The organism is Knoellia pratensis (assembly GCF_042666395.1).
Lineage (GTDB): Bacteria > Actinomycetota > Actinomycetes > Actinomycetales > Dermatophilaceae > Knoellia > Knoellia pratensis.
Genome location: NZ_JBHTDJ010000003.1, coordinates 54,748 through 111,787, shown reverse-complemented (window position 1 = coordinate 111,787; position 57,040 = coordinate 54,748). Strand labels below are relative to the sequence as shown.

The 57,040-nt window shown below is 68.7% G+C and carries 49 protein-coding genes, 1 tRNA gene and 2 pseudogenes (1 of these 52 cut by a window edge); 26 read left to right on the top strand and 26 right to left on the bottom strand.

Annotated elements, in window-relative coordinates:
- The 9 genes and pseudogenes from ACFQRE_RS10305 to ACFQRE_RS10265 form a co-directional block, all read right to left on the bottom strand.
- On the bottom strand, positions 1-320 hold the start of the coding sequence (locus ACFQRE_RS10305; RefSeq protein WP_380121887.1) for a sugar phosphate isomerase/epimerase family protein. The gene continues 544 nt to the left of window position 1, outside the view; only the first 320 of its 864 coding nucleotides appear in the window; it begins with the start codon at positions 318-320; its stop codon lies beyond the left edge, outside the window.
- A complete protein-coding gene (locus ACFQRE_RS10300; protein WP_380121885.1) occupies positions 317-1,252 on the bottom strand; it encodes an SCO3242 family prenyltransferase in 936 nt (311 codons plus the stop codon). The genes ACFQRE_RS10305 and ACFQRE_RS10300 overlap by 4 nt, the downstream gene beginning before the upstream one ends.
- On the bottom strand, positions 1,249-2,415 hold the full coding sequence (locus ACFQRE_RS10295; protein WP_380121883.1) for an inositol-3-phosphate synthase: 1,167 nt from the start codon (positions 2,413-2,415) through the stop codon (positions 1,249-1,251). Before ACFQRE_RS10295 ends, ACFQRE_RS10300 begins: the two co-directional genes overlap by 4 nt.
- A gap of 142 nt (positions 2,416-2,557) precedes the next feature.
- A complete protein-coding gene (locus ACFQRE_RS10290; protein ID WP_380121880.1) occupies positions 2,558-5,926 on the bottom strand; it encodes a PQQ-dependent sugar dehydrogenase in 3,369 nt (1,122 codons plus the stop codon).
- Positions 5,927-6,052: 126 nt separating this feature from the next.
- Positions 6,053-7,177 carry a sugar phosphate isomerase/epimerase family protein gene (locus tag ACFQRE_RS10285; RefSeq protein ID WP_380121878.1) on the bottom strand — a complete coding sequence of 375 codons (1,125 nt, stop codon included), beginning with the start codon at positions 7,175-7,177 and terminating at the stop codon, positions 6,053-6,055.
- Between the two features lie 101 nt (positions 7,178-7,278).
- Entirely contained in the window at positions 7,279-8,478 is a 1,200-nt protein-coding gene (locus ACFQRE_RS10280; RefSeq protein ID WP_380121875.1) for a Gfo/Idh/MocA family protein, read from the bottom strand.
- Positions 8,479-8,500: 22 nt separating this feature from the next.
- Positions 8,501-9,561 (bottom strand): annotated as a pseudogene (locus ACFQRE_RS10275) (substrate-binding domain-containing protein).
- A 70-nt stretch (positions 9,562-9,631) separates the two neighbouring features.
- Positions 9,632-10,699, bottom strand: a complete 1,068-nt coding sequence (locus ACFQRE_RS10270; protein ID WP_380121873.1) for an ABC transporter permease — start codon at positions 10,697-10,699, stop codon at positions 9,632-9,634.
- The gene (locus ACFQRE_RS10265) at positions 10,696-12,177 is read right to left on the bottom strand and encodes a sugar ABC transporter ATP-binding protein (RefSeq protein ID WP_380124230.1); all 1,482 of its coding nucleotides are present in this window, start codon (positions 12,175-12,177) and stop codon (positions 10,696-10,698) included. Before ACFQRE_RS10265 ends, ACFQRE_RS10270 begins: the two co-directional genes overlap by 4 nt.
- Positions 12,178-12,325: 148 nt before the next feature.
- Here ACFQRE_RS10265 and ACFQRE_RS10260 point away from each other — a divergent pair, with 148 nt between their 5' ends.
- The gene (locus ACFQRE_RS10260; protein ID WP_380121871.1) at positions 12,326-13,555 is read left to right on the top strand and encodes an ROK family transcriptional regulator; all 1,230 of its coding nucleotides are present in this window, start codon (positions 12,326-12,328) and stop codon (positions 13,553-13,555) included.
- Between the two features lie 148 nt (positions 13,556-13,703).
- Here the strand turns inward: ACFQRE_RS10260 and ACFQRE_RS10255 are convergent, their stop codons facing one another.
- Complete coding sequence (locus tag ACFQRE_RS10255; protein ID WP_380121869.1) at positions 13,704-14,759, bottom strand: SIS domain-containing protein; 1,056 nt, start codon at positions 14,757-14,759, stop codon at positions 13,704-13,706.
- Between the two features lie 334 nt (positions 14,760-15,093).
- Between ACFQRE_RS10255 and ACFQRE_RS10250 the strand changes: the two genes are divergently transcribed.
- From ACFQRE_RS10250 to ACFQRE_RS10220, 7 genes are all read left to right on the top strand, one after another.
- Positions 15,094-15,387 (top strand): type II toxin-antitoxin system VapB family antitoxin, encoded by a 294-nt coding sequence (locus tag ACFQRE_RS10250; RefSeq protein WP_009776380.1) that lies wholly within the window; start codon positions 15,094-15,096, stop codon positions 15,385-15,387.
- A 6-nt stretch (positions 15,388-15,393) separates the two neighbouring features.
- On the top strand, positions 15,394-15,966 hold the full coding sequence (locus tag ACFQRE_RS10245; protein ID WP_380121867.1) for a LytR C-terminal domain-containing protein: 573 nt from the start codon (positions 15,394-15,396) through the stop codon (positions 15,964-15,966).
- 2 nt (positions 15,967-15,968) lie between these two features.
- On the top strand, positions 15,969-16,829 hold the full coding sequence (locus ACFQRE_RS10240; RefSeq protein ID WP_380121865.1) for a CHAD domain-containing protein: 861 nt from the start codon (positions 15,969-15,971) through the stop codon (positions 16,827-16,829).
- Positions 16,826-17,971, top strand: a complete 1,146-nt coding sequence (locus ACFQRE_RS10235) for a mannosyltransferase family protein (protein ID WP_380121863.1) — start codon at positions 16,826-16,828, stop codon at positions 17,969-17,971. The genes ACFQRE_RS10240 and ACFQRE_RS10235 overlap by 4 nt, the downstream gene beginning before the upstream one ends.
- Before the next feature lie 76 nt (positions 17,972-18,047).
- Positions 18,048-18,794: a DUF3105 domain-containing protein gene (locus ACFQRE_RS10230; RefSeq protein ID WP_380121860.1), complete on the top strand. Its 747-nt coding sequence runs from the start codon at positions 18,048-18,050 to the stop codon at positions 18,792-18,794.
- Positions 18,791-19,444: a DUF305 domain-containing protein gene (locus ACFQRE_RS10225; RefSeq protein ID WP_380121858.1), complete on the top strand. Its 654-nt coding sequence runs from the start codon at positions 18,791-18,793 to the stop codon at positions 19,442-19,444. The genes ACFQRE_RS10230 and ACFQRE_RS10225 overlap by 4 nt, the downstream gene beginning before the upstream one ends.
- Positions 19,445-19,491: 47 nt before the next feature.
- Positions 19,492-19,581: transfer RNA gene (locus ACFQRE_RS10220), tRNA-Ser, on the top strand.
- A gap of 521 nt (positions 19,582-20,102) precedes the next feature.
- On the opposite strand, the gene ACFQRE_RS10215 is transcribed toward ACFQRE_RS10220, so the two are convergent.
- Positions 20,103-20,714 (bottom strand): TetR family transcriptional regulator, encoded by a 612-nt coding sequence (locus tag ACFQRE_RS10215; RefSeq protein WP_380121856.1) that lies wholly within the window; start codon positions 20,712-20,714, stop codon positions 20,103-20,105.
- 79 nt (positions 20,715-20,793) lie between these two features.
- Here ACFQRE_RS10215 and ACFQRE_RS10210 point away from each other — a divergent pair, with 79 nt between their 5' ends.
- The gene (locus tag ACFQRE_RS10210; protein ID WP_380121854.1) at positions 20,794-21,291 is read left to right on the top strand and encodes a cupin domain-containing protein; all 498 of its coding nucleotides are present in this window, start codon (positions 20,794-20,796) and stop codon (positions 21,289-21,291) included.
- Positions 21,292-21,384: 93 nt separating this feature from the next.
- Here ACFQRE_RS10210 and ACFQRE_RS10205 read toward each other — a convergent pair whose 3' ends face one another.
- Entirely contained in the window at positions 21,385-24,981 is a 3,597-nt protein-coding gene (locus ACFQRE_RS10205) for a TIM-barrel domain-containing protein (RefSeq protein ID WP_380121852.1), read from the bottom strand.
- A 186-nt stretch (positions 24,982-25,167) separates the two neighbouring features.
- Here ACFQRE_RS10205 and ACFQRE_RS10200 point away from each other — a divergent pair, with 186 nt between their 5' ends.
- Genes ACFQRE_RS10200 through ACFQRE_RS10180 form a run of 5 tightly spaced genes read left to right on the top strand, consistent with a single transcriptional unit; the run spans position 25,168 to position 29,906 of the window.
- Positions 25,168-25,557: an ArsR/SmtB family transcription factor gene (locus tag ACFQRE_RS10200; RefSeq protein WP_380124228.1), complete on the top strand. Its 390-nt coding sequence runs from the start codon at positions 25,168-25,170 to the stop codon at positions 25,555-25,557.
- A complete protein-coding gene (locus ACFQRE_RS10195; RefSeq protein WP_380121850.1) occupies positions 25,557-26,267 on the top strand; it encodes a cation diffusion facilitator family transporter in 711 nt (236 codons plus the stop codon). Before ACFQRE_RS10200 ends, ACFQRE_RS10195 begins: the two co-directional genes overlap by 1 nt.
- Positions 26,264-27,178 carry a cation diffusion facilitator family transporter gene (locus tag ACFQRE_RS10190; RefSeq protein WP_380121848.1) on the top strand — a complete coding sequence of 305 codons (915 nt, stop codon included), beginning with the start codon at positions 26,264-26,266 and terminating at the stop codon, positions 27,176-27,178. The genes ACFQRE_RS10195 and ACFQRE_RS10190 overlap by 4 nt, the downstream gene beginning before the upstream one ends.
- Before the next feature lie 45 nt (positions 27,179-27,223).
- On the top strand, positions 27,224-28,201 hold the full coding sequence (locus tag ACFQRE_RS10185) for a TIGR03885 family FMN-dependent LLM class oxidoreductase (RefSeq protein ID WP_380121846.1): 978 nt from the start codon (positions 27,224-27,226) through the stop codon (positions 28,199-28,201).
- 10 nt (positions 28,202-28,211) lie between these two features.
- Positions 28,212-29,906 (top strand): alpha-amylase family protein, encoded by a 1,695-nt coding sequence (locus ACFQRE_RS10180; RefSeq protein WP_380121844.1) that lies wholly within the window; start codon positions 28,212-28,214, stop codon positions 29,904-29,906.
- A gap of 20 nt (positions 29,907-29,926) precedes the next feature.
- On the opposite strand, the gene ACFQRE_RS10175 is transcribed toward ACFQRE_RS10180, so the two are convergent.
- The 3 genes from ACFQRE_RS10175 to tadA are packed head-to-tail and all read right to left on the bottom strand — an operon-like array spanning position 29,927 to position 31,450.
- On the bottom strand, positions 29,927-30,376 hold the full coding sequence (locus ACFQRE_RS10175; protein ID WP_380121842.1) for a hypothetical protein: 450 nt from the start codon (positions 30,374-30,376) through the stop codon (positions 29,927-29,929).
- A gap of 4 nt (positions 30,377-30,380) precedes the next feature.
- Positions 30,381-31,022 carry a DedA family protein gene (locus ACFQRE_RS10170; RefSeq protein ID WP_380121840.1) on the bottom strand — a complete coding sequence of 214 codons (642 nt, stop codon included), beginning with the start codon at positions 31,020-31,022 and terminating at the stop codon, positions 30,381-30,383.
- Positions 31,019-31,450 (bottom strand): tRNA adenosine(34) deaminase TadA, encoded by a 432-nt coding sequence (gene tadA, locus ACFQRE_RS10165; RefSeq protein ID WP_380124226.1) that lies wholly within the window; start codon positions 31,448-31,450, stop codon positions 31,019-31,021. Before tadA ends, ACFQRE_RS10170 begins: the two co-directional genes overlap by 4 nt.
- A gap of 97 nt (positions 31,451-31,547) precedes the next feature.
- On the opposite strand from tadA, the gene upp reads away from it, so the two are divergent.
- The 4 genes from upp (at position 31,548) to ACFQRE_RS10145 (ending at position 34,952) form a co-directional block, all read left to right on the top strand.
- On the top strand, positions 31,548-32,186 hold the full coding sequence (gene upp / locus ACFQRE_RS10160; RefSeq protein WP_380121838.1) for a uracil phosphoribosyltransferase: 639 nt from the start codon (positions 31,548-31,550) through the stop codon (positions 32,184-32,186).
- A gap of 188 nt (positions 32,187-32,374) precedes the next feature.
- On the top strand, positions 32,375-32,551 hold the full coding sequence (locus tag ACFQRE_RS10155) for a hypothetical protein (RefSeq protein ID WP_380124306.1): 177 nt from the start codon (positions 32,375-32,377) through the stop codon (positions 32,549-32,551).
- Between the two features lie 2 nt (positions 32,552-32,553).
- Positions 32,554-33,447 (top strand): PH domain-containing protein, encoded by an 894-nt coding sequence (locus ACFQRE_RS10150; protein ID WP_380121835.1) that lies wholly within the window; start codon positions 32,554-32,556, stop codon positions 33,445-33,447.
- On the top strand, positions 33,444-34,952 hold the full coding sequence (locus ACFQRE_RS10145; RefSeq protein ID WP_380121833.1) for an amino acid permease: 1,509 nt from the start codon (positions 33,444-33,446) through the stop codon (positions 34,950-34,952). Before ACFQRE_RS10150 ends, ACFQRE_RS10145 begins: the two co-directional genes overlap by 4 nt.
- A 109-nt stretch (positions 34,953-35,061) precedes the next feature.
- On the opposite strand, the gene ACFQRE_RS10140 is transcribed toward ACFQRE_RS10145, so the two are convergent.
- The 3 genes from ACFQRE_RS10140 to ACFQRE_RS10130 form a co-directional block, all read right to left on the bottom strand.
- On the bottom strand, positions 35,062-36,045 hold the full coding sequence (locus ACFQRE_RS10140; protein WP_380121831.1) for a hypothetical protein: 984 nt from the start codon (positions 36,043-36,045) through the stop codon (positions 35,062-35,064).
- A 139-nt stretch (positions 36,046-36,184) separates the two neighbouring features.
- The gene (gene pntB / locus ACFQRE_RS10135; RefSeq protein ID WP_380121828.1) at positions 36,185-37,567 is read right to left on the bottom strand and encodes a Re/Si-specific NAD(P)(+) transhydrogenase subunit beta; all 1,383 of its coding nucleotides are present in this window, start codon (positions 37,565-37,567) and stop codon (positions 36,185-36,187) included.
- A 4-nt stretch (positions 37,568-37,571) separates the two neighbouring features.
- Positions 37,572-39,131 carry a Re/Si-specific NAD(P)(+) transhydrogenase subunit alpha gene (locus ACFQRE_RS10130; protein WP_380121826.1) on the bottom strand — a complete coding sequence of 520 codons (1,560 nt, stop codon included), beginning with the start codon at positions 39,129-39,131 and terminating at the stop codon, positions 37,572-37,574.
- Positions 39,132-39,283: 152 nt separating this feature from the next.
- On the opposite strand from ACFQRE_RS10130, the gene ACFQRE_RS10125 reads away from it, so the two are divergent.
- On the top strand, positions 39,284-39,703 hold the full coding sequence (locus ACFQRE_RS10125) for a hypothetical protein (RefSeq protein ID WP_380121824.1): 420 nt from the start codon (positions 39,284-39,286) through the stop codon (positions 39,701-39,703).
- A 96-nt stretch (positions 39,704-39,799) separates the two neighbouring features.
- On the opposite strand, the gene ACFQRE_RS10120 is transcribed toward ACFQRE_RS10125, so the two are convergent.
- Together ACFQRE_RS10120 and ACFQRE_RS10115 are read right to left on the bottom strand one after the other, a co-directional pair.
- Positions 39,800-42,082: a sunset domain-containing protein gene (locus ACFQRE_RS10120; RefSeq protein ID WP_380121822.1), complete on the bottom strand. Its 2,283-nt coding sequence runs from the start codon at positions 42,080-42,082 to the stop codon at positions 39,800-39,802.
- 86 nt (positions 42,083-42,168) lie between these two features.
- Positions 42,169-43,821 (bottom strand): annotated as a pseudogene (locus ACFQRE_RS10115) (AMP-binding protein).
- A 130-nt stretch (positions 43,822-43,951) separates the two neighbouring features.
- On the opposite strand from ACFQRE_RS10115, the gene ACFQRE_RS10110 reads away from it, so the two are divergent.
- The 7 genes from ACFQRE_RS10110 (at position 43,952) to ACFQRE_RS10080 (ending at position 50,086) form a co-directional block, all read left to right on the top strand.
- Entirely contained in the window at positions 43,952-44,866 is a 915-nt protein-coding gene (locus ACFQRE_RS10110) for a universal stress protein (protein ID WP_380121820.1), read from the top strand.
- An 8-nt stretch (positions 44,867-44,874) separates the two neighbouring features.
- Positions 44,875-45,501, top strand: coding sequence for a hypothetical protein (locus ACFQRE_RS10105; protein ID WP_380121818.1), 627 nt, complete (start codon positions 44,875-44,877; stop codon positions 45,499-45,501).
- Between the two features lie 120 nt (positions 45,502-45,621).
- Complete coding sequence (locus ACFQRE_RS10100; protein ID WP_380121816.1) at positions 45,622-47,172, top strand: glycoside hydrolase family 3 protein; 1,551 nt, start codon at positions 45,622-45,624, stop codon at positions 47,170-47,172.
- A gap of 88 nt (positions 47,173-47,260) precedes the next feature.
- Positions 47,261-48,079: a PIG-L deacetylase family protein gene (locus ACFQRE_RS10095; protein WP_380121814.1), complete on the top strand. Its 819-nt coding sequence runs from the start codon at positions 47,261-47,263 to the stop codon at positions 48,077-48,079.
- A 34-nt stretch (positions 48,080-48,113) separates the two neighbouring features.
- A complete protein-coding gene (locus ACFQRE_RS10090; RefSeq protein WP_380121812.1) occupies positions 48,114-49,343 on the top strand; it encodes a pyridoxal phosphate-dependent aminotransferase in 1,230 nt (409 codons plus the stop codon).
- Positions 49,344-49,346: 3 nt separating this feature from the next.
- A complete protein-coding gene (locus tag ACFQRE_RS10085; protein ID WP_380121810.1) occupies positions 49,347-49,739 on the top strand; it encodes a FluC/FEX family fluoride channel in 393 nt (130 codons plus the stop codon).
- Positions 49,736-50,086: a fluoride efflux transporter FluC gene (locus ACFQRE_RS10080; RefSeq protein ID WP_380121808.1), complete on the top strand. Its 351-nt coding sequence runs from the start codon at positions 49,736-49,738 to the stop codon at positions 50,084-50,086. The genes ACFQRE_RS10085 and ACFQRE_RS10080 overlap by 4 nt, the downstream gene beginning before the upstream one ends.
- 153 nt (positions 50,087-50,239) lie before the next feature.
- Here ACFQRE_RS10080 and ACFQRE_RS10075 read toward each other — a convergent pair whose 3' ends face one another.
- From ACFQRE_RS10075 to ACFQRE_RS10050, 6 genes are all read right to left on the bottom strand, one after another.
- A complete protein-coding gene (locus tag ACFQRE_RS10075; RefSeq protein ID WP_380121806.1) occupies positions 50,240-50,566 on the bottom strand; it encodes a hypothetical protein in 327 nt (108 codons plus the stop codon).
- Positions 50,567-50,609: 43 nt separating this feature from the next.
- Positions 50,610-50,984, bottom strand: coding sequence for an MmcQ/YjbR family DNA-binding protein (locus ACFQRE_RS10070; RefSeq protein WP_380121804.1), 375 nt, complete (start codon positions 50,982-50,984; stop codon positions 50,610-50,612).
- A gap of 148 nt (positions 50,985-51,132) precedes the next feature.
- Entirely contained in the window at positions 51,133-52,668 is a 1,536-nt protein-coding gene (locus ACFQRE_RS10065) for an HNH endonuclease signature motif containing protein (RefSeq protein WP_380121802.1), read from the bottom strand.
- A gap of 314 nt (positions 52,669-52,982) precedes the next feature.
- Positions 52,983-53,459 carry a hypothetical protein gene (locus tag ACFQRE_RS10060; protein WP_380121800.1) on the bottom strand — a complete coding sequence of 159 codons (477 nt, stop codon included), beginning with the start codon at positions 53,457-53,459 and terminating at the stop codon, positions 52,983-52,985.
- Positions 53,456-55,171: a hypothetical protein gene (locus ACFQRE_RS10055; RefSeq protein ID WP_380121798.1), complete on the bottom strand. Its 1,716-nt coding sequence runs from the start codon at positions 55,169-55,171 to the stop codon at positions 53,456-53,458. The genes ACFQRE_RS10060 and ACFQRE_RS10055 overlap by 4 nt, the downstream gene beginning before the upstream one ends.
- 108 nt (positions 55,172-55,279) lie before the next feature.
- The gene (locus ACFQRE_RS10050) at positions 55,280-57,016 is read right to left on the bottom strand and encodes a S8 family serine peptidase (RefSeq protein ID WP_380121796.1); all 1,737 of its coding nucleotides are present in this window, start codon (positions 57,014-57,016) and stop codon (positions 55,280-55,282) included.
- Between the last annotated feature and the right edge of the window lie 24 nt (positions 57,017-57,040).

Below are 57,040 nucleotides of genomic sequence, written 5' to 3'. Positions count from 1 at the left end.
GCGAGGCGCAGGGCGGTGGCCACGAGGTCGATCCGCCGCTCCCGTCCCTCGTTGCTCACGAAGGTCGGGTGGTGCTTGCGCCGGGGGTCGAGCACGTAGCGACCACCGGTCTCGACAACGACGTCGAGTCCGTGGCGGGCCAGCAGGCGCGCTGCCAGTGCCACTCGCTGAGCGAGTCCCGGACCGATGGGGTCGAGATGCGCGTGGTCGAGGGTGATCGCCACGCCGTCGTAGCCCAGATCGGCAAGGACGGCGAGCGCGTCGGGCAGCCGGTGGTCGGTGAACCCGTTGAGGCCGTAGCCGAACCGCAGCCCGCTCACGTCGGCGACCCCTTGCGCATCGCTGACCGTGCGACCCACGAGAGAGCCCCGAGCGCCAGGGCGGCACCGGCCTCCCCCGCCGACGCGACCAGTGCCGACTGGAGCGGCACCATCCCCTTGATCCCAGCGACCGTGGCACGGCGGGTCGTCGCCGCACCGGGATCGGTCACCGCCGCAACCTGCGCCCGTCCGACAGAACTTGCGTATGCCGTCGCCGCCGCGATCGCGACACCCGTCGCCACCCAGCCGTCCCGGCTCCCACGACCCCGACCCGCCCGCCCCTCCGCGAGCGAGTGGGCCAGGGCGAGCGCGCGCGCTGACGCGAGGACGGGGATCAGCGTGGTGACCACGGTCGTCGCACAGAGGGCGCCTCGGGCCGTTGCCGGCTTCGTACCATGGACCTCACCACGACTCAACGCGGTGACGCCCGCGGTGTGCACCGCGAGAAGGGCTGCGGGGGCGATCGCCTGTCGCAGGGCAGGGAGGCCGCCGGCCGCCGCGCCCAGGAGGACGTCGAGTCCCCGGGTGCTCGCCATGACAGCGGTGCTCGCAGGCCCCGACTTCGCCGAGAGGTCGTAGGTCCAGACGGCACCGGCCAGCACGCCCGCCACCGCGGCGGCTGGTGCGCCACCGGCACGTGCGGCAAGGCCCACGCCCGTCGCGGTGAGCCCGGAGGCGAGGGCGAGTGCCGTCCCCGGTGTCACTCGCCCGGAAGGGATCGGGCGCTCGGGGCGCTCGAGGGCATCGAGGTCTCGGTCGGCCCAGTCGTTGAGGGCCATTCCGGCCCAGTAGAGCGACACCGAGGCAAGGGGCAGCAGGGCAGTGCGACGACCCGCGGGCCACCCTGCGCTGGCTGCCCCCGCGAGGGTGTCGCCGGGCACGGTCAGGCCTGCGGGCGCTCGGACGAGCTCCGCCAGGTCACGCACAGTCATGAACGAACGCCCGCACCCTCCGTCGCCCAGCGGACGAGGAGGTCGTGCTGCGGGGCCAGGGCGTGCTCGTCCAGCCCGGCCGGGTCCTTGAAGAAGAACCCGAGCGCCGGCAGGGGACCACTCTCACCTCTGCGCATCGCCAGGTCGAGCAAGCGGGCGAGATCGATGACCAGGGGTGCCGCGAGCGCGGAGTCACACCCCTGCCAGGTGAACTGCAGCGTCATCCGGGTGCCGAGGAAGCCGGCGAAGGTCACGTGGTCCCACGCGGTCTTCCAGTCACCGAGGTCGGCCACGTGGTCGATGTGCAAGGGGCCCTCCACCGCGTGCCCGAGGAGTGCCTCGAGCCCCGCGGCCTTGCTGTCGATCTTGCTCCGGCGGGCGTCGGGTGAGGCCAGGGTTGCGCCGTCACCACCACCGAGCAGGTTGGTCCCGGACCAGGAACGCACGTCGAGGGAGCGCATCGCGAACATCGGCGCGAGCACCGACTTGAGCAACGTCTCACCGGTCTTGCCATCGCTGCCGCCCCACGGCATACCCGCCTCGTCGGCGAGGGTGCCGAGCACCGGAAGGCGCGCGCCGGCGGAGGGGGTGAAGTCCACGAAGGCGCAGCCGGCCGCGAACGCGGCCGCGGCATACACCGAGCTCGGGGGCAACGGGGACTCCCCGGCGTCCCAGGCGAGGTCGAGCGCCTGACGGTCGGCGTGGGCCGCGTGGGGGACGACGGGAGCCTCGGTCGAGGAGACGTTGATGACCACGACGCGGGCCAGGCCCTCACGCTCACGGAACTCGCGCAGGTCGTCCGCGAGACGATCGACCGCCTCACGCTGACCCTCGGCGCCGAGGGCGTAGCCGGGACGGACGCGGGTGGACGCCTCGTCGAGGTCGTGCGCGACGAGGCCGGGAAGGTCGTGGGGGATGACACCGGCGGCGGCCAGGGCCTCCGCACGCTTGGCGAGGGAGACGCTGCTGACATCATGTCCGCCGGTCACGAGATCTGCGGTGTCGATGAGGTCGGCCCCATCGAGGCCGGACTGGGCGGTGACGAGCCCGGTGGGGGCAGCGACACCGGCACGCAGAGCGGCGAGCCCGGCGGCGACGGTCGTCGCGACAGATCCGCCGGCGCCGACCAGCCAGAGTCCGGTGCGTTCGGTGGTCATGGTCATCGGAGAGCTCCTCGCGTCGGTGCTGCGGTGGTCGGTCGTTGTTGCAGGGTCGTGGTTCGTTCAGGTTTCGCCCCGGCCGGTTGTGTGTGGCCGGGGGGCGGCCCCGCGGCGGGAGGGTGTCCCGCCGCGGAGCCGTTCCGGGTCAGCCGCGCAGCTGGGCGATCACCGCCTTGGCGTCACGGTCGAGGGCCGCAGCCGCCGTCGTGTCCACGACGAGCGTGCGGTTGGCGAGAAGGGCGATGAAGCTCTCCACCTGCGTCACGGCAGCCTGGGTGCGACCGGCGTCCGCGTGCTTCTTCGCCTGGTCGAGCCGCTTGAGCAGCTGCTTCTCACCGGCCGCGGAGACCTCACCGGAGTCGGCGAGCCGCTGCGTGAGCTTGGTGAGCTCGGCGAGCGACGTCGTCGTCGTGAAGGTGAGGGTCTTCGTGGTGGTCAACCCGGCGTTGTCCTTCGCGATGACGGACAGCGTGTGAGCGCCGAGTGCGAGGCGCCACAGCACGAGGGGCTTGTCGCCCGGCACCGAGACACCGTCCAGCGTCGCCGTCACGGACTGGATGCCGGACGTCGCGTCTGCCGCAGCCCAGGTGACATCGCCGGAGTTGCCGACGGATGCCCCCTCGGTCGCACCCTGGAACGTCACGGTGGGCGCGGTCTTGTCGACCTTGACGACGACCTGGCCGACCTGCGAGACGTTGCCACCGTTGTCGGTCGCCCGGTAGAGCACGGTCGTCGTGCCCTCCGCGGAGATGACGGTCGTGGGGTTGTTGGCGTTGAGCGTCGTCCACGTCTGGCCACCGTCGGTGGAGACCTGCCGGGTCGAGACCGTGCCGTTGTCCGTCGCGGTGACGCGGACAGTCACGTTGGACGTGTACCAGCCGTTCTGCCCGGTCGGCTGCGCCGGCTCGAGGGTTGCGGTCACCGTCGGCGGCGTCACGTCGGCGACGCCGTTGCCGGTGAAGGTGAGCCGGTCAAGGACGACACCGCCGGTGGACGTGACGTAGAGGACGCCTGTCCCCGTCGGGGCGTTCGCGAAGCTCACGCCCGTGTCGTTCCAGCCACTGCCCGAGACCGCGACCGTCGCGAACGGCGTCGCGTCGGGAGCGTTCCAGCGCAGGGCCAGCGTGCCCGAACCGGAGGAGCGGACCGTGGCACCCGTGACACCGGCGAAGTTCACCGGGTCCCAGGCGAGGTGGTCTCCGGGGTCGAGCGAGGTGACCTTGCGCAGACCGCTCGCCGTGGCGTCGGAGACGATCTCGGCACCCTGGACGACGTCAGCCCATTCGGCCTCCTGCGCCTTCGGGTTGAGGATCAACGAGCGCTCGGAGGTCGCGGGAGCAACCCCGTTCGCACCGTTGTCCGTGTAGCGGATGACGACGACGCCGAAGATGTTCTCGGTCTCGCCGTGCTGCGTCGCGTCGATGGGAGTCGGGATCGCGAACTGGCAACCCGTCCCCTGGCTCAGCGGGTGGGCGTGGGCGTCGTGCCCGAGCCCGAAGGTCCAGGCCACCCGGGAGCACACGGTGGCGGTCCCGTCCTCGGGGTCGGACGTCGTGACCGTGACCGGCACGGCCTGACCCCAGTCGAAGAACCCGCCGTTGGGCGTGCTCACGTTGAGTGTCGGTGCAACGTTGCCGACGCTGATCCTGGTGCTCGTGATGCCACGCCGTCCTTCGGGGTCGGTGACCCGAAGCCGGACGGTGTAGGACCCGAGGGTCGTGTAGGTGTGGGTCGCTTCGACACCGGTGGCGTCGAACGTGCCGTCACCGTCGAAGTCCCACTCGTAGGTCAGCGCACTGCCCTCGGGATCGGTCGAGCCCGAGCCGTCGAACTCGACGGTCAGCGGCACACCGCTGCTCGAGATCGGGTCGGCAGAGATGCGGGCCGTCGGCGCCTTGTTGCCCGGCGAGTAGTCGATCCGGTAGAGCCCGGCATCGGGGTTGGCCCGGAAGAATCCGTCGCCGTAGTCGAGGACGTAGAGCGAGCCGTCGGGGCCGAACTCGATGTCGATCGGGCTGTCGGTGTCGGGCTGGCCGTTGGTCTGCAGGGCGCTGTTCGGCAGGAAATTGGTGATGTGGTCCACCGGCCCGTTGGGCCACTGGACGTCGAAGACGGCCAGGTAGTCCTGCGAGAACTCGGCGAAGAACGCCTTCTCGTCCCAGTACGCCGGGAACTTCGTCGTCGAGGGGTTCGCGGCGTCGTAGTGGTAGACCGGTCCGCCCATCGGGCCCTGACCGGTGGCCGGCGAGAAGTCGGTCAGCTCCGGCCACGGCTGGTGGGTGTTGTTGTCGCCGTAGTAGAGCGTCGCGGGGGTGGCCGGTGGCACTGTGGCCAGACCGGTGTTCCAGCGCGAGTTGTTCTTCGCGCCGGCAGCACAGTCGAAGAACGGGCCCGGCGTGGCGGTCGCGAAGTTCCACTCGTTGTAGTTGAACTGGTTGCCGGTGCAGTACGGCCAACCGCCGTTGACCGGGCGGTCGATGGCCGTCGTCTGCCACTCGACGTAGCCGAGAGGACCGCGCTCGGCGCTCGGCGCACCGGCATCCGGTCCGTAGTCGCCCCAGCTCACCGAGTTGGTGCCCGGGTCGACGTCGAAGCGGAACGGGTTGCGCAGGCCCATGACGAAGATCTCGGGACGGGTCTTCGCCGTGCCCGGTGCGAACAGGTTGCCCGCGGGGATCGTGTAGGAGCCGTTGTCCTCGATGTGGAGGCGCAGAATCTTGCCGCGCAGGTCGTTGGTGTTGCCGGCGCCGCGACGCGAGTCGAAGCCCGGGTTCATTCCCGGCGCGTCGTTGTTGGGCGCGAAGCCGTTGGCCCCGGGGGTGCCTGCCGGCGTGTTGTCACCGGTGGCGAGGTAGACGTTGCCGTTGGCGTCGAAGTCGACGTCACCCGCGACGTGGCAGCACTGGCCGCGCTGCTGCTCCACCTTGATGATGACCTGCTCGGTGCTGAGGTCGAGCGCGCCGGCCGCGTCGTTCCACTTGACGCGGCTCAGCTGGTTGTAACCCTTCCACTGGTCCCAGTAGGTCGCCGGGTCCTGGCCGGCGGGCACAGTGTTGGGCGCCGAGCCGGTGGGGGTGCGCGAGATGTAGGGCGCGGTCATGTCGAGCGGTGCGTAGTAGAGGTAGACCCACTTGTTCGTCGCGAACTGCGGGTCGAGCGTGACGGTTTGCATGCCGTCCTCGGAGTTGCTGTAGACCGGAACCTTGGTCACGACCTTCGTCGTCCCGGCGTCCGGGTCGGTGAGACGGATGTCACCGTTGCGTGCGGTCGTCAGCACCTTGCCGTCGGGCATCACTGCCATGTCAATGGGCTCACCGGTGTCCTTGGTGAGGGTGATCTTCTCGTAGTTCGACCAGTCAAGAGCGGGCTCGGAGCCCGGCTCGGCCGAGTGGTCGACACCGTTGTGTGCTGCGGCAGGCGCCGCAACGGCGGCTCCTGTCGCGAGGAGAGCGAGCACGAGAGCGGCAGCTGTGGAAACCCCACGTGGCCGGCCTCGGCGATGGATAGAATTCATGTCCACGTCCTTCAGTGAAGTGTCGGGCGAGCCAGTCCCGGGGTGGCGTCGGCCGCTGCAACGGCTTTCGACGCCACCTCCGGGACTGGCGCTCACCCGCTTGGGCGGGTGAGCGAGGGTGCGGGATCAGCCGCGCAGGGCGGCCAGGTTGTCGTAGCTGAACTTCGCGAGCTCGAGCGACTGAGCGGGTGCCAACGCGCCACCGGGGGCGGTGTCCTGCTCCCACATCGGGTTGTGTGAGCCCCTGGACCCGACGCGGCCCAGGAAGGTCGAGTAGTCGATGTCACCGGCACCGAACGCGACGATGTCATAGCCGTTGGCACTGGCCGCGTTCTTCTTGCCGTCCTTGGCGTGGAACAGCGGGAACCGCTTGGTCTGGGCGGCGACCAGGGCTGCGGGATCGAAGACCGAACGGACCGAGCTGCCGTCGGCGGCCGTGTAGGTGTGGTGCTTGTACTGCGCCACGTGCGCCCAGAAGATGTCCATCTCCAGGTAGACGTTCTGCGGATCGGTGTTCTCGAGGAACCACTCCAGCCGACGGATGCCGCTGCTGCGGGTTGGGTTGCCGAGAGCGTCGGCCGGGCCGCTGTCCAGCAGGAAGCTGTAGGCGATGTCGTGGTTGTGGGTGTAGAGCTTCAGCCCATGGCTGGCCGCGCGCTCACCGAAGAAGTTCCAGACCGTGGCGGCGGCCTGCCAGTCGGCGAGGTAGGCGCTGCGGGTCGGGTCGTTGCCTGTGCCGATGTGGCCCATGCCGAGGATGTTCGCGATCTCGCACGCGGTGTCGAACGACGAGATCGTCGCGTCCGTCACCGTGCTCGGGATGCTGCCGTGGTTGCCCTCGGCCTCGAGACCGTTGGCGTCGAGCCACGAGCGGAGGAGGGTGGCCCCGGCGACCGTGTTGAGGTCGGCGCCGCCCTCGGCGTTGGCGTGCTGGCGGTAGCCGGCGAACTCGATCTGCCTGTAGCCGATGTTCGAGAGCTCGGTGAGCACCTCCTTGAAGCCGGAGGCAAAGGGCGACGACGCAGGGTCGCGCGAGATGGCGTCCCGAACGGTGTAGAGGATGATGCCGCGCTTGGCGGCCGGGATGAGGACGCCGTTCGGTCCTGGCGCTGCACCGGCCGCGCCGGCCAGCGGCACGCTGGCGACGGCTGCTGCTGCAGCCATCCCGGTGGTGGCCGCGAAGAACTGGCGCCGGTTGAGACCGAGGGCCTTCGCGAGGGCGAATGGGGCGGGGTTGCTTTCGGTGTTCATGCTGCTCCTTCGTCACTGCAATGACAGGGGGTGAAGCCGGACGAACTGACGTCTCCTTCCAGGGATGGTGGTGGGCGCGCGCCGGAGTCAACTGACGAGAGTCAGCTGACGGGAACCGGCTCGATGGGGGTCCAGGTGGCGCCGTTGGCGGCGCTGGTCTCGACGGCGTCGAGCACGCGTTGGATGGCGAGTCCGTCGGCGAACGACGGCTCGGGGTCGCGGCCTTCGGCGATGGCGGAGAGGAAGTCGGCCGCTTGGTGGGTGAAGCCGTGCTCGTAGCCGAGCCCGTGTCCCGGGGGCCACCACGCCCCGACGTAGGGGTGGTCGGCCTCGGTGACGATGATCCGGCGGAAGCCGGGCTGGTCGGCGTCCGCCTCATAGATCTCGAGGACGTTCATGTCCTCGAAGTCGAAGGCGATGGTGCCGCGAGTTCCGTTGAACTCCAACCGAATCGAGTTCTTGCGACCGGTGGCGAAGCGCGTCGCCTCGAAGGACGCCACGGCCCCACGGGCGAATCGACCAATGAACACGGCGGCGTCGTCGACCGTCACCGGCCCGGTGCCCGTGCCGGTGGTCGCCGCCAGCCCACTCGAGCTGTCGGCCAGCGGCCGCTCCTTGACGAACGTCTCGGTGAGAGCACTGACTCCGGCCACGAGGTCGCCGGTGACGAACTGCGTCAGGTCGATGATGTGGGCGCCGATGTCGCCGAGCGCACCCGACCCGGCACGCTCCTTCTGGAGCCGCCAGGTGAGCGGTGACTCCGGGTCGACGAGCCAGTCCTGGAGGTACTGCGCACGCACGTGCCGGATCTCGCCGATACGTCCGTCGGCAACGAGCTGGCGCGCGAGTGCGATCGCCGGCACACGCCGGTAGGTGAACCCGACCATGCTGCGTATGCCGTGTGCCCCAGCCTGATCCGCTGCGTCCGCCATCGTCTCGGCTTCGTCGACCGAGTTGGCCAGGGGCTTCTCGCAGAGGACGTGCTTGCCCGCAGCCAGGGCCGCAAGGGCGATCTCGGCGTGCGTGTCGCCGGGCGTGCAGATGTCGACGATGTCGACGTCCTCACGCGCAATGGCTGCACGCCAGTCGGTCTCGACCGACTCCCAGCCGAAGCGGCGGGCGAGGTCGCCCGCAGCCTCGGCATCGCGGCCGCATACAACGCGCAGTTCTGGCACGACCGCAGGGTCGAAGAAGCTGCGGGCGTTGCGCCAGCCCTGGGAGTGCGCCTTGCCCATGAAGGCGTAGCCGATCAGGGCCACTCCTAGCCGCCTGGGCTGCGCCGGGTCAGGTGTCTCGCTCATCTGCGTAGGCCCCCGACTCGGCTCAGGACTCGAAGCCGAGCGGAAGGTACTTGTCGACGTTTTCCTTGGTCACCACAGGAGCGTCGAGGACGATCCGACGCGGAACCGCAACCTGGACGAGATCGGCCATGCCCTTGTCCTGCGCGAGCAGGCGGGCAAGTCGCACGCCATCGGCGGCCTGGGTGGGCGGGTAGATGACGGTCGAGTCCATCTTGCCCTCCTTGATCCAGCGCATGGCGTTCGCGGATCCGGCTCCGCCGATGAAGGCGAACTCCTTGCGATTGGCGTTGTCGAAGGCGGCCATGACACCGACACCCTGGTCGTCGTCGTGGTTCCAGATGACGTCGATCTTGGGCGCGGCCTGGAGCAGGTTGGACGCAACGCTCTCGCCGGACGCCACGGTGAACTCGGCGGCCACGCGGTTGTCGACCGTCTGGTTGCACGTCTTGAGGGCGTCGGCGAAGCCCTTGCTGCGGTCCTGTGTCAGGGGGAGGGCGTCGATGCCGGCGATCTCGGCGATGACCGGATTGGTGAGCTTCTTGTCGGCGATGACCGTGCACGCGCGAGTCCCGGCGCTCACGCCCATGCCGTAGTTGTCACCCAGCACGGTGGTGCGGGCGGCGAACGGGCTGGAGAACTCACGGTCGACGTTGACGACGATGATGCCGGCCTGCGTCGCCTTCGTCGCCACCTCGGTGAGTGCTGCACCGTCGGTCGGGAGCAGGACGATCGCGTCCACCTTGTCGTTGATGAAGGTCTCGATCTGCGAGATCTGCAGGCTCGCGTCGTTGGTGCCCTCGGCGACGCGGAACTCGACGTCGCTGTACTTCTTGGCCTCGGCCTGGGCAGGGAGTTGATGGCGGCGAGCCAACCGTGGTCGGACGCGGGTCCGGAGAAGCCGATGGTGACCTTGTCGCCGGGCTTGGCATTGTCACCAGCGGGGGCGGCGTTGCTGGCCGAGTCGGTCGACGTGGTCTGCGATTCCGGAGTGTTGCTCGTGCACCCCGCGGCGACGAGGGCGACGACCCCGAGCGCTGCGGCGGTCCGGACGGGCCGGGTGAGGGTGAGGCGGGAACGGTTCATGAAGTGCTCCTGGTCGTGCCGAAGGGATGGGAGTGGGTGGAGGGACGTGCCGAGGTGAAGCGCGCGACGGCTACGGACTGGCGCGGCGAGAGGCCACCCGTTGCTGCAGCAGGACGGCGGCGACGATGATCACGCCCTTGGCCACGGCCTGCGTCGAGGTGTCGAGGTTGTTGAGCGTGAAGACGTTGGTGAGCGTCGCAAAGATGAGGACACCGAGCACGGTGCCGACGATCGTGCCGCGACCCCCGCTGAGGAGGGTGCCTCCAATGACCACGGCGGCGATGGAGTCGAGCTCGAGGAGCTGCCCGTGGGTCGACGTGCCGGTCGTCGTGCGGGCCATCAACATGACGGCCGCGAGTCCGCAGGCGAGACCGAGCAGGACATACAGGTATGCCGTCTGGCGCTGGACCTTGATCCCTGCCAGTCGCGCTGCTTCGGGGTTGCCTCCGATCGCCAGGGTGCGTCGCCCGAAGGTGGTGCGGTTCAGGAGGATCCAGCCGAGGACGGCGACGGCGGCGAAGATGATGACGAGCACCGGGATGCCCACGACGTTGCCACCGAAGAAGTCGATGAACCCACGGTCGCGAATGATCTGGGTCTTGCGCTGGGCGATGATCTCGGCCAGTCCACGCGCTCCGGCGAGCATGGCCAGGGTGGCGATGAAGGCGGCCACCTTGCCGTAGGCGATGAGCAGCCCGTTGACCAGCCCACACGCCGCCCCCACGAGCAGGGCGGTGCCGACCATGAGGATCCAGTGAGTGTTCTCGGCCATGGTCTGGGTGGCCAGGGTGGTGGCCCACACGGACGAGAGCGCAACGATGGCGCCGACCGAGAGGTCGATCCCTCCGCCGGAGATCACGAAGGTCATGCCGATGCTGACCACACCGATCACCGAGGCGAACCGCAGGATCGTGAGGATGTTGTCGAAGCTGGCGAAGCGGTCGCCGCCCGTCGCGATCCCGACGATGAAGAGCACGGCGAACGCGATGACGAGGCCCAGGTTGCGGGTGGCCGAGCTGCCATAGAAGCGAGCCAGCGCACTGGGTGACGACCCCTGCGCCGCAGGGCTGGCCATCTCCTGAGTGCCCTCGGCATCGGGCGAGCGGCTGGGGGTGGTGGATGGGGTGTCGACGCTCATGCGGCGTCTCCTCTCATGATGATGTCGAGCACGCGGTGTTCGTCGAGGTCGGTGGACGGCCCCTCGTGAAGGACCTGTCCGTCGCCGACGACGAGGACACGGTCAGCGAGTCCGAGGACCTCCTCGATCTCACTCGAGACGACGACGACTGCGACGCCGTCGTCGGCAAGCCGCCGGACGAGGGCATAGATCTCGGACCGGGCGCCGATGTCGACGCCGCGGGTGGGTTCGTCGAGGAGCAGCACTCGGCAGCCGCGCAGCAACCAGCGGGCGAGGACGACCTTCTGCTGGTTTCCGCCCGACAGGGTGCGCACCTCGCGGGTGACCCCGGTCGGGCGCAGGTCGAGGTCGGTGGCCAGCTCCTGGGCGGCACGGTTCTCGGCCCCGTGGTCAAGCCAGCCCACTCGGGCGAAGCGGGTGAGGGTGGCCATGCTTATGTTCGACGCGACGCTGTTGCCGAGGACGAGAGCCTGGCTCTTGCGCTCCTCGGGGCAGAGACCGATGCCGGCGTCGACTGCTGCGCTGACCGACCCGGCCCGCAGTGCCTTCCCACCGACTGTGACGGTCCCGGCATCTGCCCGACGGGCACCGAAGACGGTCTCGACGATCTCGGAACGACCCGCGCCGACGAGTCCCGCGAGACCCAGGACCTCGCCCGGACGGACGGTGAAGCTCACGTCAGCGAACTCGCCGCGACGAGTCAGTCCCTTCACCTCGAGCAGGGGCTCCCCCGCGGGGACGACGCTCCTGGCAGGGAAGACGTACTCGATCGAGCGACCGGTCATGAGCTTGATGACCTCCGACGTCGGCGTCTCCTTCGCGGGCAGGCCCGTGGCGACGGTGCGCCCGTCCTTGAGGACCGTCACGCGGTCACCGATGACGCGAATCTCTTCGAGCCGGTGGGAGATGTAGACAACGGCCACACCTTGCGCAGTGAGGTCGCGGATGACATCGAAGAGGCGCTCCACCTCACCGCCGTCGAGGACTGCGGACGGCTCGTCCATGACGATCAGTCGGGCGTCGCGGGACAACGCCCGGGCCATGCTCACGATCTGCTTGCCGGCCGCGGACAGCTGGCCCACCTCGGTGGAGGGCGAGATCTCGGGGTGACCCAGCCGCGCCAGCAGGGCCGCGGTCTCGGCTCGCGCCGCCGAGCGCTGGGAGAAGCCGAAGCGAGATCGCTCCTGGCCCAGGAAGACGTTCTCGGAGACTGTGAGGCCCTCGACGAGATCGAGCTCTTGATAGATCGTCGCGATGCCACGGTCCATGGCGGCCTGCGGGTGAGCGAGCGCAACCTCCTCGCCGTTCCATGTGATCGTGCCCTCATCGGGTTGGTGGACACCGGCGAGCACCTTGATGAGGGTCGACTTGCCCGCACCGTTCTGGCCGAGGAGGCAGTGCACCTCTCCCGGTCGCACGTCCAGGTCGACACCGCCGAGCGCGGTCACACCGGGGAATCGCTTGACGATCCCTGCCATCACCAGAAGAGGTGAGGCGTCATTGCCTCTGATCATGGTGCGGACGCTATTGCCCTTTTGTCGGTGCGTCAAGCAAAAGTTTGTATGCCGCATGGTTCTTCCGTTTCTCAGGGTGCCGGAAGTCGCTCGTTGTGCTTCACTACGGAGCGTGAGTGGACCCGTCAGCATCCCGACGTCCGGCGTTGCCGGAACGTCCACCACGTCCGCCTCCGGCGCACCCGGTGCGGGCGCCCTCCTCCAGCTCATGCGAGACGGCCAGCCCCGCACTCGCGCAGAGCTCATCGAGATCACCGGTCTCGCCCGGTCGACAGTGGGCGCACGTGTCGAATCGCTGCTCGCCGCAGGCTTGCTCACTCCCGCCGGTGAGTCGCGATCCACCGGAGGACGGCCACCGACTCGGCTCGCGTTCAATCCCGAAGCGGGCTTCGTCCTGGGCGCCGACCTCGGCGCGACGCACGTGACCGTCGCCCTCACGGACCTCGGCGGACGAGTCGTCGCGGAGACCTCCGAGGCACTCGACATCCGCCAGGGACCCGAGGTCGTCCTCGATGCCGTGATCGAGATCGGCAAAGGACTGCTGCGCTCGTCCGGCCACACGAAGCGCCAGCTCGTGGGCGTCGGACTGGGGCTGCCCGGACCGGTGGAGCACTCGACGGGTCGACCGGCTTCGCCGCCGATCATGCCGGGCTGGGACGGCTACGACGTGCCGGCGCATGTCTCGGCCAAGCTCGGCGGACCGGTGCTCGTCGACAACGACGTCAACATCATGGCTCTGGGCGAGCACGCGACGAGCTATCCCCACGTGGCGCACCTCGTCTTCGTCAAGGTCGCGACCGGCATCGGCGCGGGCATCATCAGCAGTGGCCAGCTGCACCGCGGGGCACAGGGTTCGGCGGGCGACCTCGGCCACGTCGCAGCTCCCCATGGCGACGGGATCCTGTGCCGCTGCGGCAACGAGGGCTGCCTCGAGGCCGTGGCCAGCGGACCGGCCATCGTCGCGCGCCTCGGTGAGCAGGGCATCCACGTCAAGGACAGCCGCGAGTTGCTCGAGCTGTCCCGCTCCGGCAGCCCCGAAGCCGTCGCCGCGCTCCGCCAGGCGGGCCGCGAGATCGGTGCCGTTCTCGCCTCGATCGTCAGCCTGCTCAACCCTTCGGTGATCGCGATCGGAGGCCTCCTGGCCCAGTCCAACGACGGGCTCCTGGCGGGCATCCGCGAGGTCGTCTACGGACGCTCACTCCCCCTGGCCACCGGCGAACTCCAGATCGTCGCGGCGCGCACCGGCGACCACGCGGGCGTCATCGGCGCGGCGACAATGGTCATCCAGCATGTGCTGTCCGCCGACGAGGTCGAGCGACACCTCGCCTCCTGGGCCTCCTGACCCGAAGCCGCTCTCCTTGCGTCTGCGCATCTGGTCGCTAGAACCACCACATCCGCAGACGCAAGGGGGAAGGTGAGCGGACGGCATACGCAACGTCTGCGCATGTGGTCGCTAGAACAGCCATCGACGCAGACGCAAGGACCGGGTTTCAGGTGGTGCGGGTGACCTTGGACAGACTGCGGGGGGCGTCCGGGTTCTCGTGGCGGGCGAGCGCCATGGCGTGCGCGAGCCGCTGCATCGGGATGATCTCGATGAGGGGGCTGAGCTCCTCGGCGACCCGGGGCAGGACGATCGCGGGTTCCTGGCCGGCGGACTCGGCGTCACCGACGACGGTGAGGTCGGCGCCGCGATCACGCAGCCGCTCCAGCACCGGACCCATGGCTCGACCCGCGACCCCGTGCGGGACAAGAGCAAGGACAGGGCGCTCCGCATCGACCATGGCCAACGGTCCATGGAGGAGGTCTGCGCCCGAGAAGGCGTGCGCCGCCAGATAGGACGTCTCCATGAGCTTGAGTGCGGCCTCCCGTGCGGTCGGATAGGCGTAGCCGCGCCCCGTGAGCACGAGTTTCTCGACGAACCGATAGTGACCGGCGACCTGCTTCACCCCGGCAACGTGAACGGCCTCCTGCGCCGCCGCCACGAGTGCCGCACCATCGAGCTTGCGACGGTCGCTCCACTCGTCGAGGAGCAGCCACAGCGTGAGCAACGTCGCCGAGTAGGTCTTCGTGGCGGCGACCGCACGCTCGGTGCCGGCGCGCACGTCAAGGTGCAACTCGGCCGCCGCAGCAAGCGGCGAATCAGGGTTGTTGGTCACCGCAAGGGTGAGCGCTCCGGCGCGGCCAGCGGCACGAGTGGACTCGAGCAGGTCCGGCGACCCGCCGGACTGGCTCACGGCAACCCAGAGCACGTCGCGCAGGTCAGGCTCCGCGCCATAGGCCGTCGTTGTCGACGGTGAGGCGAGCCCACACGGGAGTCCGAGGACGATCTCGACGAGGTACTTGAAGTACAGCGCCGCGTGATCGCTCGTCCCACGAGCCGCCACCAGGACGAACCGCGGTGCGCACTCACGGATGCGGTCGGCGACAGCCCTCACGTCACCGACGCCCTCAGCGAGGATGCGGTCGAACACCGCGGGCTGCTCGGCGATCTCGGCCGCCATGAGCGAGCCTGGAACGGTTGCCGCAGTGGGCTTTTCGGTTGTCATGGAGTCTCCTCGTCAGGTGAGCTCGACGCGGCAGCCGCCGCAAGCCAACCAGTGTTGGTCGTGTGCCGTGAGGCCGGCCAGGGTCGCACCAACCAGTTCGTTGCGGCAATTGTGGCTTGGGTCACTCCCGCACCCTGTCAGAGTCATCCCTGACACCGTCGTGGGCGTCCGACAGGTGGGGCCGAGATGGGCTACGACACCGACCACCCGCCACGGCGAGCGGTGCGCGCGAGGTGAGCGGACGGCATACCGGCAGATCTTGCGCAGGTCACAGTGCGCTCACGACCCGAGAGGCGGCGAGCGTTCGCGGACGACGCCCCATACAGTGGCGGGCGTGATCTTCAAGGCCGTCGGCGACACGCGTCCGTACCCCGAACACGGGTACAGCACGCGTCAGTGGTCGAACGTCCCACCGCGCCTCGTCCGGCTCGACGACCTCGTGACGACCAAGCGCACCCTCGATCTCGGGATGCTCCTGTCCGAGGACTCGACCTTCTATGGCGACCTGTTCGCCCACGTGGTCGAGTTCGAAGGGACGCTCTATCTCGAGGACGGCCTGCACCGTGCCCTGCGTGCCGCCCTGCACCAGAGACCGACGCTCCACGCGCGCGTCCTCGTCATCGAGTAGGCCCGGATGCCCCCACGCGAACTCACCCCCGAGCTGCGCCATCGCCGGCAGCACCGTCGCACGACGGCGACCATCCTCGTCGTCATCCTCATGTTGTTCTTCGCGTTCTGGTACGCCTACTCCTATTACCGCAGCTCCACCGGTGAGGCCGCGCCGCCCACCAGCGGGTCCTCGTGCCGGCCGTTCGACCCCAAGGCTGCGACGGCCGCGAACACGACGGTCAACGTCTACAACGCCACCACCAAGAAGGGCCTCGCAGCTCGCACCGCCACCGAGCTCAAGCGCCGCGGGTTCACCGTCGGCGACGTGTCGAACGACCCGCTGAAGCGCAAGGTCGCCGGCGCTGCCGAAGTGCGCTTCGGGCCCTCCGGCAAGTCACGCGCGCAGCTCCTGGTCCCGCTGGGCGGCAAGGGCACGACCCAGATCGCCGACAAGCGCAAGGGCGCCACGGTCGATCTCGTCCTGGGCGCCACCTTCACCTCCCTCGCGCCCGCACCCAAGGCGACCGGCAAGCCCATGTGCCCGTCGCCGAGCACCGTCCCCAGCAGCGCCCCGTCGGCCACTGCGTCGGCGAGCTGATCGTGCCGGCTCCTCCGCCGATCGTGCTCACCCGCGACCTGTCGACGACCCAGGCTCTCGACGTCATCGTGCGCTCCTGCGGGCGCCAGGTCCTCGTCCAGGTGGAGCCCCTGCTCGACACCCGTGACCCGGTGGCCCTGCACGACATGCGGGTCGGGATTCGCCGCCTGCGCGCAGGACTGTCCCTGCTCCGTCGGCCGCTCGGCGACGGCGAGAAGATCGCCTGGGTGAGCACCGAGATCCGCGATCTCGCGGCACCCCTCGGCCGGGCCCGCGAACTCGACGTCGCCGTGCGCGACCACGCCGAGCGGCTCAGGGGCAGCCCACGGCGCAAGCTGCTCGTTCTGCGCGAGGGCGCCTACGACGAGGCGCTCGCGGTCGTGGGTTCGGACCGCTGGCACGACCTCACCGCCCACCTCGACCGCTTCCTTCGGCGCATCCACGACGAAGTGCCGGTCGACCCGCCGATCGCCGAGGCAGCAGGCGAGGCCCTGGATCGCCGCTTCCGCCGGGTCTCGCGACGCGGCGCCCTCATCGAGCGCTCGCACGCCGCCGAACGCCACAAGCTGCGCATCGAGGCCAAGAAGCTGCGCTACGGCACACAGTTCTTCTCCAGCCTGTATGCCGCCGCGCCCGGTTCCGCTGCGGCCGCCGGTTCTCCGGCCGAGGACTTCGCCGACTCCGTGGCCGCCCTGCAGGACGCGCTGGGCGACCTGCGCGACGTCCAGACGACTCGCCACATCCTCGAACTGGTCGGCGCCACCCCGCCGGACGTCGACACCGCCGCCCTGGTCGCCCGTGCCGTGGCAGCGCACGCCGACATCGTGGCTCGTGGCCCCTTCTGGCGCTCCCCGCAGCGGTGACGACTCTGCGCTCGAGCAGCGCGGTCCGGGCCGGAGCCGCCTTCCTCGCCTCGCGGGTCCTGCTCGCGGCCACCGTCGCGTTGATCGCCGCGGTCACCGGGCAGGGTGCCGTCCACCACGAGTGGGCCAGCGACATCTGGTGGCTCGACCGCTTCTCGCTGTGGGACAGCTACCACTTCATCCGGATCGCCACGTGGGGCTATCTGCCACCGGGCCTGGACTGCTGCGACCAGGCCTACTTCCCCGGCTACCCCCTGCTCATGGCCGCGCTCGCTCCCCTGACGGGCGGCAACGTCACCGCCGCAGGGCTGCTCATCAGCCTCGTCGCGGGCGCCGTCGCCGCCGGGCTCCTGTGGACGCTCGTTGCCGACGACCCGCGCGGCGGCACGGTCGCGGCACGGCGGGCGGTCACCCTGATGGCCCTCGCGCCGACCGGCTTCTTCTTCGTTGCCGTCTACACCGAGGCACTCTTCCTCGCCCTTGCCCTCGGCGCGTGGGTGCTCGCCACCCGGCGCCACTGGTGGTTCGCCGGGGTCCTCGCCGCACTCGCCACCGGCGTACGCGTCAACGGTCTCTTCCTCGCCGCGGCCCTCGTCGTCCTCTACGCCGTGCAATGGCATGGCGACGGCCGCCCCCGACCGCGCCTCGACGTCCTGGCGCTCGGCCTCCCCGCCCTGAGCGTCGTGGCCTTCATGGCACACCTCCACGGCCGCACCGGCTCCTGGGACGCGTGGCGCGAAGCCGAGCACCGCGGCTGGGACCGCGCGACGGCGTGGCCCTGGGAGGGCCTGTCCACCGCGTGGCAGTCGCTGATGGACAGCCCCGACGGGTGGCTTGCGGCGAGCCGGGCCGCCGACATCGCGGCCGTCCTCCTCGGCGTCGCCCTGTGCATTCTCCTTGCGAGACAGCGCCGTTGGCCCGAACTGACCTACCTCACCCTCACCGTCGGAGTCGTCCTCTGCTCCAACCTGTGGGTGTCCACACCTCGCTACGCCTTGACGTGGTTCCCCGCCTACCTGGCCATCGCCACGATGCGCGACAACACGGCATACCGGCGTGCGTATGCCGTGGGGCTGGGACTGTCGGCCGCCCTCCTTCTGGGTGCCACGTGGGCGGTTGCCACGCGGCACTGGCTGGCCTGACGCGGACTGGCGCAGCTGGCATACAGGTGCATGAGTCACAATCTCTCGACATCGATCGATCTTTCAGGAGTGTCTCGTGGCCCCGTCCGGCAGTGGCAGCAAGAAGGTGCGCGCCAACCAGCGCAACACCTCCGACCGCGTTTCGCAGATGCGCAAGGAACAGCAGGCGAAGGACCGTCGCCGGCTGCTGATGATCTGGGGTGCGGCCGCCGTGACCGTCGCGATCATCGTCGGCGCAGTGACGTTCGCGATCATCCACAGCAACGCCAACAAGCCGAACCTGTCGGCCGTGAAGTCCTACAAGTACGACGCGGGCGCGCACACCAAGGACCCCGTCGCCTACAAGGAGTCCCCGCCCGTCGGTGGCGAGCACAACCCCGTGTGGCTCAACTGTGGCGTCTATGACGCACCGGTGCCCAAGGAGAACGCCGTCCACGCCATGGAGCACGGCGCCGTGTGGATCACCTACAAGCCCGACCTGCCGGCCGCGGACGTGGCGAAGCTCAAGGAGATCACTCCTGACACGTATGCCGTCCTGTCGCCCTACGAAGGTCTCACCTCGCCCGTCGTCATCTCGGCCTGGGGCAAGCAGCTCGCCCTCACCGGCGTGAACGACAACCGGCTCGAGGCCTTCATCAAGGAGTACCGCCAGGGTCCGCAGACGCCGGAGCCCAACGCGCTGTGCACCGGTGGCACCGACGGAACCGACGAGAACGCCACGCCTCAGACGCCGGGCGCGACGCCGAGCCCCTCGGCCACGCCGTCCACGTCCGTCTCCCCCTCGGGCTCTCCGTCGGCAACCCCCTCGCCGTCGAAGTCGTGACCGAGGCTCCCACGCAGGACCTGACGACCTCGTCCCGTTCCCGGGCCGAGGTCGTCGGTCTGTCGGTGCTCCTCGGCGTCATGTGCCTGCTGGCCGGACTCGTCCTCGGGTGGACGATGTTCGGTCGCGGCGGCTTCCCGTTGGACGGCTCGGCAGAAGCCGGCTTCTCGCGCGACATGCAGACCCACCACGGGCAGGCGGTCCAGATGTCGCTGCTCATCGCCGAGCGCACCGAGGACCCGGACGTACGCACCCTGGCCAACGACATCATGACGAGCCAGCAGGGCCAGGCCGGCCGCATGTCCGGCTGGCTCGAGGTGTGGGGGCTGTCCCCGACCGGCTCGGAGCCGCCGATGGCGTGGATGGGCTCGGACCACCACGGCGCCACGTCCCCTGCGGGCGAGTCCGATGCCATGCCCGGCATGGCATCGGTGACGGACATCGCCAACCTCACCGCCGCGCGTGGGGTCGATGCTGACCGGATCTTCCTGTCGCTGATGATCGCCCACCACCGCGGTGGCGTCGAGATGGCCGACGACGTTCTCGCACGCTCGGATCGCACGGAAGTCGTGACCTTGGCGCGCGCGATGAAGTCCGCCCAGACGTCCGAGATCGCGGTCATGGAGCAGATGCTCGCTGCAAAGCCCTGACGCTCCTCGATTTCACTCCTGCGGCGCCATTGCGTATTCTGCTTCGCGGTGGTGTGTCCGAGCGGCCGAAGGATCACGCCTCGAAAGCGTGTGAGGGTGAAAGCCCTCCGTGGGTTCAAATCCCACCGCCACCGCCACACGAAAGCCCCGAGTTCGCTCGGGGCTTTCGCATGCTCGGCCCGCGTGCCAAGGGACATGCAGTGGGTGCTGCGAGCACGCCGGCCCGTGCTCGGGACCACCCCTTTGGCAGCACCATTGCATGTCCATTAGCGCACTTTCGTTACCTGGTGAGAGCCGTCGGACAGGTACGAGGTGGCTCCGCCCACCGCCTGCCCGTGTGGCTCGGCCTGCGAGGCGGGTTTACGTGTCAACGGGCGGCACCGGCGCGCGAGCCCGGGCATGGAACAGCCCGCGGGCCTGTCGACCGAGCGAACTCGGTACGACGAGCGCAGGGGACGACCTGCACGGCCCACGGGCTGCGGTGAACTGCTGGGGATTGCGCCGGGCGGCGCTCCTCGAGCAGTCGAGGTGCGCTAGCGCGCAGTCACCTCACGCGTCCAATCAGAAATCACTTCGTGGACCACCTCCCATCTGTGTCCTTTGACGCTAGATCTGAGGTGGGCACCAGCGCAACACCTTTTTGCGTGGCAACCATCCGTCACTGCCCGGGGACGTGCCCCTCCATCGCCGACGCCAGCATGGAGCGGGCCGACCAGCGCATGGTGTCAGCGGCCTCGTCCCGGGTCTGCCCTGCAACGTCGGTCAACCAGACGAGCGCCTCGATGCCGATCGCGCTGCGGACGGCCAGGGCCACCCGTCGGACGCCGGCCTCACCCAGTTCGGCGTGCAGAGGCTCCAGCGCCTCGATGATCCACGGAATGATCCGCCCCTGCCGCAGCGGCAGTGCGGCCCGCACATCTGGGTCGGGATCGAGCGAGAGGCGCAGCATCGTGCGCTGCTGGACCTCGGTCGACCGGATCATCTGGATGACGCGGTCAACCACGAGATCGAGGCGTGCGCGGGGTTCGCTGGGCGCGTCGGCGTCCAACATCGACTCGACCCCCACCTCCGGATGGGCAGCGACGAGCAGCGCCACCCGATTGGGGAAATATCGGTATGCCGTGGTGCGCGAGACTCCGGCCGCGGCGGCCGCCTCCTCGACCCCGGGTGTCCGGCCGGCCGCGACGATCTCACGCGCGGAAGCGATGAGGGCCTCACGCGTGCGGCGCTTGAGATTGACGTATCCGCCCTGCTCGTAGGGGGTTGACATGAGCAACATGGTACGTCAGTCTCAAATTGGCACTGCGATCCCAATTACGGTGACACGGGCCACGGAGAGAGAAGGCGCCATGAGCGCACCGACCACGGCCACCACGCTGGTCCGCAACGTCGAGTCTGCCGAGAGGCGGTGGTTCGCCGGGGGCGGTGTTCATACCTGGCTGGCGAAGGCGCAGGACACCGGCGGCACCTTCCTCCTCTGCGAGATGACGATGGACCAGGGCAAGGCGACCCCGCTGCATACCCATCCGGCAGACGAGACCCTCATCGTCCTCGAGGGTGAGCTCGTCCTTCACCTCGACGGAGCTGAGCAGTCGGTGCGCGCGGGCGGTGTGGCCATCGCGCCGGCAGGCGTGCCCCATGCGTTCCTCGTGACCACCGGCCCCGCACGCATGTTGTGCCTTCACACGCCGGGCACCTGCGAAGCCTTCTACCTCGGCGCGAGCGAGCCGATCGATGCGATGACGACGACCGGCGTCGTCGACTTCGACCGCGTCGCGATGTCGGCCCGCGCGAATGGCGGCATCGAGCTCCTGGGGCCACCACCGTTCACGCAGCCCAGCGCCTGAACCCACCGACCCACACCGCACCAACGCCCGCACCGATGGTTGCGGGGGCGGCCATCGGTGCGGACGTCGTGGTGGTGCGGTGGGCTGCCCCCGTCAGTTGGCGGCCGCCGCCCACCGCTGGTTCGCGGCTGCAGTGTCGGTCGCCTGGACGACCTTGCCGTCCGCCGAGACCGTGAGCGACAGACCGCTGTGCTTGGCCTTGAAGGTCAGCCCGCCAGCGGCCTTGCTGATCACCCACTGCTGGTTGGGCGTGCCGCTGCACGTGTACTGCCCGACGCCCTGCCCACTCGTTGTCGAGCTGTAGGGGACGTCGGCGCACAGTCCGGTGCCGGCGTTCTTGAGCTGGTAGGTCGTCTCGTCGGCGTTCTGGGTCACCACCCACTTCTGGTCGGCGTCCGTGCTGGGCGCCGCGACGATGAGCTGGCCGAGCTCCTGATCGGTCGCCTGGAGTGCCTTGCCACCGGTCGTGATCGCGTACTGCCCGTTGGCGATCGGCGGCGGGATGACCTCTTCGGTGCCGACGGCCATCCCGAACACATGCACCGCCGAGTTGGCCGGCAGCGTCACCGCGACGACGTCCTTGGCGGGGTCGATGCGCAGCGTCTTCGTGTAGAGCCGGTACTCGGTCGTCGGGTAGGCCGGGCCAGTGGGCGTGTTCTTGCCCTTGGTCACCACGGCGATCTTCGAGCCGAAGCTGTCCGTGGCGAGGCAGCACCAGTTCGGCAGTCCGAGGACGCCCGTCGTGACCGTGCCGTCGGCGTAGTGCACCGTGGCCGACCCTGATGCCGAGCCACTCGTGCCCGTACCGAGGACGGCGAGCGCGTTGCCTTTGCCCTCCAGTGCGATGGTCTCGCCCGTGGAGGCGACGTTGTTCTTGGTGCCCGGCTGGGCGTCCGGCCAGGTGAACGAGAAGCCGTTGGCCGCAACGGTTGCGCCGGGGGTCACGCCCTTCTCCGCCAGTCGCTCGGCGAGGAAGCTCGACCCGCCGCCGTCGATGTTCCCCGGTGTGGGGTCGGCCGATGCGGTCACGCCGACGTTGTTGAAGGCGTCGGCCAGCTCGCCGAAGGCGAGCGTGGTGCTCGCCCGATCCGTGATCGTGCGACTGACGTCGCGCGCCGTGTATGCCGTGGTGCCGGTGAGCTCGCGCGTTCCGGCTTTCGCCTCGGCGGGCGGAGTCACGGTGAAGTTGGCCGTGAATGCCGCACCATCCTTGACGGCCGTGGCCGTGGTCGGGCCGGCAGCCTTGACGGCCCACCCGGCAGGTGCCGTGATGGAGGTGGTGGTCACGTCGACAGGCTTGCCGGTGTTGTTGGTGAAGACGGTCTTCACCGGCGTGGACTCGCCCGACACCGAGATGCGCGGCACCTGGAGGTCGAGGGTGACATCACGTTCCTGCGGGTGCGATCCACCCACGGCTCCGGCGCCGGTGATGCGAACCGAGGACGCGGATCCCGTTGCAAGAGAGGGAGTCTTGACCCTGATGACGCCCGTGGCGGTGTCGTAGAAGTAGCCCGATGCCGCGGTCTTGAGAGCGTCCGCGGACGCCACCGGCTTGAGGGCGGTCGAGCCGACGGTCACCCCGTCGGGGGCTGCGTCCGTGTGCACGGACAGGCCGTAGTGTCGCGAACCCGGCTTCCCGGCATACGAACCGTTGAGGGCGCCGAGCGCGATGGTGACCGGTCCACGTCCGGTGACCGGAGCGGTCACGTCGAAGCGCTGCGTCGCGGACTGACCCGCGGCGTGCGACTGCGAACGTCCGTCGTCCTCGTAGTTGGTGAACGTCGAGGTGCCGGAGGGGTAGACGTCGAGGTCGAGCTGGCCGGCGTCCTTGCCGTCCTTCCAGTCCATCGTGCCCTCGGGGAACATCGGCACGACGGCACCGGCGCGCACGAACATCGGCAGGGTGTCGAGCGGCGCCTTGTGGCCGTCGATGGTCTGGCCGCCCTGGTAGCTCCGGCCGGTCCAGTAGTCGACCCACTGGCCCTTGGGCAGGTAGATGTCGTCACGCACGGACGTGTCCGAGTAGACGGGCGCGACGAGGAAGTCCTTGCCGGCGAGGAACTCGTACTTCGCCGCGTCACCCCAGGTGTTGGGGTCCTGCGGGTACTCGAGGTAGAGCGGGCGGGTGGCGCCGACGCCGTCCTTGGTGGCGTTCATCGTGTGCGTGTAGAAGTAGGGCAGCAGTCGCTCGTGCAGCATCATGTACTTGCGGTTGATGCTCGTGAACGGCTCGCCGTAGCGGTAGGGCTGCTTGTCGCTCGCTGCCCAGCCACTCATGGCGTAGGTCATCGGCAGCATCATCTTCCACTGCAGGTCGCGCGCATAGGTCTGTGCGCTGCCGCCGAAGATGCCGTCGACGTCTCCGGTGGTGACGTGCTGGCCCGACATCGTCGATCCGGCGTAGGTCGGGATCTGCCAGCGGATGTAGTCCCACGTCCCGCTCTGGTCACCGGACCAGGGGATACCGCAGCGCTGCGTGCCGGCCCACCCCTCGACGGTGACGACGGTGGCGCGGTCGGTGCTGTTCTGCTCGATGCCGTCGCGCGACTTCTCGCAGGCGTCGAGCGCGAAGCGGTAGCCGGGGCCCACCCAGGCGACGTCGGTCTTGCGAACGCGCACGCCTGCCTCCACCTCGGACTCCTGGTTGGTCAGGTCTCGCTGGGTCCACAGGCCGAGCTCGGCGCCGTTGGCGTGGAGCATGTCGCCGGTCTCGGGCAGGTCCTCGTAGTCACAGTTGTAGCCGTCGTTGACGAGCATCCAGCCGAGGGGAAAGCCGTTGTCCTTGTAGCCCTTGGCGATCGCCGTGGAGTCGCGCAGGGTCTCGCGCTCACCGCGGTTGGCGTTGTGGAGGTAGCAGTCCGCGTCGCCCATCTCGAGCGCGTACATGGGCAGCGCGATGGGGCGACCGGTCAGTTCAGTCAGACCGTTGATGACCTGCTTGGCGTCACCGACGAAGTAGTAGGCGTCGAAACGCTGCTCGTCGTGCGTCGTCTTCACCGGCGCGTGGAAGTCGTAGGTGCCGGGAGCAAACGTGTTGCGCAGGACGCCGTAGCCCCTGCTCGACACGTAGAACGGCGAGGCGTTGGGGTTGCCGCCGTCGTTCCAGTTGTAGTCGCGCGAGATCGCGATCTCGGAGTCGCGGTGGCTGAAGCGGCCGTTCTGCATGCCTCCACCGAAGAACTGCTCGGTCGTGCCCTGCTTGAGGCTCTGCGTCGTGCCCGAGTCGTTCCACGACAGGGGCGCCGTCTCGTCCCACAGCGGCGTGCCGTCAGCCTTGGCGAGGTGGAGCGTGATCGGGGACTTCGTGATCGTCAGCCTGGCGGCGCCGGTCGTGATCTCGTATGCCGTCGCGCTCTCCTTGACGGTCGAGTGCGCTCCCGCGTAATCCGTCTTGACGACGATGTCGGCGTCGGGGGCCGCGGGGTCGGTCGGGTCCTCGTTGGCAGGGTCGGTGAAGGTGCCGTCGGGCGCCACCTCGACGCGCAGGAGGTCGTTGTCCTCCGCGACCACGCGCAGAGCAGAAGTCCCGGAACGCACCGTGTAGGTGTCGCCCGCCTGGGCGAACGACGTGATGTTGCCGAGCTGGCCGGTGGCCGCTTCAGCGCTGGCCGGCACCGCGACGAGCCCGGCGAACGCCACGGCTCCGGCGGTGGCCAGAGCGAGCAGCTGCCCACTTCGTTGACTGAACATGATCGTTTTGCCTCCATAAAAGACAGATTCGAGCGCGATTGACGGCGACGTTAGCGCCAGTTGTCGCCATGGCGCCAGAGTCCGGAGGGTTTTTGTTTGGTCAAGTGCGCCGAACGGTCGGAGCTCTGGCGTGATGCGGCAGGCGCTCGAGACATCGATTCGAGCCGCTATCATCGCTACATGGCGATGATTGATGAGCACGTGACCACGGAGCCCGGCAGATCAGCGGGGGCTGGTCTCGGCGACGTCGAGGACGCCGGCGCCCACGCCGCAGCGTGCCTCTTCCGCGCCATGGGTGACCCCGGCCGAGTGCGTCTCCTGCAGCACCTGCTGCTCGGCGAACATCGCGTCGTCGAGCTCACCGGCCACCTGGGCCTGGCCCAGTCGACCGTCTCCCAACACCTCGCGTGTCTGCGCGAGTGCGGGCTCGTCACGTCGCGCGCCGTCGGTCGCTCGTCTGCCTACTCGCTGACCCACCCCGAGCTGGTGACCCGGACCTTCGCCGCCGCAGAGGAGCTCCTCGCGGCCACGGGAGACGCCGTCACTCTGTGCCCCACGTCCGGGATCGAATCGTGATGACGCAAACCATCCAGTTCTCCCAGAACGGCGTCCGGCGAGCCACCCTCATCCGTCGAGCCCGGCTTCTCGCCGGTGCCACCGTTGCCTACAACGTGGTCGAAGGAGTCATCGCCATTGCTGCCGGGCGAACGGCGAACTCCTCGGCGCTCGTGAGCTTTGGTCTCGACTCCTTCGTCGAGGTCGCCTCCGGACTCATCGTCCTCTGGCAGTTCCGACACGTCCTCCCCGAGACCCGTGAGCGACTCGCGCAACGCCTCATGGCGGGAGCGTTCTTCGTCCTCGCTGCCTATGTGGCCGTCGACGCAGTGCGCGTCCTGCTCGGGTCGCACGGGGCCGACGCGTCACCGGTCGGCGTGGGCCTGGCCATCGTGTCGCTGCTCGTCATGCCGTTCCTCTCGGGCGCCCAGCGCGCAACGGGGCGCGCGCTCGGATCCGGGACCGTCGTCTCCGACTCGAAGCAGACGATGCTCTGCACCTACCTCTCCGCGGTGCTCCTCGTCGGGTTGCTCGCCAATGCCACCCTCGGCTGGTGGTGGGCCGACCCTCTCGCCGGTCTGGTCATCGCGGCGGTTGCGGTGCGCGAGGGACTCGAGTCGTGGCGCGGCGACGCCTGCTACAGCCCGTCACTGCCGAGTGCGAGCGTAAGCGCGGACGTCAGCGCGGGCACCTGCGACGACGCCTGCTGCGGGACGGAGGCATCCCGATGAGCGGGCACTCGCACTCACATGCACCCTCGGCCGGGAGCGCCGGCGCGACTCACCGCTGGCGCCTGCAGGTCGCTTTCGGCCTCATTGCCGCTTTCTTCGTCGTCGAGCTCGTCACCGCCGCGACCTCCGGCTCGCTCGCGCTCCTCAGCGACGCGGGCCACATGGCTGCCGACGTGGTCGCTCTCGGTGCCGCACTTGTCGCGACCCGGGTCGCCGGCCGCCCCGATCCGACCGGGCGTCGGACCTTCGGTTCCTATCGCGCCGAGGTCTTCGCCTCGGGACTCGCCGTGCTCCTCATGCTGGGCGTCGCGGCATACATCGTCGTCGGTGCGGTCCAGCGTTTCGGCGAGGAGATCACTGTCGCCACGGGACCGATGCTCGTCGTCGGCATCCTTGGCCTCGTCATCAATCTCATCTCGCTCACGCTGCTCCGGGGCGGCGCAGCGGACTCCCTGAACGTCAAGGGCGCCTACCTCGAAGTCGTCGCCGACACCCTCGGTTCTGTTGGCGTCATCGCGGCCGCGATCCTGGTCTCCCTCACCGGAAACCCGTTGTGGGACACCGCGATTGCTCTGGCAATCGCCGCCTTCGTCGCCGTGCGCGCGGTCATGCTCGGGCGCGAAGTGCTCGCCGTGCTCGGTCAACATGCACCCGGCGACATGGACCCGGACGACGTCGCCCGCACCCTCGCCGACGTCCCCGGGGTCACCAACGTCCACGACCTCCACGTGTGGACACTGACGTCGGGCATGAACGTCGCCACGGCCCACCTCGTCGTCCGTGAGGCCACCGACCCCCACGACGTCCTCGACCGCGCCCGACAGGTGATGCGCAGTGAGTTCGGCGTCGAGCACGCCACCCTCCAGGTCGAGCCCGACACCCACACCGGCTGCCATGAGATCACGTGGTGACGTCGACGGCTGGTGCCCGGGTCCCTGGTGTGGTGTCGTGAGGGGATGACTCGATACGGCTTCCACGCCTCGCACGAGCAGATCAGCCCTCGTCAGCTGCTGACCGACGTGCAGCACGCCGAGCAGGCCGGGTTCGCGATGGCCATGTGCTCGGACCACTTCTCCCCGTGGAGCACCCGGCAGGGTCACAGCGGCTACACGTGGTCGTGGCTGGGCGCCGCGCTCGCGACGACGAACCTCACGATCGGCTGCGTCAGCGCCCCGGGCCAGCGCTACCACCCTGCGGTGGCTGCCCAGAAGATCGCGACCCTGTCGCAGATGTTCGAGGGCCGCTTCTGGGTGGCCCTCGGCAGCGGTGAGGCGAGCAACGAGCACATCACCGGTGACCGGTGGCCACGCAAGGACCTGCGCGACCAGAGGCTCGACGAGTGTGTCGACGTCATCCGGCGGCTCCTCGCCGGCGACGAGGTGAGTCATGACGGGCTCGTCACGGTCGACCGGGCCAGACTGTGGGATCTGCCCCGGACGGCGCCAAAACTCATCGCTCCGGTGGTGTCGGTCGAGAGCGCCGCCCGGGTCGCGGCATGGGCGGACGGGCTCATCACCATCGTCCAGCCCGAGGACCAGCTGCGACGGATCATCGAGACCTATCGCGAGGCCGGGGGTCGGGGGTCGCTCTCGCTGCAGGTCCACCTCAGCTGGGCGCAGAGCGAGCAGGCCGCTGAGGACATTGCCTGGGACCAGTGGCGCAGCAACGTCATCGGGGCACCGGTGGCCTGGGACGCCGAGACTGCGGAGGCCTTCGACGCCATCGGTGAGCAGGTCACCCTCGACGCCGTGCGCGCAGCGGTGCAGGTCTCATCCGACCTCGGGGAGCACCGGGAGCGCCTCGATCGCCTTGCCGCCGTGGGGTTCGACGACATCTACCTCCACCACGTCGGCCAGGAGCAGCGTGCCTTCATCGACGCCTTTGGTAGCGAGGTCCTTCCCGGGCTGGCCGGCCACCACGACTCACGAGCCTGAGGAGACGAGCATGCGTATCACCGACACCAGCGACCAGTGGTGGAAGACCGCCGTCATCTACTGCCTGGACGTCGAGACGTTCTATGACTCCGACGGCGACGGGATCGGCGATCTCCGCGGGCTGGCCCAGCGTCTGGACTACCTTGCCGAGCTCGGAGTCACGTGTCTGTGGCTCATGCCCTTCTATCCGAGCCCGCAGCGTGACGACGGCTACGACGTCATGGACTTCTACTCGGTCGACCCCCGGGTCGGCACCAGCGGCGACCTTGTCGAGGTCATCCGCACCGCGCACGACCGCGGGCTGCGGGTCATCGCCGACCTCCTCGTCAACCACACCTCGGACCAGCACCCGTGGTTCAAGGAGGCCCGGCGCAGCAAGGACTCCCCCAAGCGCGACTGGTACGTCTGGCGCGCCGACGCACCACCGGACACGAGCGACCAGGTCGTTTTCCCCGACCAGGAGAAGGGCATCTGGAGCCTCGACGACAAGACCGGGGAGTGGTACCTCCACCACTTCTACGCCCACCAGCCCGACCTCAACGTCGCCAACCCGGACGTCCGGGACGAGATTGCCCGGATCGCCGGCTACTGGCTCGAGCTCGGCCTCGACGGGTTCCGCGTCGACGCCGTGCCGTTCTTCGTCGAGGACATTGAGACCGATGACCTCGGTGCCGTCATGCAGCCGCACGCGCTGCTCAAGAACCTGCGCGCCTTCATCAACCGCCGCAACGGTTCGGCGATCATGCTCGGTGAGGTCAACCTGCCGCACAAGGAGCAGCGCAAGTACTTCGGCGGGGACGCCGGCGACGAGCTGCACATGATGTTCGACTTCATCGGGATGCAGAAGCTCTATCTCTCCTTGGCACGCGAGGATGCCCGCCCCCTCGCCAAGGCGCTGAAGGACCGTCCCGCCATCCACCGGAGCTGCCAGTGGGCGACGTTCGTCCGCAACCACGACGAGCTCACCCTCGACAAGCTCACGGACAAGGAGCGCGGAGAGGTCTTCGCCGCGTTCGGGCCCGAGCCCGAGATGCAGATCTATGGGCGGGGCCTCAAGCGCCGGCTGCCGCCGATGCTCGACGGTGACCCTCGCCGCGTCAAGATGGCCTACAGCCTCCTCTTCTCGCTCCCCGGCACACCGACCCTCTTCTACGGCGAGGAGATCGGCATGGGCGAGGACCTTGCGGGCGAGGGGAGGATGGCGGTCCGGACCCCGATGCAGTGGTCCGAGGGCCCCACGGGTGGTTTCTCCACCGCGTCGCCGCGCAAGCTGGTCCGCCGCCTCGCTCCCGACGGTTACGCCCCAGAGCACGTCAACGTCGTGGCCCAGCGCGCCGACCCGGACTCGATGTGGAGCTTCATGCGCCACCTCGTGCAGACCTACCGCGCGTGTCCGGAGCTGGGCTGGGGTGAGTTCTCCGTCCTGCCGCAGCCGAACAGGCAAGTGCTCGCGCACCTGTGCTCGACGGGCGAGGCGGCCGTCGTCGCGGTGCACAACTTCGGGCCCGACCCGGTCACCGTCTCGGTGGACCTGTCCGGATGGTCCCAGGCGGACGAACGGTCCGAGTTGGGCGATGTGACCCTGACCGACCTGTTGGCCGGGGGCGAGGTCGTGCCCGACGACGGCTCCCTCGAGGTCTCGCTCGACGGCTACGGCTACCGCTGGCTGAGGATCAGGCCGGCCGGCGACCTGCGCATCCCCTGACGTCAGGCGGCGGCCGCCGCTCACGACTCCAGGTCGGGTCGCCCGTCCAGGCGGGCTTCGATCCCATCCAGCCCTCGCAGGATCATTGCGCCGTAGCCGTCATCCGCCAACGCGGCGACCCCCGCCCGTCCAAGTGCGAGCTCGCGGCGTGCGTCGTCGTGTCGTCCTTGCCGGAGATAGCCGTCGGCGAGGTTGAGGTGCAGGCTGGGCGCGAAACCGGCTGCTCCGGGCACCCCGATCGGTTCCAGATCTGCGTCCCGCACGTCCTGGAAGGCAGTCCAGGAAGCTTCGTCCCACGCCACCTCGGAGTCGATCGAGTCCTGCACGTCCGCGAGGAAGTGCGCGATCACACAGCGCTGCGCAGGATGATCTGTTCGTTCCCACAGGCCCGTCAGGCGTGAGCGGGCCGACTCACGATCGCCCGTCTGCGCGAAGCCGACCACCTCGAGAACCTCGTCCCACTCGAGCATCGGGTCAGGCGTCCGCCGGCTCGGATTCCGCTGCCGCAGCGGTGGCGCGGGCGGTTCGTCGCCGCCAGAGCCAAGCCACGACCACCCCGAACGCCACGAGGCACAGGAGCACCGCACCGACCGTGCCGAACCAGGTGACGACCTGCTCATAGGACTTGCCGGCCGCGTAGCCCGCGAGCACGCTGCCCGCCGCCCAGGACCCGGCACCCAACAGGTCCCACGCGAGGAACTTGCCGTACGGCATACCCGAGATCCCCGCGAGCGAAGGCATGACGGAACGGACGAAGGGTGTCCACCGACCCACGAACACGGCCGGCCCACCACGCAACCGCAGGCGCGCCTCGGCCCCGGCCAGACGTTTGCGGCGCCCCGGGTTCGACACGCGACGGTGCAGCCGCGGACCGACGCGACGCCCCACGGCATACCCGACGTTGTCCCCGATGATCGCGGAGGCGAGCACGACGAGGAGCACCGTGACGAGAGAGGTGCGACCCAGGGCCGCAGCAGCCCCGGCCAGGACGGCCACGGTTTCGCCGGGCATCACCATGCCGACCAGGAGGGCGCACTCGCAGAACACGACCAACCCGGCGACGGTGAGGATGATCCACGGGTCCTGGTCGAGCAGGGTCTCGAGGAGATCGATCATCGGCGCTCCGCAAAGAAGTCGAGCAACAGTTGCGACGCCTCGACCTCGAGGACTCCACCGACGACCTCGATCCGGTGGGTCGCGCGCCGATCACGCACGACATCCCAGACCGAACCGGTCGCGCCGAGCTTGGGGTCCCAGGCGCCGAGGACGATCCGCGAGATCCGCGCCAGCATGGCCGCGCCGGCGCACATGGGACACGGCTCCAGCGTCACGACGAGCGTGCAGTCCTCAAGGCGCCACGACCCGGTATGCCGTGCGGCCGCCCGCAGTGCCACGACCTCGGCGTGCGCTGTGGGATCGGCGTCCACTTCGCGCAGGTTCCAGCCCTCGCCGATGACCGTGCCACTTGGGGCGAGGACCACGGCGCCGACCGGGACATCCCCGGCGGTTGCGGCGCGCGAGGCGAGGTCGAGGGCGCGACGCATGGGCGCGGCATACTCCTCGCGCAGCGGCGCCGAAGGCGGAGCGGATGGTGTGCCGGACGCGGGTCCGGAGGTAAGGCTCACACGCTAAGTTTCACCCATGCGCGTTCACGTTGCCGACCACCCGCTCATTGCCCACAAGCTGACCTACCTGCGGGACAAGCGGACGGACTCCCCCACCTTCCGCCGTCTGGCCGAGGAGCTCATGACACTGCTCGCCTATGAGGCGACGCGGGACGTGCGGGTCGAGCCCTTCGACATCGAGACTCCGGTGGCCCCGACGACGGGCATCAAGCTGTCCAACCCCAAGCCCCTCATCGTGCCGATCCTGCGTGCCGGGCTGGGCATGCTCGAGGGCATGGTGCGCCTGCTGCCGAGCGCCGAGGTCGGGTTCCTCGGCATGCAGCGCAACGAGGAAACGCTCGAGGCAATCACCTACGCCAACAGGCTCCCTGACGACCTCAAGGGCCGTCAGGTCTATGTCCTGGACCCGATGCTCGCGACCGGTGGCTCGATGATCGACGCCATCAGGTTCCTGCTCGAGCGCGGCGCCGACGACATCACGGCGGTCACCCTGCTCGCGGCACCCGAGGGCATCGCGGCCATGGAGAAGTCGTTGGCGCAGGTCGACGTGCCCGTCCAGCTCGTGACCGGGTCGATCGACGAGAAGCTCAACGAGCTCGGCTACATCGTGCCGGGCCTGGGCGACGCGGGCGATCGGCTCTACGGCGTCGTCTGAGCCCCGCAGGACAGGGCCAGGACAGGGCCAGGACAGGCCCAGGACAGGCCCAGGACTGACGGCACGACACGCGGGACGACACGCCGGAGCCAACCTCACGAGTCACACCAGTCACATCCGCCATCATGAGTGCTGCAATGTGTAGTCCTCGTGCGCGCCCGCACGGGATCTGACGAGAGAGAGCAGTCGTGTCCATGCCCCCGGTCAAGAAGATCGTCATGTGGCTCGTGGTCATCTTTCTGCTCTATGCCATCTTCACCTCTCCCAATGACGCCGCGGACATCGTCGGCAGCGCGTGGGATGTCGTCAGCAACGCGATCAAGAACATCGGTGAGTTCTTCGACTCCTTGATCGCCCGGAGCTGACCTTGGCGGCCGGGCGCCTCGACCGCGAGCTCGAGCGCTACCTGGTCCCGGGCGAGCGCGTCGTCACGGTCGTGCGGCAGCACTGGTTCTCGCAGCTGCGCCCCATCGCCGCGTTCGTCGGGCTTCTCTTCCTCGCGACCTACGTCGAGGCCGAGTCACCCCAGACGCGCTCCGGCGCGATGCTCGCAAACTTCTTCTGGTATGCCGCGTTGGCCGGCGGTGCGTACCTCCTGTGGCGCTACCTGAACTGGCGCCACGACTGGTTCATCGCGACCGACAAGCGCTTCCTGCTCTTCTACGGCTTCATCCGCCGCAAGGTCGCGATGATGCCGCTCATGAAGGTCACCGACATGACCTTCGACCGCTCGATCATGGGCCGGATCATCGGCTACGGCACCTTCCTCCTCGAGTCTGCCGGTCAGGACCAGGCCCTCTCCCGCATCGAGTACGTCCCCAACGCCGACGACCACTACAAGGCGATCTGCACCGTCCTCTTCGGATCCGACGCACCGCACGATCCCGAGGACGGGTGGGACGACGATGACGACGAGCTCGACGGTCCCGACGACGGCGGCTCTGGTGGCCGGGGCGGTCGAGGCGGTCGAGGGGGTCGGGGTGGCCCCACCAGCGGCCCGGGCGATGCCTACGACGACGGGTGGCAGGACGGCTGGGACGACCCCCACGGATGGCGCGACTACCTCCGGCGAGACGGGAGCGGGTCGGGGGCGGACGGCATACGCAGTCCCATCCGTGAGTGGAATGAGACGCCCGAGACGCTCTACCGGAGCTCGGATCTCGTGCGGTCGACGCGCCTGGAAGACACGGGGGAGATCCCGGTCATAAGGTCATGGCCAGCACCACGCTCCGGTCGACCACGACGAAGGAATTCGCGATGAACATCATGAGGACGAAGTCGATCGAGCAATCGATCCGGGAGACCGACGAGCCGGAGTTCCAGCTCAAGAAATCGCTCGGGTGGATCGACCTCACGGTCTTCGGCATCGGTGTCATCATCGGCGCCGGCATCTTCACCTTCACGGGCAAGGCTGCGCAGGCGTATGCCGGGCCCTCCATCGTCATCTCCTTCGCCGTCGCGGCGGTCGTGTGTGGTCTCGCGGCGCTCTGCTACGCCGAGTTCGCCTCGACCGTGCCCGTGTCCGGGTCGGCCTACACGTTCTCCTACGCCTCGCTCGGCGAGATCGTCGCGTGGATCATCGGCTGGGACCTCCTGCTCGAGCTCGCGCTCGGCGCCGGCGTGGTGTCGCAGGGGTGGTCGCAGTACGCGAACCTGCTGCTCACCGACGCGGGGATCCACCTGCCCGATGCGTTGGCGCCCAAGACCCTCGACAACCCCGGCGGCCAGTTCAACATCCTGGCGTTCGTGCTCATCGTGGCCCTGACCGGACTCGTCGCCTGGGGCATCAAGGAGTCGATGCGGGTCAACCTCGTGCTCGTCGCCATCAAGCTCTTCGTGGTGCTGTTCGTCATCTTCGCCGGGCTGGCCTACATCAAGTCCTCGAACTACAGCCCGTTCATCCCGCCAGCCCAGGCGGGCGCGGCGACCGAAGGCATCCACCAACCGCTCATCCAGTGGGCCTTCGGCTTCACGCCGAGCACCTATGGCGTCGGCGGCATCTTTGCTGGCGCGTCCATCGTCTTCTTCGCCTACATCGGGTTCGACGTCGTCGCGACCACCGCCGAAGAGGCCAAGAACCCCCAGCGTGACCTGCCCATCGGCATCATCGCCTCGCTCGTCATCTGCACGGTGCTCTACGTCGCCGTGGCGTTCGTCATCACGGGCATGGTCAAGTACGACAAGATCGACCCGTCGGCAGCGTTGGCCAGTGCCTTCGCCGACGTCGGGAAACCCGGCTACGGCACGATCATCTCGGCGGGCGCCGTCGCCGGTCTGACGACGGTCGTCATGACGCTCATCATCGGCGCGACCCGCGTCGTGTTCGCCATGGCCCGTGACCGCCTCCTGCCGCCGTCACTGGCCCGCACCAACCCCAAGACCGGCACCCCCGTGCGGATCACGATCATCGTGGGCCTCATCGTCGCCGTCATCGGGTCGTGGCTCGGCAACCACATCAACCTCGAAGAGATGGTCAACATCGGCACCCTGTCGGCGTTCGCGCTGGTGTCGCTCGCGGTGCCGATCCTGCGCAAGAAGCGCCCCGACCTCAAGCGGGCGTTCACCGTCCCGTGGTCGCCGTACCTGCCGATCTTCGCGGCGCTGTCCTCGGTCTACCTGATGATGAACCTGTCGCTGGAGACCTGGATCCGCTTCCTCATCTGGATGGCGCTCGGCTTCGTCATCTACTTCTCCTACGGCTACCACCGCTCGCGGCTGTCGGGCAAGGCGCGCGAGGGCGACGTCCCGAGCATGACCTCCACCTGACCCGGTCAGCGCCGCCATCGCGCTGCTGACGCGTCCCGCCCAATCGAGATAGACCGACACGCTGCGCGCGAGTGACTGCGCCCAGCGTGTCGGTCTATCTCGACTCACCTCACGCCAGATTCAGGTCCGAATCTGGCACGCCCAGCTCCCGACCCAGGCGACGCAACATGGCGATCCGCTTGGGGCGGGTGTAGACATCGCCGGCAAAGATCTCGACGAAGGTCCAGCCCTCGTCCTCGGCCAGATGTCGCCTGGCCACATCCACGGCACGTTGGCGGATCTCCTTGTGGTGCTTGCCCTGGTACTCGCCAATGACGCGTTGCTCCCGCCAGACGAAGTCCCCCTCGAGCATCCATCCGGCACCTCCGTCCACAGCCCCCTCGCCGGCCCCGTCTTCGAACTCCACACTGACGTTGAGTTCCGGCGCTGGCAGGCCACCCCGGTGGAACATCAGTCGGGCCCGTGTCTCCATGGGCGACTTGGACTTGGGTGAGATCAGCGTCAGCGCCTCGACCAGAACCTTCTTGCCCCGAGGCCGAACTCGTGACATCAGCGCGGAACGCAGGCAATCGATGCCATGCCTGTCGCCGCGCGCCTCACCCTCACCCATCCCTTCGTCGAGCCTGCGTGCCACGACGTCGCCCGCGACCACGAGGTCGTCGAGGTCCAGCCCTCTCTTCATGACTTCACCCAGATCGACCCAGGTCTCAGCGAGACCGGTGACGGGGAGTCCACGCAGGCGGACGGCCTCGCGCGTCTCGAGCCCTCGATGCCCGATGCACCCCGGCCTCTGGATGGGACCCACACCAGACCGGCACATCACATCGAGATCGACCTGATTCTCAAGCCCGCGCGGAAGCGGCAGTTCGGCGAGTTGAGCTCCCGTGATGTGTGAGAAGGCAACGTCCTCGGGGAGGGCCACCAGAAATGCTGCAGCCCGGGCCGCCAGAGTCTCGGGCAGCTCGGTCACACGAGCCCCTCGCGTGGGGATGAGCATGCCCTTTCGGCGCAAGTCCTGCGCCGGCACGCCGAGTGCCCGAGCCGCAGTCGTCGAGAAGGGCCCGGTCGTCAAGGCGTCCGGCAAAGGTTCCATCGAGAGGGAGCATCCTCGATCGGCGGAATCTGGCCGTGGAGTTATCCCCAACGCGAGTCGAGATAGACCGACACGCTGCGCACCTCAATGGGCCCACAGCGTGTCGGTATCTCGAGTCATCGAGCTTTCGAGTCGGGGCTCAGAGGGCGGTGAGGATGTCGGTGACGCGGTCCTTAGCGTCGCCGAACAGCATCTGCGAGTTGTCGCGGAAGAACAGCGGGTTCTGCACGCCGGCATACCCCGTGGCCATCGACCGCTTGAAGACGATGACGTCCTTGGCGTTCCACACCTGGAGCACCGGCATCCCGGCGATCGGCGAGGTCGGATCCTCGGCGGCCGCCGGGTTCACCGTGTCGTTGGCGCCGATGACCAGCACCACGTCCGTCGACGGGAAGTCGTCGTTGACCTCGTCCATCTCGAGCACGATGTCGTAGGGCACCTTGGCCTCGGCGAGCAGCACGTTCATGTGCCCGGGCAGGCGACCAGCAACCGGGTGGATGCCGAAGCGCACGTCAACACCCTTGTCCCGCAACCGCTTCGTCAGCTCGGCGACGGGGTACTGGGCCTGAGCCACAGCCATGCCGTAGCCCGGTGTGATGATGACTGACGACGCGTCGCGCAGGAGCTCGGCCACACCCTCGGCGGTGACCTCCCGGTGCTCGCCGTAGTCCTTGTCCTCGCCGACCACGACGGTCTGGCCGAAGCCACCGGCGATGACCGACACGAACGAGCGGTTCATGGCCTTGCACATGATGTAGCTGAGGATCGCACCCGAGGCACCGACGAGGGCACCCGTGACGATGAGCAGGTCGTTCCCGAGCATGAAGCCCGCTGCGGCCGCAGCCCACCCGGAGTACGAGTTGAGCATCGACACGACGACGGGCATGTCGCCGCCACCGATCGACGCCACCAGGTGCCAGCCGAAGCCCAACGCGATGGCCGTCATGATGATCAGCGGCACGATTGAGTGCGACTGGATGTACCAGCCGAGCAGCAACGCCGACACGACGAGCGCGGTCAGGTTGAGCCAGTGGCGCGCGGGCAGCATGAGCGGGGTCGACTTGATCCGCGCCGACAGCTTGAGGAACGCGACGATCGAGCCGGTCAGCGTCACCGCACCGATGAAGACCCCCAGGAACACCTCGACCGAATGGATCGTGTCGGAGCTCTCGCCCACAGTGAGGTGCGAGTTGATGCCGACCAGCACGGCCGCCAACCCCACGAACGAGTGCAGCATCGCGACGAGCTCGGGCATCTGGGTCATCTCGACCTTGCGCGCCCGCCACAGACCGATGGCCGCACCGATGCCCATGGCCAGAGCGATGAGCAGCAGCGTTGACAGGGCGTGCGGCGACCGCGACAGGGTGAGCCAGATGGTCGCGCCCAGGGCGATGACCATGCCGGTCACGCCGAACGCGTTGCCCTCCTTGGCCGACTCGTGCCTGGACAGACCCGCGAGGGAGAGGACGAAGAAGACGGCAGAGACGATGTATGCCGCAGAGACGATGTTGCTGATAGCCACCGGTTCAGTCCTTCCGGAACATCTCGAGCATGCGGCCGGTCACAGCGAAGCCTCCGAAGATGTTGATGCTGGCGACGAGGATCGCGAGGAACGCGAGGGTCTTGACGACCATGTCGTCAGAGTCGATCTGCAGGAGCCCACCGACGACGATGATCCCGCTGATGGCGTTGGTCTCGGCCATGAGTGGCGTGTGGAGGGCGTGCGACACGTTGGAGATGACATAGAAACCGACGATCACGGACAACGCGAACACCGTGAAGTGTCCGAGGAAGACCGCGGGTGACGCCGAGGCGATGAGCGCGAAGACCAGGGCCCCGATGGCCATCCAGAGGTACTTCATCCGCGGGTCGCGCAGTTTCTTGGGCTCCTTCGCCGCAAGGGCTGCAGCCGCAGCCGCACCCGCCTCCTTCCCGTCGGTCGCGGGGGCAGCGGAAACCTGCACCGGAGGCGGAGGCCACAGCACCTCCCCCTCGTGGACGACGGTCATCCCCCGCTGGACCTGGTCCTCGAGGTCGAGGGTGAAGTTGCCGTCCTTCTCGGGCGTGACGAGCTTGAGGAGGTTGACGAGGTTGGTGCCGAACAGCTGCGAGGCCTGGGTGGGCAGACGCCCCGGCAGGTCGGTGTAGCCGAGGATCGTGACGCCACCGTCGGTGACGACCTTCTGGTCGGCGACGGAGCCAGCGACGTTGCCACCATTGGCTGCTGCCATGTCGACGATGACCGAGCCCGGCTTCATCGAGGCCACCATCGCCTCGTCGAGCAACCGCGGCGCGGGTCGACCCGGGATGAGCGCAGTGGTGATGACGATGTCGACGTCCGCAGCCTGCGCGGCATACAGCTCCGCGGCCTTGCGATTGAAGTCCTCGCCGGTCTCCTTGGCGTAGCCGTCACTACTGGGAGACGAGTCGGAGCCGTCCGGAAGTTCTATCCGGAGGAACTGCGCGCCCATCGACTCGACCTGTTCGGCGACCTCGCTGCGGGCATCAAAGGCGCGCACGACGGCGCCCAACGAGCCAGCAGTGCCGATGGCGGACAGACCCGCGACACCAGCACCGATGACGAGCACCTTGGCCGGCGGCACCTTGCCCGCCGCCGTCACCTGACCGGTGAAGAACGACCCGAACTCGTGGGCCGCCTCGATCACCGCGCGATAGCCGCCGATGTTGGCCATGGATGACAGGACGTCGAGGGACTGGGCCCGCGAGATGCGGGGGACCGCGTCCATCGCGAGCGCCGTCACGCCACGCTCCGCGAGCCCCGCAACCAGCTCGGGCTTGAGCGCCGGCGACAGCAGACTCACGAAGGTCTGACCGCTCCGCAGCCGCGCCAGCTCCTCGGCCGACGGCGCGTTGATCTTGAGGATGATGTCGGTGTTCCACACCTCGTCGCCCACGACATCGGCGCCGGCCGCGGCATACGCGTCGTCCTCGAACGTCGCGCGGCGACCCGCACCCGACTGGACGAACACGGCATACCCGAGTCCGATGAGCTGCTCGACAGTCTTGGGGGTCGCGGCCACGCGGGTCTCGCCGGCCATCGACTCCAACGGCACACCGATGCGCACAGGAGACCTCCTCGTCCAGGGACAGACATACGACCGCGAACCTACTAGGACGACCCCGTCCGCCGCTCCTGATGTGACTCCCACAACGGCGCCGTCCCGTTCCTCGGTCCTCAAACCACCGCTGCGGCCACTGCCTTGGCTACGGTCATGCCATGGATGACACGAAGCTGTGGCTCATTGGCGCCCTCGCCCTCGTGATCGTCGTGGCGGCCCTCATCTGGGTGCTGCGGCAGCGCGGCGAGGCGACGTCGTCCGTGTCACCTCACGACTACGGAGCCCCTGAGGTCACCGTCACCGGTCAATCCGGGGCCAGCGGCCTCACCTTCGGGGGCGGCGAGTCAGATGACGTCGTCGTGGACCAGACCGTGCCGCGCAGCCGACTCGGCGGCGCCGGGTGGCGCGATGGTGACACCGTCCCACCGCAGAAAACCACCGATGCGTATGCCGGTGAGTCCCGTTCCTGGGACCACGACGAGTCCGCGATCGCCCCCGAACCGGCCCAGGAGCACCACGTCGAGGTCGACAACACCGGACCCCGTCCGCCGACGGACGAGCGCGGCGGTCATTGGTGACTCGCTGAAAACGACTTCGTGCCCCTGACGGACACAGCCCGTTGGGCCGAAGGCCTCCCATGCTTTGTCCGTCAGGGGCACGAAGTCGAGGTGTGCTCAGCCCTCGGACGGGGTGAAGCCGGCGCGGCGAGCCGCCTCTTCGTCGTAGAACCACACGTCCGGCTCGGCCGAGTCGTAGCCGTTGGCGCCGGGGACACGGAACGTTTGCGTGTCGTTGTACGCCTGCACCGGGTGGTCGGCCGGCTGTGCGCGGTCCTCAAGTGGCGCGGCCGAGCCGACACCGAAGCCGCCGTCGCGGATTTCGTCGACACCGGAGATGCGGCGGCTCCCACCACCGTCGTCGCCGGAAGCTGTGCTCTCGTCGGCACCTTCGCCGCCGGAGTGGTCGGACGCGGTGTTGTCGGACGCGGTGTTGTCGGACTCGCGTTCGACGGTCTCGTCTGACACAGACTCGTCAGCGGACGAATCGGCGGTCGCGGACTCGTCGTCGAGGGTGTTGATGCGATCCGTGCCGTCCGGCCAGTGGGTGGCGTCTCCGCCATCGGTGCTGGCGTCGGCGCCTGTGTCGGACGTCGCTTCGGCATCGACGGGCGCGTCGCTGTCTGCGCCGGGTGCGTCGTCGGTGGCGACGGAGGTGTCGCCGTCCTCCCAGGTCTCCTCCGTTGTCGGCTCCTGCGCTGCCACGTCTTCGGTCGCGACCTCGTCAGCCGGCGGCTCCTCGGTTGCCGCCTTGTCGGAAACCACGGCGTCGTCGGCGACCGTGACGTCCTCATCGACGACGTCGTCGCGCGACCCGTCGTAGGCCGAGGAGTCCTCGGATTCCGTCACCCGGTCAGCAGCAGCTTCGTCAGTCGGAGCGGCCGACTCTGCGGGCAGCGGCTCGGTCGAGGCGTAGTCCTCGATGTCGCCGATGATCGCGGTGTCACCAGCCTCTGCGGACTCGGTGGGCTCCACCGTCTGGGCTGACTCGGTGGTGTCCCACGTCTGGGTGGTGGGCTCAGCCTCAGCCGCCCCGTCTTCGGTCGCGACGTCGTCACCGGACGGCTCCTCGGCTGCCACCTCGTCGGTTGTCACGTCCTCGTCTCCGAGGTCATCGCGCGATCTCTCGTAGGTCGATGCCGACGCGTCCTCGGTGTCGACGGCCTCATCGTCAGCAGCCTCATCGGCGATCGGCCCATCAGTCGCCGCAGCCGACTCGGCGGGCAACGGCTCGGTCGAGGCGTAGTCCTCCACGTCGTTGATGATGGTCATGTTGCCGTCGGACTGCTCGGTCGAGTCGTTCGTGGCAGTGGTGTTCGTGCCGTCGGCCGTGCCGTCAGCCGTGCCGCTCGTGTCCGTCATGTCGGTCCTTTCGGTGGTGTCGGTGGTGTCGGTGGTGTCGGTCGAGTCCCATTCCCCGATGGTCGGCTCCTTGCGGGACCACTCGGCGTCGGTCGGCTCGGTCGCCCATCCGGTCTCAGTCGAATCCCAGTCCGTCGTCGCGGGCTCGGAAACCCCCGGCTCCTGCGCGGAGGGCGCGTCCCACCGGGAGGCCGGCTCGTCAGCCGACTCCTCGGCGAGGGGCTCGTTGTCGGCGTAGTCGGCGCCCGACGCGAGGCGCGCGGCCTCGTCGTCGGTCACGTTGCCGCGGGTCGCGGCATACGCGCTTCCGATGGCGGCGGCCCCGGCACCGGCGGCCGCAGCTCCAGTACCCCAGGCGCCACGGTCACGCTCCGGCTCGGCCTCGACGACGGGCTCGGCGTCGTGCGCGGACTCGCCAACCGGCTCGGAGATGGGCTCGGGTTCCGACTCGGCCCGGACCGGTGGCTGGAATGTCAGGTGCTCCGGCGGGCTGGCCGGTGGGGCGGACAGAGCCGCCGGGACGGGCAGGTGGACGCGGGTCTCCGGCTCAGCCGACGACGGCTCAGCGGAGAACGGCTCAGCAGCCGGCACGGGAGCGTGGACGCGGGTCTCGTCGAGCGGACGGACGTCGTCATCCAGGTCCTCGGGGAGTGGGCGCGGGTCGCCCTCGGCGACCTCGACGTCCGGGTCGATCTCGTCGGCCCGACGGAGTTCGGCGTCATGGGCCAGTCGGGCGCGCCCGAGCTCCTCCTGGTGGCGGCGGGCCTCCTCCTCGACCCGCTGGGCCTCACGGGCGCTCTCCTCTGCCTGGCGCGCGCGCTCCTCGGCCTCCTGACGGGCGAACGAGGCGCGCTCGTCGGCCTGCTGGGCGAACGTCTCCTGGCCGCGGATCGCCGCACCGCGCTCCTCCGCGGCGGCCCGGATGCTGGCGGCTTCCGCTCGCTGCTCGTCCAGCTGACGCTGCTTGCCCCTGGAGATGAACCACCAGATCAGGAAGAGCAGGGCAAGGATGACCAGAGCGCCGATGAGGTACTTCATGGGAGGTGTGCTCCTGACGTTGACGTCGAGTGCGACAGCACCCGCTACTGCCCCCAAACTACCGTCGGACCTGCGCGTATGGGCCGTCACCCAGCGGCAGTATCTGACCCCTTGTCGAGGCCCAACTCGGACACCGTGATCTCGCGCATCTCGACCTTGCGGACCTTCCCGGTCACGGTCATGGGGAAGTCCTCGACGATGCGGACGTAGCGCGGCACCTTGTAGTGCGCCAGCTTCCCGGTGGCGAACTCACGCAGCGACTCGGCGGTGAGCGGCTCGGCGCCCTCGCGCATCCGGATCCACGCGGCGAGCTACTCGCCGTACTTGTCATCCGGCACCCCGATGACCTGGGCGTCGACGATGTCGGGGTGCGTGTAGAGGAACTCCTCGATCTCACGGGGGTAGATGTTCTCGCCACCGCGGATGACCATGTCCTTGATGCGGCCGGTGATCTGGAGGAAGCCGGCGTCGTCCATCACCGCAAGGTCGCCCGTGCGCATCCAGCCGTCGACGAGCGCCTCTGCCGTCTTGTCGTCCTGGCCCCAGTAGCCGAGCATCACCGAGTAGCCCTTGGTCCAGAACTCACCCGGCTCACCGTGCGGGAGCGTCTCGAGGGTCACCGGGTCGACGATCTTGACCTCGAGGTGCGGACCCACCTGACCGACGGTACCGACCTTGCGATCGAAGTCGTCGTCGGTGCGGGTCTGGGTCGACACCGGAGACGTCTCCGTCATGCCATAAGCGATCGTCATCTCGTCGATGCCCGCGGCGATGAGCTTCTTCATCAGCTCGGCAGGGCAGGGCGAGCCCGCCATGATCCCGGTGCGGACCGTGCTGAGGTCGTAGTCGCTGATGTTCGGCAGGGCCCACTCCGCGATGAACATCGTCGGCACGCCATAGAGGCTGGTGCACTTCTCCTCGGCGGTCGCGGCGAGGGTGAGGTTCGGGTCGAACCCGGGTGCCGGGATCACCATGCAGGCACCGTGACTGGTCGCCGCGAGGTTGCCCATGACCATGCCGAAGCAGTGATAGAAGGGCACGGGGATGCAGATCCGGTCGACCTGCGTGTAGCCGCAGATCTCGCCGACCATGTAGCCGTTGTTGAGGATGTTGCGGTGACTCAGGGTCGCACCCTTGGGGAATCCCGTTGTGCCAGAGGTGTATTGGATGTTAATGGCGTCATCCGGCGACAGCCCCGAACCGATGAGCTGCAAGCGTTCGTCGCTCACTCCGTCAGCGCGCGCCACGAGGTCGTCCCAGCTCTGCTGCCCGATGACCCATACGTGCTCGAGGTCAGGGCAGTCGACACGGACCTCGTCGATCATGGAGACGTAGTTCGAAGCCTTGAACGACTCCGCCGAGAACAGCCCGCGGATCCCGGCCTGCCCGAGGACGTATCGGAGTTCATGCAACCGGTATGCCGGGTTGATGTTGACGAGGATGACGCCCGCCTTCGCGGTGGCAAACTGCACGACGGTCCACTCCGCACAGTTGGGAGCCCAGATCCCGACGCGATCACCCTTCTTGAGGCCCACGGCGACCAGCGCCCTGGCGAGCCGGTCCACGTGAGCGCCGAACGCGGCATACGTCCACCGCAGGCCCTGGGCGCAGTCAACCAGCGCCTCACGCTCGCCGTGGGCCGTGATCGTCGCATCGAGGTTGGCGCCGATCGTCTGCTCAAGAAGGGAAGGCTCCGTCGGGCCGGTGGCGTGGGAGAGGGATGGGTCAACGGTGGTCATGAGTGGTTCAGTCCTTCTTGCCGAGTGCCTTGCGGATCCAGTTGCGGCTGCTTGCCATGACAGTCCCTCTACGTCGGTGTCCGGTCCCGAACGTACCCCGCAGGCGTGACCCATGGGTATGGTCGCGGACATGGACGAACGTGAAGGTGAGGCCATCCCCGACGGCGCGGTTGTGGTCGGCATCGGGAACAGCGACCGGGACGCCGAGACCCTGACCTGGGCGGGGAACTCGGCCCAGCGTTCGGGCAGCCCGCTGCACATCCTCCATGCCCACGACCTGAGCGCCGAGATGGCTGCGATCGACCCGGTCGCGGGCAACGCCATCTCGCTGGGCCCCGACGGCGACCTCGGCAACTCCGGACTGCTTGGCGAGACCGTGGCCAGCGCGCGCGAGCGGTGGCCCGACGTGGCGGTCAGCGGGAGTCAGCCGTTCGTCCGGCCGGAGCGGGCGCTCATCGACGCCTCCGAGAACGCGCGGCTCGTCGTCGTCGGCGCGGCGCGAGTCGGTGCCCTGAAGCGCCTCGGACTCGGACGGCCCTCGCTCGCTGCCGCGATGCACGCGAAGTGCCCCGTCGTGATCGTTCCGCAAGGATCGCGCGCCGACGCCGACGGACCGGTGGTCGTCGCCATCGACGGATCGACCCACAGTGCGGCTGCGGCCGACCGCGCTTTCTGGATCGCCGAGCTCCGCCAAGCACCGCTCACCGCCATCACGACCTGGAACGTCGAGGTCGTCGACGGCCTCGTCGTCACGACGCCGGGAACGGACGCCTGGAACGCCACCGAGGCGAAGTACCGCGCGATCGCCGACAAGGTCATCGAGCCGCTTCGTGCCAGCCACCCCGCCGTCCGTTGCACTGTCGAAGTGCTGCGCAACTCTCCCGCCAAGGTCCTCACGGAGCGATCGATCGATGCTGGCCTGATCGTCATGGGCACGCGCGGACGGGGTGGTTTCGCGGGCATGTTGCTCGGCTCGGTGAGCCAGCAGGTGCTCGAGACGGTGAGTTGCCCGGTCATGCTCGTTCGCGCGACCCCGGACAGCTGATCCCACCCGTGTCCTCGCGCCGCGATCGCTTCGAAGGACACATCGCCGGCGTCGGCTCCACGTCTGGGGTGCGCGTCGTTGTGGGCCATTGGCACGACACACCCCTCGGGCCGTTCACGGACGCCATGGTCGAGACAGCCTCGGGGCACCGCGTGCTGTTGGCCCCGAGCGACGAGGTCGCGTCCTATGTCACGGCGACCTACTCGTTCGACGAGATCCGCGTGGAACCGTTGTCCTGCAACGCTGCCGACCTGTCGTGGTCGCTGCGATCGGCCACGCTCTCACTCGACTTCACCACCGGAGCGCGTATGCCGCTCGGCTGGCTGTTGCGCACCGTTCCCCGTGCGCTCGGCGCGAGCTCGACGTGGGCCCGGGTCGTTGACCCTGTCGCCCGGGTGGTGCTCCCGGGCGTGCGCACCGTCGGCGTGGCTCGTGGAGGGCGCCGCGAGTTCTATGGTGCGACCGACCTGCGCCGGATCACGTCGGCCAGTGGCACGTTCGACGGGCAGGGGTTGGGCTCGTTGGCGGACATCGACCCGCCCTGCCGCTTCGGATTCTCGTCAACGCCTCGAACGCCGTCGGTGACCACGGTGGTCACGACCGTGCTCACCGAGGTGCGAGGGACGCGAAGATGAGCGGACGGCATACCCCTAGCGGTATGCCGCTCGTCCAGCGCAAGGACGTCCACAGCGCGGACCACTCGAGCCACGCTCTTCGACACCACGAGAGCGCCGCCAACTGATAATTTTGCGCCGGTGACCGGCACCGCGAACTCAGCCCGCTCTTCCCACCGCTCCCCCGACCTGCGCGCCCTGGCTCTTGCCGTGCTGCAGCCGGGCTTCGTCGGCCTCACCCCTCCGGACTGGGTGCTGCGGGAGTTGGATCTGGGGCTGGGGGGCCTGGCCCTGTTCGCGCGCAACATCGACACCCTTTCGCAGGTGGCCGACCTCAGCGCCGCAGTGCACGCCGCCCATCCCCGCGCGCTGATCACCATCGACGAGGAGGCCGGGGACGTCACCCGGCTGGAGCACTCGACCGGCTCCTCCTGGCCGGGCAACCTGGCACTCGGTGTCGTCGACGACGTCGCACTCACCGAGTCGGTCGCGCGAGAGATCGGCATGATGCTCAACAGCGTGGGCGTCGACCTCAACTACGCGCCCGTGGCCGACGTCAACAACAACCCCGCCAACCCCGTCATCGGAGTGCGCAGCTTCGGCGCCGACCCGGCGCTCGTCGCGCGGCACACCGCCGCGTGGGTTCGGGGGCTGCAGTCGGCCGGAGTCCTCGCGTGCGCGAAGCACTTCCCGGGGCACGGGGACACCGCCACCGACAGTCACCTCGACCTGCCCGAGGTCACCGTCGAGGGCCTCGAACTCGTTGCCCTGGAACCGTTCCGGGCCGCCATCGCGGCCGGAACCGCCTCGATCATGAGCGCCCACATCGTCGTGCGCGGACTGGACGACGGTCCCGCCACCCTGTCTCACCGAATCCTCGTGGACCTACTGCGCACGCAGCTCGGATTCCAGGGCATGGTCCTGTCCGACGGGATGGAGATGGGCGGCATCACCGGTTCCATGAGCTTGGCCGATGGCTGCGTGCGGGCCGTTGCCGCGGGCGTCGACTCGCTCTGCATCGGCGGCGGACTCGCCGGCGAGGAGACGGTCCTCGAGGTCGCGGATGCGCTCGTCGCCGCAGTGCATGACGGCCACCTCGACGAGTCGCGCCTTGCGCAGGCAGCGCAGCACGTGACGCTCGCCGCCGACGAGCGAGCCCGACTCCGCCAGGCAGCAGCAGGGGAGGTCGCCGCCGCATCCTCAGGCGCCAGTCACAACGCAGCCGGGGTCGAGGCCGCACGCCGAGCGATCGTCGTGCACGGCCCGCGTCGCACGATCGAGATGGACGAGCCACCCACCGTCATCGAACTCGGCGCTCCGAGCAACATCGCCGTCGGTGACGAAACGCTGACCGGCATCGCGACTGCCGTGGCGGGGCGCTGGCCCGGGACGAGGACGACCGTGGTGATCAGCGAGCGCGAACTCGTCGACGCCCTGCCGACCGCAGACGGCCACACCCTGTGGGTCTCGGTCCGCGACCCACACCGGCACGGCTGGATGGCCCCGGCGCTGGCAACTCTGCTCGCGGCCCGCCCGGACGCGGTCGTCATCGACACCGGATGGCCCGGTTGGACAGCCCCCGCGGGCACGACCGACGTCGTCACGCACGGTGCGGCAAGGGTCACCGCCGAGCAGGTGGTCCACCTCCTCGTGGGCGAGAAACCGCAACCTCGACCCGGATTCCACGAGTAGCCGCTCGACCCGACGGCCCCAACCTCGGAAGATCGCTCGCGCAGGCCGACCGGCTGACATCTCGCCACCGCGGGGAGAAGATCGAGTCATGGTCACGTTCGCGGCCGTGTTCGCCCACCCTGACGATGACGCCTACGGCATCGCCGGCACCGTCGCGCTGCACGCCGACGACCCCGACTTCCGGTTCGTCCTGATCCACGCGACCGACGGTGAGGGCGGCGACATCCGCCCCGGCTTCGACGCGACGCCCGAGACCCTCGGTGCCATCCGGCGTGCCGAGGACGAAGCGGGGTGGCGGGCCGTGGGGCGCCCGCCCGACCGCCACGAATGGCTGGGCCATCCCGACGGCGGCGTGGACGGCGTTCCTTTCGCTGAGCTCGTCGACGCCATCTGGGCCGTCCTCCAGGAGGAGCGCCCGACGGTGGTGTGCACCTTCGGACCGGACGGGATCTTCGGGCATCCCGATCACGTCGCCGTGGGCGCCGCCACCGACGCGGCCTTCGCCCGTGGGGTCGCCGACGGTGGACCGGGATTCTGTCGTCTGGTCCACGGGGTGATCCCCCAATCGGTCTTCGAGCGGTGGAACGCCCAACGGGCCACCCTTGGCCTCCCGGTCTTCGACCCCACGGCGATGTATCACATGCGCGGCGTGCCGGACGAGACCATCGACATCGAGGTCGACACCGGATCGGTGGCGCACCGCACCGTCGCCGGGCTCCTCGAGCACCGCAGCCAGCACCACGTCATCTTCGACCCACCCATCGATGTCGACAGGTGGCAGCGGGTCGTGACCCGCGAATGGCACACCATCGCCTGGCCGCCTGCCGATCGCGGGGCAGCCCGCCTCACCGACGTCTTCGACTGCCTCGACACCACAACACAACGCACGCCACGACGAAACAGGTGAGCGGGCGGCATACGCCGTCTGCAAGCATGCCTGCATGCGCCCGATCGTCCAGAGCAAGAAGCTGCAGCACGTCCGCTACGACGTGAGGGGGCCGATCCTCGTCGAGGCCCAGCGGCTCGAGGCCGAGGGCCACAAGATCCTCAAGCTCAACATCGGCAACACGGCACCGTTCGGCTTCGAGGCTCCCGAGGCGATCGTCGCCGACATGATCCACAACCTGCCTGATGCGCAGGGCTATTCGGACTCGCGCGGCATCTACTCGGCCCGCACCGCTGTCGCGCAGTACTACCAGGCGCGCGGCCTCACCGACACGGTCGTCGACGACGTCTACATCGGCAACGGCGTCTCCGAGCTGATCTCGATGGTGCTGCAGGCGTTCGTCGACGACGGCAACGAGATCCTCATCCCGGCGCCGGACTACCCCCTGTGGACCGGAGCGGTCTCCCTGTCCGGTGGGACGCCCGTGCACTACCGCTGCGACGAGGAGAACGGGTGGAACCCCGACCTCGACGACATCGAATCCAAGATCACGCCCAACACCCACGCCCTCGTCGTCATCAACCCCAACAACCCAACGGGCGCGGTCTACAGCGAGGACATCGTCAAGGGCCTCGTCGACATCGCCCGACGTCACAACCTCGTCCTCATGGCCGACGAGATCTACGAAAAGATCCTCTACGCCGACGAGGCCGTCACGCCGGTCCACCACCACGTCGCGACCTATGCCGAGGACGACGTCCTCTGCCTCACCTTCAGCGGGCTGTCGAAGGCCTACCGCGTCTGCGGCTACCGCGCCGGGTGGGTCATGGTGTCGGGGCCCAAGCACATGGCCGAGGACTTCCTCGAGGGCCTCACACTGCTCGCCAACATGCGCATGTGTGCGAATGTGCCTGCGCAGCACGCGATCCAGACGGCGCTCGGCGGCTACCAGTCGATCAACGAGCTCATCGTCCCGGGCGGGCGCTTCTTCGAGCAGATCAAGCTGGCGAACCGTCTGCTCAACGAGATCCCGGGCGTCTCGTGCGTGGAACCCCAGGGCGCGCTCTACTGCTTCCCCAGGCTCGACCCGGAGGTCTACCCGATCACGGACGACCAGCAGTTCGTCATCGACCTTCTGCGAGCCAAGAAGATCCTCGTGACCCACGGGACGGGCTTCAACTGGTTCGAACCCGACCACTTCCGGCTCGTCACGTTGCCGGACGCCGAGGTGTTGACGGAAGCGATCGGCCGCATCGCGGAGTACCTCGAGACCATCCGCCGCTGATCGATGACGCTTCGGTCGCGTGACCTCGCGCTGGTCGCCGTGGGCGGTGCCCTCGGCGCGATCAGCCGGTATGCCGTGGGCACTGCCGTTCCGCACCCGGGCGCCGGTTGGCCGTGGGCGACGTTCTCCGTCAACGTGATTGCGTCGTTGGCCATCGGGGTGTTGGCCGGTTGGGCGTACTGGCGACACGCGTCTGATTGGGTTCGGCCGTTGCTCATGTCGGGCTTCCTCGGTGGGTTCAGCACGTATTCGGCGTTCGCGGTCGACACGGTGGTGCTGACCGAAGGGGGGCACGGAGGTCTCGCCGCGGCATACGTGGTCGTCACGCTTGTGGGGTGTGTTGGCGCGGTGGGCGTGGGAACCGTTGTGGCACAGACGCTTTGGCGGCAGTCATGACTGCGTGGGTGCTCGTCGCCCTTGGTGCAGCGGTCGGAGCGCCTCTTCGGTATGCCGTGACGCAGCTCCTCCGGGATCGCGGGGCCACGACCCACGCCGGGACTCTGATCGTCAACGTCGTCGGCTCGCTCGTGCTCGGGCTGCTCGCCGGTGCCGGTGTCGAGGGCAACGCGCTGGCCGTGATCGGGACAGGCTTCTGCGGCGCCCTCACGACGATGTCGACGCTCGCACTTGAGGTGTGGGACGCGATCATCGAACGGCGCACGCCTCACGCCGTGTCCACGCTCGGGCTCCACCTCGCAATCGGCCTCGGCGCCGCCTGGCTCGGCTGGGCACTCGCGAGTTGAGCGGGACCGGTCCCTCAGCCAGGTGTCCGGGACGGGAAGAGATCAGAAGACGGTGAGCTGCAGAACTGCGTAGCCTGCGAGCACGCCGACGATGCCTGACAGCAGCCCGATGCACCAGGCCGGGATGGTCGTGCGCGGTGACCGAGCGATCACTCACGCCAATCCGCTCGAGACTGCGATGCAGGTCAGAGGGCCAAAGGCTGCAGCGCGCGCCAGGGCCCCGCGGTCCAGCTCTCCGAGATCCTGGCCCGTGATCCCGGACGTGAGGTCCACAACAGCACCGAGGAACAGGGCAAAGACGAAGGTCAGTGCCATCAGGGCCACCGCCCCGACCACTCCGAAGGCCGCGCCCCACCGAAGAGCAACCAGCCCTCGACCGATCCTGCCCGCTGCGATGGCGAGCCCGACGGCAGCGAACCCGACACCCAGCAGTCGCTGGTTGCGGGTCCAGCTCATCTGGAAGAGCGGCGTGGCGTTCACGCCCCGAATGTAGGTCACTCGAACGGTTCGGTCCGAACGATCGTCAGCTGGGGCGCGGAACCTGCTCGGCGAGGGTGGTTGGCGCCTGGATGCAGTAGGAGTCGGTGAGCAACTCGGCCAGCTCCTCCCAGTCGGTGTCCTCGTCGACCAGCAGCCCGACGACGTTGCCGCCCCAGTTCGCCTTGAAGTAGGGCGTACCCATGTGCTCGAACGCGACGACCTCGTCGGGTTCCGCCCGAAAGGTGATGCGGAACAGTTGGTCCTCGCCGCCGAAGATGTGCGCGATGGTGGCGGCGCGCACCTTCCAGGCCATCCCGATCCACGCGTCATGCTCGCGGACCTCTGGGAAGGCGCTGAGGATCTCGGAGATCCGCTCGATCCACTCGACCGGGACCAGCGGTCGCTCGACTGACGCCATGCGCAGACTCTAAATCGAGGCTCCGACAGGGATCGGCGCTGGCTCAGGTGGTGTGCGTCCGTTCTTCGTCGAGCATGGTGGCGAGGGCGTCGTCGATCTCTGCCTCGCGCCGTGCAGATTCGTCCTCGTCGGCTTCGGCCTCGATGATTCATTGGTCAACCCATTCGGCGACGACGTCGTCGGGTGGTTCGTTGACCCAGGGGTCGGGTGGGCCGGTGTCGAGGCGGGCGCGTTCGGCCGCCCGCTGCTGCGTCGTGGCAGGCTGCGTCGCCTGCTCGCGCTGGATCTTCTTCAGAAGTGCGGGCAGCTCACGGTCGTACGAGCCCGGCGTCAGGTCCCACGTCACGCAGGACCCGGTCTCGTCAGGTGGGTGAACTGTCGCGATGAGGCGCTGGTCATGGACCTGGGTGTGGTGGCGTTGGCACAGCAGGGCCGCGTTGGCCAGGTCCGAGGGGCCACCGTCGACCCAGTGGATGAGGTGGTGGGCTTGGACCCACCCGGCGGGCATGTCACAGCCCGGGTAGGTGCAGGTGCTGTCCCGGTGCCACAACGCGCGGCGTTGCCCCCGGGTGAACAACCGGACCCCACGACCCACATCAAGGATTTCGCCGTCGGAGCCCAGAACGACCGGGATGATGTCGGCGTCACACGCGAGCTGTCGCACGATCGCCGGGGACAGCATCGTGGCCTGAGCCCGCGACACCATCACCCGACCACACCCTTCACCTGAGCCGGCGGAGTCAGCGTCGACTCGAGTCTCAGCGGCGGCGGGGGCGTCAGCCTCCGCGTCACTGTCGGCGTCGGTGTCAGCCTCGGGGAAGTGGGCGAGCAGGTCGTCGAAGTCGATGTTCACGTGCAACGTCGTCGACGCCCCACCCGGTGCACTCTTCGCTGCGGCGTCCTCCCCGGCGACGCGACCACACACCGCAGCCAAGGCTTCCGCACGGCGCTGCTCGGCCGGGCGAAGATCCTTCTCCCCGGTGACGTCGTTCGGGGCCGGCTTCGACAACGGCCCGATCACCGCTTCCAGGGTCGCAGCCTGCTGCGGCGTCAACCCCAACCGGTACTCCGTGATGTCCGCGTCATTGACCCGCGGCGAAGTCAGGTACGCGGCCTTGCGCAGCTTCCTCTGCTCGTCGTCGAACTCACCCTCCGCACCGAACATCGCGATCAGGTGCGGGCGCAACCTGCGGGCGTCCGCAGACCCCCACTGGACGCCGTGATCCAGGATCGCGCCCGCCACCGTGGGCACGGCCTCCGGGCGCAACTGGTCGGCGAGCTTGGCCATCTCCTTGAGCGCCGTCAACGCCAACCCGGGACCGACCTCCCCGGTGAGCACCCGCCCCCACACGATGCCCTCGGGCCCCTCCGGATCCGCGTACGCCCCTGCCCCGGGACCAGCGGTCGACCACAACCCACCCGGCACCGAACACGCCACATCCTGCGCCAGCTGCGCCAGGTGACCGGCACCGTCCTGCTGCAACGACGGGGCGTGCTCACGCACCCAGGAGTGCACCGACCCCACCCCGCGACGCGCGGACGTGAACTCACCCCGGTGCGCTGCTTCCGCGGTGACGCGCACCTGAGCGGCCCCCGCACGGGCCTTGACGTCATCAGCCAGGCGCATGAACTCGGCCAACTCCGGTCCGCTCAACCGGGCCAACACGTCCCCCAACGGACCCACCCCGCCACCATCGGAAGCCAACGCGTCCCGGGCACCCTCCAACGCTGCGCGCAGTTGCGCGACGTCGGTTGCGGGTGCTTCGTTCTTGCCCTCATTCTCCTAGAACTCACGTTCGACTGTCAAGTATTTTCGGCTACGCTCTGGGCTGAATTCGCCACTCCCACAGGCGAATTCGCGCGCTAGGCACCACAAGGAGACCGGTCGTCAAACCGTGACTTCGACGCTACAACTCGCCACCGACAGGCGAGCGCTGGGAAACTCATCCGCGCGTTCGATGACACCATGCGCCGACTCTGAGGGCGTGCCGATCGGACTCAGGGCTGACCGGAGAGTCGCTCGTGACGTCCACCGCCGGGACGACGTAGGAGGTAGGGCTCGGCCATCGCGCCCACACATCCCACCGCAAAGCCACCGCCCATGACCAGGAAGAAGGCGCTCTCGACCAGTGCGCTCCACCCGGGGGCGTAGACCTCGTCGGGCAGCTGTCCATCACCTTCGTAGAAGACAGGGAACCTCTCGCCGATCTCCTCCCCACCACCCACGATCCGCACGTCGTGGAACGTGTAGCGCCCGTCGTCACTGGTGAAGGTCCCGTAGTAGTCGCAGGTCTTGCCACAACTCTCCTCGGTGACGACGAAGCTGCCGCCGATCCCATGCCCACGAGACGCGGACCAGGCCGGGCCTACCTGGGTGAGTCCGAGCCACACACCGCTGAGACCCATGACGACCCCGACGGCCCGCGCAACCATGGCCAGTCCCTGGCGGTCGTCCTGGACGAAGCCGGGCTTCACGCGAGCCAGTGGGAAAGCCAGGTGGCGGCGAGAGTCAGCATGCCTGCGCCGAACACGAACACCGTCCACGGCAGACCACTTCGCGGCGGTCTCCCGTCCGCCACGCGCGGTGCCGACTCGACGGCGCGCTCGATCGACGCCGCCAGCCCGCGACCGTCCCCATCAGGAGGAACGACCTCCAGGACGCTCTCGTCATCGAAAATCACCAGAGCCACGTCCTCATCGACACGCACCTCGCGTACGGCACCCATCGGGCTCTCCATCGCGCTGAAGACCGATCGCATGGCAAAGCCGCTGCTGGCCACCCGGACCCGGTACGTGAGTTGTTCCAGACCCCAGTGCAGCGCCGTCCCTGCACCGAACACGACGCCGGCCCCGGACACCCCCACTTCCTCATCCCACAGGAGCCACATCCCCACCGAGACGGCAGCGATCGCCGCGGCCAGACCCGCCGCCCTGAGCCACAGCGGAGCCTCGACGACGACCGGGAGCGGCACCGGGATCGTCCCCATGGGAACGGGTTCGGACCAGTCGTGCGGATCCTCGGGGTCACGGTCGAAAGTGTCCAGATCGACCTCGGCATCCTCGGGAAGAGCCACCAGCGGACCGAGGGGAAGCCGCAGCCCGGCCGGTGTCGCCAACGCGACCCACCCGCCGTGGCGGACATCCCCCACGAGGAACGCCTCCGCAGGCGCAGCGACCCGGCGGGCTTCCGGCGTGGCCAGGCGCAGAACCTCCTCGTCGACGGGGAACTCGCCGAGCCCTCGCGACGAGTCGCTCGCCAGGAGCCCGACGAAGTCGAGTCCATCGGTGAAGACCCGCACCGGCACTCCGAGCCGATGATGCTGCCCCTCCAGAGTGCGCCGGCGCACCCGCACCGCCAGCAGCCGCTCGGCAAGCAGCACCGCGAGGAGCAATGCGCCCACCCCAACCGAGACCCACCACGTCTGGTCTGGTGGCTCGGCGATCGGGTGCGTCCACGACGGGTCGCGCGGGTCGACCCGCAGCGCGACAGTGTCATTGACCCGCGGTACCTCGATGAACAGGACCTCCAGCTCGGCCGGGAACCCTTCGGGCCGACCCTCCAGCCGCACCTTCTGGTTGCCGTCCTCGTCCTCGTCGGACAGCACGACCCCCTCGACAACCTGAGCACGCAACGCGTGAACGTCATCGATCGCGACCGCCCGCTGGTAGCCGTAGACCGCCCCACTCGCCACGAGCACCAGCGCCACCCCGCCAGCGGCCATGAGGCGGTGCGCCCCATCGAGGTGCAGTGGGCGCTGTTGACCGACCGGCCACGGCGGCAGTGCGACACTCGCGGCCCGAGCGATCTCGCGCTGGCGAGCGAACCGTGAGCGGAGGTGCACGGCATACGCAACGAAGACCAGAGCGACGACGGTCCAGGCGACGTTCGCCGGACGGACGGTGTCCCACTCCAGGTCCGCGATCGCGAAGAGGACCGCGCACGCCACGGCCACGAAGGGGCGCCACCACAACAGGACCACCGACGCGAAGCACAGGACGATCGCGACCGAGAACGTCAGGTCGGGGCCGCACACCCTGAGGTCGGCGGTCGAGCACGGTTCCGTGTCGCTGGCCACCGACACGACGACCGCGCCCACCCACACGCCGACCAGCACCCAGCGCAGCCAGGGCCGGGGAGTCGCCGCCACCCAGGCGCGCACGCGCTCGTCGGTGAATCCAGAAGTCACCGGCGCAACCTACAGGCGACCGACCCTTCCAAACCCCAAACGCAGGTATGCCGCCCGCTCACGTGAGCGGACGGCATACCTGATGCGTTTGTCAGGTGACAAACGGTGCTACTGGACCACTCCCAGGGCGTTGACGATGCCGTCGCCGTAGAAGGAGTTGAAGTCCGTCGTGCCGACGCACCTCGCCGTGAAGGACGCGTCGCGACCCTCGGGGATGTAGGACCGGACGCCACCCGCAGGGCAGGCGTGGTCGGTGGCCGTGTCCATCAGGAGCGACCTGGTGACGGCCGGGTCCAGGGTGAACGTCGCTGCCGAGGCACCCGTGCCGTGCGCGCCGACCGCGAGAGCTGCGACACCGGCGGCGTGTGGTGACGCCATCGACGTGCCCTGGAACCAGGCGTAGTAGGCGCACATGGCCTTCTGGTCGGGCTGACGACGGCCGGTGCACTGCTTGATGACACCGGCGTCGCGGCCCGGCTTGGTGATGTTGCCGTTCTTGTCCACCTCACCGGACTCCCGGAGCGAGGCGAGCGACACGGACGACAGGATGAGGTTGCCATTGGTCCTGAACGTGTCCGTTCCAAGGCCGTCGCGGTACCAGCCGCCCGGTGCCGACACCTCGATCTCGCCGGAGGTGAGGTCGGTGGCGTAGTTCGAGTAGTCCGACTTCTCACCCGACGGGCCGAGCGCCGACACACCAATGACGTGCGGGCCCTCCACAGGGAGATCCCAGCAGGTCGCGTTGTCGATCGTCCGCGGGTGCTCGGTGCCACCGGGGTAGTCCGGGCTCGATGTGTCGGTCCGGGGGTTGCTGAGGTCGTCGTGGTCGTTGCCGAGAGCAGCGACGAGCGTGACGTTCTTGGAGTCCGCGTAGTCGAGCGCCCGGTTCATCGCCTCGATGATGACGTCCTGCTCGGCCGCCTCCTCGGGGCTGTCCTCCGGTGCACCGCCGGCGCAGTTGTAGAGCCACGGGTCGACGTAGAACGACATGTTGACGACGTCGAGACCGACATCACCGGCATAGGTGAGCGCGTTGGTCACGGGGCCGAGGAAGAAGTAGCCGCTGTCCTGGCCGCCGCGGATGTTGACGATGTCGACGTCGGGGGCGATGCCGGAGAGGCCGAACCCGTTGAGTGCCGCGCCGATCGTGCCAGCGACGTGCGTGCCGTGACCGTTCTGGTCGACGTTGTTGGGGTCGTGGCAGTCCGCGGTGTCGCACGGACCGTCGATGTCGGGCAGGTCAGTGGTGAAGTTGCGCGACAGGGCCGAGTCGAAGTTCGGCGCGAGATCGAGGTGGGTGCCGTCGACGCCGGTGTCGAGGATGCCGACACGGACCTTGTCACCCTTCTCGATGGCGTGGGCCTCGAAGGCGTGCACCATCTTGAGTCCCCACAGGTGGCCGTCGAGCGGGTCGTGCCCCGCCGGCGGGGTGGGCGTTGACTTGTAGGTGCCGTTGGCGCGCGTCTTGTCGAAGACGTGCTCCTTCTCGATCGGGTCCGGACCCTTGGCGCGCACCGGCGAGGTGCCGATGGAGCGGTTGCTGGCAGCACCCTTGACACCGGTGAGGGCACGGGCCTTTGCGAGCAGAGCGGTGGAGCCGTTGACGGTGACGAGGCCGATGGCGGTGTTGACCGACGTGACCGTGCCTCCGGCCTTGCGCAGCGAGGCCGCGATGGCCTTGACATCCGTTCCGGCCTTGGCCAGGACGACAAAACTTCCGGAGCCTGACCCTGCCGTGGCCGGTGCGGCCGCGACCTGGGGGACAGCGGTGGCGGTGGCAGAGCCGGCGATGGCAGCGATCAGTGCCGCGGTCCCGGTCAGGGCCAGCATGCGAGTTCGTCGCATGTGTTCCTCCTCCATGAGGGGTGC

Bases quoted from the DNA above. Each gene is read 5' to 3' on its own strand.
- ACFQRE_RS10300 (WP_380121885.1), bottom strand. From the start codon at position 1,252: ATGACTGTGCGTGACCTGGCGGAGCTCGTCCGAGCGCCCGCAGGCCTG.
- ACFQRE_RS10295 (WP_380121883.1), bottom strand. From the start codon at position 2,415: ATGACCATGACCACCGAACGCACCGGACTCTGGCTGGTCGGCGCCGGC.
- ACFQRE_RS10290 (WP_380121880.1), bottom strand. From the start codon at position 5,926: ATGAATTCTATCCATCGCCGAGGCCGGCCACGTGGGGTTTCCACAGCT.
- ACFQRE_RS10285 (WP_380121878.1), bottom strand. From the start codon at position 7,177: ATGAACACCGAAAGCAACCCCGCCCCATTCGCCCTCGCGAAGGCCCTC.
- ACFQRE_RS10280 (WP_380121875.1), bottom strand. From the start codon at position 8,478: ATGAGCGAGACACCTGACCCGGCGCAGCCCAGGCGGCTAGGAGTGGCC.
- ACFQRE_RS10270 (WP_380121873.1), bottom strand. From the start codon at position 10,699: ATGAGCGTCGACACCCCATCCACCACCCCCAGCCGCTCGCCCGATGCC.
- ACFQRE_RS10265 (WP_380124230.1), bottom strand. From the start codon at position 12,177: ATGGCAGGGATCGTCAAGCGATTCCCCGGTGTGACCGCGCTCGGCGGT.
- ACFQRE_RS10255 (WP_380121869.1), bottom strand. From the start codon at position 14,759: ATGACAACCGAAAAGCCCACTGCGGCAACCGTTCCAGGCTCGCTCATG.
- ACFQRE_RS10245 (WP_380121867.1), top strand. From the start codon at position 15,394: ATGCCCCCACGCGAACTCACCCCCGAGCTGCGCCATCGCCGGCAGCAC.
- ACFQRE_RS10215 (WP_380121856.1), bottom strand. From the start codon at position 20,714: ATGTCAACCCCCTACGAGCAGGGCGGATACGTCAATCTCAAGCGCCGC.
- ACFQRE_RS10210 (WP_380121854.1), top strand. From the start codon at position 20,794: ATGAGCGCACCGACCACGGCCACCACGCTGGTCCGCAACGTCGAGTCT.
- ACFQRE_RS10205 (WP_380121852.1), bottom strand. From the start codon at position 24,981: ATGTTCAGTCAACGAAGTGGGCAGCTGCTCGCTCTGGCCACCGCCGGA.
- ACFQRE_RS10200 (WP_380124228.1), top strand. From the start codon at position 25,168: ATGATTGATGAGCACGTGACCACGGAGCCCGGCAGATCAGCGGGGGCT.
- ACFQRE_RS10195 (WP_380121850.1), top strand. From the start codon at position 25,557: ATGACGCAAACCATCCAGTTCTCCCAGAACGGCGTCCGGCGAGCCACC.
- ACFQRE_RS10190 (WP_380121848.1), top strand. From the start codon at position 26,264: ATGAGCGGGCACTCGCACTCACATGCACCCTCGGCCGGGAGCGCCGGC.
- ACFQRE_RS10185 (WP_380121846.1), top strand. From the start codon at position 27,224: ATGACTCGATACGGCTTCCACGCCTCGCACGAGCAGATCAGCCCTCGT.
- ACFQRE_RS10180 (WP_380121844.1), top strand. From the start codon at position 28,212: ATGCGTATCACCGACACCAGCGACCAGTGGTGGAAGACCGCCGTCATC.
- ACFQRE_RS10175 (WP_380121842.1), bottom strand. From the start codon at position 30,376: ATGCTCGAGTGGGACGAGGTTCTCGAGGTGGTCGGCTTCGCGCAGACG.
- ACFQRE_RS10170 (WP_380121840.1), bottom strand. From the start codon at position 31,022: ATGATCGATCTCCTCGAGACCCTGCTCGACCAGGACCCGTGGATCATC.
- tadA (WP_380124226.1), bottom strand. From the start codon at position 31,450: ATGCGTCGCGCCCTCGACCTCGCCTCGCGCGCCGCAACCGCCGGGGAT.
- upp (WP_380121838.1), top strand. From the start codon at position 31,548: ATGCGCGTTCACGTTGCCGACCACCCGCTCATTGCCCACAAGCTGACC.
- ACFQRE_RS10145 (WP_380121833.1), top strand. From the start codon at position 33,444: ATGAACATCATGAGGACGAAGTCGATCGAGCAATCGATCCGGGAGACC.
- ACFQRE_RS10140 (WP_380121831.1), bottom strand. From the start codon at position 36,045: ATGGAACCTTTGCCGGACGCCTTGACGACCGGGCCCTTCTCGACGACT.
- ACFQRE_RS10125 (WP_380121824.1), top strand. From the start codon at position 39,284: ATGGATGACACGAAGCTGTGGCTCATTGGCGCCCTCGCCCTCGTGATC.
- ACFQRE_RS10120 (WP_380121822.1), bottom strand. From the start codon at position 42,082: ATGAAGTACCTCATCGGCGCTCTGGTCATCCTTGCCCTGCTCTTCCTG.
- ACFQRE_RS10110 (WP_380121820.1), top strand. From the start codon at position 43,952: ATGGACGAACGTGAAGGTGAGGCCATCCCCGACGGCGCGGTTGTGGTC.
- ACFQRE_RS10095 (WP_380121814.1), top strand. From the start codon at position 47,261: ATGGTCACGTTCGCGGCCGTGTTCGCCCACCCTGACGATGACGCCTAC.
- ACFQRE_RS10090 (WP_380121812.1), top strand. From the start codon at position 48,114: ATGCGCCCGATCGTCCAGAGCAAGAAGCTGCAGCACGTCCGCTACGAC.
- ACFQRE_RS10085 (WP_380121810.1), top strand. From the start codon at position 49,347: ATGACGCTTCGGTCGCGTGACCTCGCGCTGGTCGCCGTGGGCGGTGCC.
- ACFQRE_RS10080 (WP_380121808.1), top strand. From the start codon at position 49,736: ATGACTGCGTGGGTGCTCGTCGCCCTTGGTGCAGCGGTCGGAGCGCCT.
- ACFQRE_RS10070 (WP_380121804.1), bottom strand. From the start codon at position 50,984: ATGGCGTCAGTCGAGCGACCGCTGGTCCCGGTCGAGTGGATCGAGCGG.
- ACFQRE_RS10050 (WP_380121796.1), bottom strand. From the start codon at position 57,016: ATGCGACGAACTCGCATGCTGGCCCTGACCGGGACCGCGGCACTGATC.